The following is a 56,500-nucleotide window of genomic DNA, read 5'->3' as shown; positions in this document are numbered from 1 at the left end:
CGTCGACCACCGCGTCCGCATGTCTCGAACCGGTTCCCGCCGTGGGCTCCGCGATCTTGTCGATGTGCAGCCCCGCGCCGAGCACGATGTCGAACCACTCGCTCAGCGTGCGATGGAAGATGGGCGTCCTGAAAGGCGCGATCCGGTCGCGCTCCTCGGGCTTCAGCGTCGAGAACCACCAGGTGTCCACCCGGCCTTCCGTCGATTCGAAGTAGCCGCCGATCTCGATCGCCCGCGCCCTGCCGTTCGCGTCGCGCACCACTTCGCGGTGCGGGGGCGCGAAGCACGGGTGAAGAATCGAGAACTGCAGGAAGCCGCCGGGCCGCAAGACACGGCTCGCTTCGTGCAAGGCCCGCACCGGGTCCGGCATGTCCATCAGCGACATGAAGGCCGTCACGAAATCGAACGAGCGCGCGGCAAAGGGCAGCGCCATGCCGTCGCCGACGCGGTACTCGATGCCCAGCGGATCGGCCGCCTCGGCATCGCGCGCATTGCGCACGAAGGTCGGCGCAATGTCGACCGCCGACATCCGCGCGCCGAGCCGCGCGAGCTGGCGCGTGTTGGTCCCTTCGCCGCAGCCCACGTCGAGCCCCGCCAGGCCGGTCACGGGCGGCAGCATGCCGAAGAAGGCCGGGCTGTTCAGCATGTCGCGGAACACATCCACGCCCAGCCGGGCGAGACGCGTCCAGGCGTCCGCATTGGCCTCCCAGAAATGTGCGACGTCGTTTGAATTCATAGGTCGAGCCGCGATTTGGAGACAGGCGCCGCGGTGCGTCATCCACCATCTGAGGGAGACCGCGGGATCGACCGTCAGCCGGCTTCGCGCGTCCCCGTCACCGTGCGCTCGCCGTCGGGGCGATGCATGTCCAGCAGTGCGCCGCTGAAGTCCCAGGTGGTCGTCGACTTGAGCGCGGCGAGGAACTGTTGCTCCTGCTGCATCACTGCATCGGCGCAGGTCCTGCGCGTGGTTGCGATCGCCCCGACCGCGATGCGGTTGCCGTCCACGGTGTAGCTGGCGCGGAAGGTGTTGCACCCGCTGAAGCCCTTCACGATGCCGTCGCCGAAGGACATCGAGATCGCGGTGTCGATCATCGGGCTGACCACCGCCTGCCTGCCGTTGTTGAAGCCGGTCACGTTGGAGCGCAGGCCGACCAGGCTGGGCTTCGGCTCGGCCTTGAAGGTCATCACCGGTTCGTCCCCGCGCGTCGACAGCAGCGTGAGGCCGTCGCCGCTCAGCACGGGACGGAAGGTGCCGGCCATCGCCTTGTGCACCGCGCCCTCCACCTTCATCGCGTTGCCGCCGCAGGCCATCATCGAACCGGCGAGGCGGCCGATCACGAGGCGATCCGGCTGCTTCAGGGTGTAGGAGCCGAAGAAGCGGTTGCAGCCCGAGAAGCCGGAAACCCGCCCACCTTCGAACCTGGCCGTGACCGACTGCGGGCCGGTGGGAAGGAGGCTTGCATCCAGCCCCTGGACGCTGGTGAGGCGCCAGGTCGGCCCTTCGATCCCCGCCGCCGCGGCGGACAGGGACAGCAGCATCGACCCCAGCACCAGAAAGACGGATCGCTTTGCGTTCACTTCGGCTCCTTCGCCCGGGGGCGTGTCGTTCGAAGCGCGATCTTAGTCAGCGGTCGAGACGCGTCCAGCCGATTGAGGATCGCCGGCGATGGCCACCTGCTTCGCCTTCATTCGCGCGGTGTAGTCCTGATAGGCCGGCAGCGCGACGGCGGACACCGTGCCCGCCAGCATCGCGATCGCGACCAGACCGACGATGAACGGCACGATGCCGCTCGTGCCGCCCTCGCGCGCAACCAGGACGAGTTGCCCTTCCTGGCTGCGGTTGACCGCCCGCGCGTGCTCGATCACCCGCTCGCAATGCCGGTAATAGGTCGCGTCGGCGAGAAGCGGCGGCAGGATGAAGATGCCCAGCAGATACGCGAAGCAGCCGATCGCAACCGCCAAGGGCATGGTCGGGCCCAACAGGACCACAGGCACGAACACCACGTAGGGAAGCAGGAAGTAGAGCGCTGCCTTGCCCCACATCTTCCTGTGGACGAGCCAGGCGAAGGTGACGAAGAAAGCCGGCCAGTGCCAGCCCGCCGATGTCCTGCGCTCGTGATCGAAGAGCGCGAACTTCGCGAGATAGTGGTCACTGTTCTTCGTTCCGACCGCCGCGGCGTAGAGCTCCCGCAGGCCTTCGCGCGTCTCGCGCGGGTGGTCGAGCGTGCCCAGCAGGCTGGGTCGCGGCCCGCTGCCGCGCCAAACGGTGGGTTCTCTTCTGATGCCGATGCCGCAGCTCGAACAGAGTGCAAGCGTGGGTCCATTCAACGTACCGCACTGGGCGCAATGCATGACAGCGTGGGCAGAACCGGAGTTGCGAATGGCCGTGTTTATATATCAACGCCAGCGTTCAGGACCTCAGGGGTAAACCCATCAGGCGTTCTCCCGACGCGCACGAACAAGGCCAGCGCAGCAAGGTCGATCGCGAGTGCGGCGACGCCCAGCGCGCCGTAGCCGAATCCCTTCACCAGCGTGCCGCCGAGGAGGGGGCCGATGGCGGAACCGACCATCAACATCGCAGGCGTCGCGGCCACGGCGCGCCCTGATGGGTCCAGGCGTGCGAGCAGACCGAAGCAGAAGGTGTGCGTGAAGATCATGACGGCCACGAACACCGCGCCCGCGCCCGCATAGGGCACGAAGGTGCTGCTCCAGGCCAGCACAAGCGCCAGCAGGCACTGCAGGGTCGCGCCGGCGAGCAGTACCTTGCGCGCATCGAGCCTGCGCTGGAGCATCGCGGCAAGCAATCCCGGCGCCAGATTGATGAGACCCAGCGCGATCAGGAGGAGATTCACGGACGCCGGATCGAAGCCCCGCTGCGCACCCATCCGTTCCAGAAAGGCGAAGACCATGGCCTGCGTCAGCGCCATGCAGCAGATGCCGAGGATCGGGAACCAGACCTGGCGGGACAGCGGCCCCCGGCGGGCATGCATCGTGGCGCTCTCCGGCTGCCCGTCGGGAAAGAAGCAGGCTGTCACGATGCACGCGATGCCCATGACGACGCCGATGACGACAAAGAGCGCCGAGCCGCCCACGCTCGCGATGACCTGCGGCGTCGCGGCGAGGAACAGCACCGCGAAGACGCCCAGCCCGGTGCCCATGATGCCGAAGAGCCGGTGCGGATTGGCGCTCAGCCCGACGGTCCCGTGCGTGATGCTCAGGGCTGTCCCCGCCGCGAAGCCACCGATGCCGTGCAGGACCGCGAGCCCACCGAAGCCACGCATCTGCGAACACGCAGCAAAGGCGAGCGCTGCGAGCCCGAAGGCGGAAGCAGCAACGAAGCGCGCCCGGATGCGATCGAAGCGGCGAGCCGTGAACGCACTCGCCACCACCGCGCTGACCAGAAAGCACGTGGCCAGCGAGCCCGCCTGTTGCGGGTCGAACCGGTAGTGCGCCATCAACGTGCCGATCCAGATCGGGAGCGCCACGAGATCGACCATCCCCGCGCAATGCGCCACCATCAGGGCGGCGCGCGCGCTCCAGCGTTCGGACAAGACCATCGGTATCTCGCTCGAACGGCTCAGATCGGCTGTGCCAACGCGATCAGGCTGTCACGCATGATGTTGGCGTGCTCCTGCTTGTCGCCACCCGTGATCTCGATGTCGCAGAGGCGCGCCGAGTTCTCCACGACCATCCGGCATCGCTCCCAGCGACGCGCCTCGAAGGCATCGAACGCCTCCTTCACGTCGCCCGAGCGCCTCAGCTCGTCGGCAATCACCAGTGCGTCTTCGATGCCGATGCATGCACCGGACGCCAGGTGCGGCGTCGTCGCGTGCACTGCGTCGCCGACAAGCAGGACCCGGCCCGCATGCCATGGGCGTGGCATCAGAAGCCCTTCGAGCGGCCGGTAGACGATGCGGGCATCCGGGCGTCCGACCTGTTCCCGCAGTTGCTGGACGAGCGGCGCTGGAAACGTCGCGAGCAAGCCCGACAGGAGCGCCGGAAAGTCGCCAGGGTCCACGTGGTCATTGGCCGCGCGGTCCTCAGTGACGAACAGGTACATCTCTTCCTTCGAGACCGGATTGACGCCCGCCTTCAGCTTCGGGCCGACCCACATCATCGCGTGCGTCACTTCCGCGGCGCGAGGCAGCACGGCGCGCCAGACGGCCTGCCCCATGTAGCGCGGCTTCGGCGCGTCCGGGAACAGCGACTGCCTCACCTGGGAATACAGCCCATCGGCGCCGATCACCAGGTCGTAGCGACGGCTGCTCCCGTCATCGAACGAGACGTCCACGCCGTCGCGGTCCTGCGAGACGGCGCTGAATGTGCATCCGAGGCGCACGCCGGCCCCCGCCGCGCGCGTTGCGTCCGCGAAGATCCTTGCCAGCACCGGGCGCATGATCGCGCCGCCTCCCGGAACATCCGGGCCTGCGAGGCGTGGCGTCGGAAGCGTGGCGAGCAATTGACCGGTCGGCAGATGGATGTCCACGCCGTCGCCGGCATAGCCTTGCTCGAGAAACGCATCGAGAACGCCAAGCTCGCGCAGCGCACGCAAGGTGGCGCCCCCCAGGCTGATGCCTGCGCCGTAAGAGCGCCAGCCCGGATCGATCTCGACCAGATCGACCTCGTGGTTGTCGCGGCGAAGCGCGATCGCTGCGGCCATTCCCGAGAATCCGCCGCCGATGATGAGAGTCTTCATGTGTTTGTCTCCAGTTCTTCACGAGCGACGGCCACAGCGCCGTCGTCGAGATCAATGAGCGAGACGCGCTTGAGCGTCTGGCCGATACAGGGCCCGAGCGTGCATACGCCGGTGGCGATGTCGAATTGAGCACCGTGGGCCGCGCACACGATGCGGGTTCCGTCGGCATTCAGGAAGGCATCCTTTCGCCAGGCCATCGAGGTGTTCGCCCAGTGCGGACACTCGTTCTTCCATGCGTGGAGGCCATCGCGCTTGACCAGGAACATCGTGTCGCGGCCCGTGCCCATCGGATCGAAGCCGCGAGACGTCCCTTCCGGGAGTTCGTCGGCCATGCACAGGCGCAGAACGGTCTCCATGGCCAATGACGATCAGTGCGCTGCCGGATGCCGGGCACCGGGGGGAGGACCACCGGGCGCCCACTTCTCGCGGTGCTGGAACAGGAAGAGCTGCGAGGCATCCGCGCCCATGGCGGCTTCCCGCGCGATCCAGTGGTCGTCATGCAGATCCATGTCCGCGTCGTACTCGACATGGCAACCCAGGGGGCTGTTGAAGTACCAGAACCAGTTGGAGCCGAACTTGTGCCGGCCCGGCCCCCAGAACGATTCATAGCCCTTGGCAACGAACCGGCTGCCGGCCAGCATCAGCTCCGTCGGCCCGCCGAGATGGAACGTGAAGTGTTCGCAACCCTTCATCTGCGGCGGCGTCTGGATCATGAACAGCGTATGGTGGTCCGTCGTGCCCGCCGGGCGCAGAAAGGGCCCCACGCCGGTGAAGCGATCGGTGCAGACAAAGCCGAGGCGCTCGACATAGAAAGCTTCGGCTTTTGCTGCATCGGGGACGAAGTACACGACATGCGAAAGGGTCCGCGGCAAGGCCGGCGCGTTCTGGTCCACGGCCACTGCGTTCACGCCGCGTTGCTGCGCAGCGCCCGGTGCGTTCACCAATTCAGCCGAAAGGCGGAGGGGGCGTCGAACCGTCACCTGGAAGCCGAGCACGAACCCCAGGTCGTCCTCGCTCTCGATCGCGCCGTTACTCAGGCGCTTCACTTCGCGGTCCTTCTGGAGCTCGCTCGCGATGGCGTCCACGGTGGCCTGGTCCGCACAACCATAGATCGTCTTGCGAAGCATGCTGGCCGTGCCCAGGCCCGGAGGCAAGGCAGCATCGTCGCGATGCGCGATGGAAATGCCGGTGCCGTCCAGCGCCTCGAAACGGCGCTCGGATACCTGCCGGAGTCCGTAGTCCTTCAGATACTGCGTGCAGGCAGCGACGTCGTCGACGCCAAAAACGAGTTCGTCGGGTCCGATGATCTTCATGTTGATTCCTTTCTCGAAATTCAGGCCGTGCGACCGCCGAGCGTCTCGGCGACCCAGTCCGCGAGGTAGTGCCCCGCGTTGATGCTGTTGTCGAAGCTCGCGTGCTGCGCGCCGCCTTCGCGGTCGGTGAAGACCTTGAGCTCGCGCTTCGGGCTGTTGGTCAGTTGCTCGTAGGTGCGCTGCGCCCAGTGCAGCGGAATCTGCGAGTCCTTCTCGCCATGGGTCACCAGGAAAGGCACCTTGATGCGATCGAGGATGCCGTCGAGATGCACCTTCTCCGCGATCTGCATGAACGCGTCGTTGTCCTCGCCACCCCAGACCCAGCGCACGTGGTCCCAGTAGTGCGGCACCGGCAAGTTGCCCTCGCGCGCGAGGCGCTTCTTCTGCACGTCGCGCCAGTCGTGGTTGGCGCCGAGCACCGCACCGCAGGCGAATCGCGGCTCGAAGGACACGGCGCGCGGGCAGTAGTAGCCGCCCAGCGACACGCCTTGCAGGCCGATGCGCTTCGGATCCACGTCCTCGCGGGTTTCGAGCCAGTCGACGATCCGGCTGGCCCAGTGTTCGCTGTCGTAGCGCGCCTTCATGTCGTGCAGGCGCAGCGCCTCGCCCGTGCCGGGCTGGTCGACGCACAACGACGACACGCCCCGCTTCGCCAGCCAGCCTGGGATGCCCACCCGGTACAGCATCTCCTTGGTGGAATCGAGGCCGTTGATCTGCACCAGCAGCGGCGCCGGTCCTTCGACGCCTTCGGCGCGGGTATAGAGCCCTGCCAGATGTTTTCCCTCGTACGGGATCTCCACGCGTTCGCAGTTCTCGCGCGAGAGACGGATGCCTTCGGCGAAGACCTCCAGTTCGCGCTTGTAGAGATCAAGACGTCCGGGCGCCCCGTGGCCCTGAAGCCGCTCGCAGGTCAGCAGGTACACGGCCGCGCGGTTGTACTTCTCGCCGGCGGACAACAGCCGGCCGCGGGCTTCGTCCTCTTCGGCAAGGCCGCACAGCTTGTCCGCCATGCGTTGCCAGGTCTCGCGAAATGCCCGTGTGCCGGCAGCATCGGGCGCCTTCGCCGCTTCCTGCAGCGGGGCGCACATTTCCTCGATCTCTCCGATGCGCGCGCCCATCTCGATGGCGAGGTCGACCGAGAGGTTCCAGACGTAGTTGGTGGGGAAATAGCGAAACATGGAACTGCTTTCTCAAAGGATTGGGGTGAGTGCGGCGCGCATCAGAACGTCATCAGGTCCCGGGCGACCACCGCCGGGCCGTCGTAGTGCTTCTTCACGGCGTCCGTGTAGACGCTGTCGGGTTCGTCACGTCCCGGGATGACGTGTGTGAGAACGACCTTCCTGACCTTCGCCGCCTGGGCGAGGCGCCCGACGTCTTCTGCAGTGGTGTGCTCCGCCGTCATGTGCCGCATGAGTCCGTCCGCCATCTCGGGAGGGAGCTCGCGCCGCATGGCTTTCTCGATCAAGGGCAGGTCGATCACCTCGTGCACCAGCACATCCGCGTCCTTCGCGAAGGCATCCAGTCCCGCACAGCGCCCCGTATCGCCGCTGAACACGACGACCCGGTCCGGCGTCTGGAACCGCAGGGCATAGGACTTGTCCTGCGCATCCCGCTGGGCGTCCGTGCCGTGGGCGAAGTGGCAGTTCTCGACGGCAGTCACGGTGACCAGGTCGTCCTTGTAGATCTGCCCGGGCCCGGCAATGTCGTGCGCATGGAACAAGCCGCGCGGGTCTGGATAGGCCTTGCTGTCGCCCATCCGGATGCGCGCGTTGGGCGCGAAGTACTGCAGGAATCCCTGCAGCATCGATTCGGTGCCGGCAGGCCCATACACATGGACCTCGGCGCGACGCCCCGTGCTCCACTGCAGCCCCATCAACGTGCCCCAGTCGGCGTTGTGATCGTCATGGTTGTGCGTGATGAAGATCCGCTCGACCTTGCGATGGTCGAGTCCCGCCGCGAGCAGTTGATGCGCGACCCCGTTTCCGGCGTCGACCAGATAGATGCGGTCGCGCACGACCAGCGCATTGGCGGGCTGGCTGCGCGTCAGCGAAGGCAGGGGTCCGCCCTGCGTGCCCAGGGTGACGACGCGCGTCTGCGCAGCCGCAGAGGCCGCGAGCGCGACGCCCAGCAGGAATCCAAAGATCGATTTCATTTCGCAAGAACCTCCGAACCGGCAACAGCCACAGGCGCCACGGATGCGTTGCGCACCCGGGGCCGCAGCAGGAAATGACCAAGCGCCGGAATCAGGACCAGCGCCCCCAACATGTTCCAGAGGAACATGAAGGCCAGCAGCACGCCCATGTCCGCCTGGAACTTGATCGGGCTGGCTACCCACGTCACCACGGCGATGGCCAGCGTGGAGCCGGTGAGCATCACGACCTTGCCGGTGAACCGAAGCGCGTGGTAGTAGGCGTCGGAGAGGCTGCGCCCCTCCCGCATCTGCGCGAGGGTGACGGACAGGATGTAGAGCGCGTAGTCCACGCCGATCCCCACGCCCAGTGCGATCACCGGCAGGGTCGCCACCTTCACGCCGATGCCGAGGGCGACCATGAGCGCCTCGGCCAGGATCGAGGTCAGCACCAGCGGCAGCACGGCCACGACGACGGCCCGCCAAGAGCGGAAGGTGATGAAGCACAGGGCGATCACCGCAGCGTAGACCAGCAGCAGCATCTCGCGCCACGCTTCGCGCACCACGATGTTGGTCGCTGCCTCGATGCCGGCCGAGCCCGCGGCGAGCATGAACTTCACGTCGGCAGAGTCGTTGTCCCGCGCGAAGTCTTCGACATGCGCGACGATGCGTGCCAATGTGTCGGCCTTGTGGTCCTTGAGGTAGACGTAGAGCGTCAGCAGCCCGCAGCTCTCGTTGTAGAGACCGCGCGGCGCGCCGGCCGTGATCACGTTCAGCATCTCCTGGTTCGGCAGGAACTCGTACCACTTCGGATTCGCTTCGTTCAGGCCCGACAGGACCCTGCGCGTGAGAAGCGGCAGCGCTGCAGTCGTCTCCACGCCATCGAGCTGGCGCAGTTCCCATTCGAGCGCGTCCACGCGCTTCAGGATGTCGTAGCGCGCGCACTGCCCTTCCGGGGTCTTCGCCATGACGGCGAGCACGTCGCTGGATGCGCCGTAGTTCGCGTTCATGTAGGCGACGTCGCGGTTGTAGCGGCTGTAGGGACGCAGCTCCGGCGCGCCGGGGTCGAGGTCGCCGATCTTCAGCTGGCTGCTGACGGCCAGCCCGAGCCCTCCCAGGACAAGGGAGACGACGACTGCGACGCTCGCCCATGGCTTGCGCGTGAAACGGTCCAGCAGTGCCCACATCGGATGGCGATCGGCGCCAGCCGCGTCCGCCGCCTCGCTGCGCAGGCTTCGCTCTGCCGCCTTCGCGCTGACGCCGGTGTACGACAGCAGGACGGGCAGCAGGATCAGGTTCGTGAAGATCAGCGCCGCCACGCCCAGCGAAGCCGCTATCGCGAGCTCCCGGATCACCTGGATGTCGATGACCAGCAAGACGGCGAAGCCCACCGCATCGGCGAGGAGCGCCGTCAGACCGGCAAGAAACAGGCGACGGAAAGTGAACCGCGCCGCCACCAGCTTGTGCGCACCGCGGCCGATGTCCTGCATGATCCCGTTCATCTTCTGGGCGCCGTGGCTCATGCCGATCGCGAATACCAGGAAGGGCACCAGGATCGAATAAGGATCGAGCGCGAAGCCCAGCGTCGGAAGCATGCCGAGCTGCCATACGACCGCGACGAGTGATGCGGCGACGACCAGCAAGGTCGAGCGGGCGCAGCGCGTGTACCAGAACACCATCGCGGCGGAAATGATCACTGCGATCGCGAAGAAGGCAAGCACCGCGCGGACACCGGCGATCAGGTCGCCCATGATCTTGGCGAAGCCGGTGATGTGGACATCGACCCCGCGGGCCTCGTACCGGGCACGGATCGCATCGAGGCGATCGGACAGATCGCGATAGTCCAGCGCCCTCCCCTGCGGATCGCGCGGCAGCAGCGGCACGAAGATCACGGTGGATTTCGCATCGCGTGCGACGAGCTGGCCGATCTCGCCCGAACGCGCGACGTTCGCTGCCAGCTTCTGCAGGCTCGCGGGCGATCCGTCATAGCGATCGGGAATCACCGGCCCGCCGTCCAGCCCCTCTTCCGTAACGCCCACCCATCGCGTAGAAGGCGTCCAGAGCGACTTCATGCGCATCCGGTCGACACCCGGGATCAGGAACACTTCGTCGCTGATCTGCCGAAGCGTCTCCAGATAGCCGGCGTCGTAGATCGAGCCCTGGCGAGCGGCCACCGCGATGCGCACTGCATTGCCGAGTCCGCTCAGTTCCTTCTGCTGGTCGAGGAAGTTCCGGATGTAGGGGTGCTGCGCGGGGATCGTCTTCTCGAAGCTGGCGTTGAGCTGAAGGCGCGTGGCCTGCCAGCCCAGCAGGATCGTGGTGATGCCACAGAGCAGCAGCACCAGCCACCGATGATTGAACAGCGCCCGCTCGATGGCGGAGCCGGATCGCGGATCGAAGTCTTGGGTCATGGTTTTCACGGCCGCGACTCCGGCATGGGCACGGCGACGGGGCCTTGATCGGTCAGCGCCAACAGGGCGCCGGAGCGCAAAGGCTGCAGTGCATTCAGTGGGGGCAGTGCCGGAGCTTCCAGCGGCACGACATCGGCCCCGGACACCCTCAGCAGCGCGCCCGCCTGGTTGCCCAGCAGCAGTCTTCCTTTCGGACTCATCGCCGATGTCGTGACGGACACCGGGGCCGGCGTGCGCAGTTGCGTCCACGACCGGCCTTCATCGGTGCTGCGCCACACATTGCCGCGCAGTCCGGCGAGCACGATCTCCTGGTCCGCCGGCAATTCGGCGGTAAAGAAGCTTCCTTGATAGGGAACCTCGAGCCGGTGGAACTCGCGCCCTCCATCGGTGGACTGCAGGACCAGCCCCTGCTCGCCCGCCACGAGCAAGGTACTGCCACGCACCCGCAGTGCGTACAGGTGGGCGCCGTTGGGATTGGGCAGGCGCTTCATCCAGGGCTGCCATGTCTGGCCGCCGTCCTCGGTCGAGAACGCCAGGCCGTAGGCACCCACGACAAGGCCGTGTCGGGCATCGAAGAAATGCAGATCGAGGAATGGCTTGTCGGCGCCATCATCCACAAGGCGCTGCGCCTCCTGCACCGCCTTGGCGTTGCCGCTGGCCTGCGCATCGTGGAGCGCAAGCTGTGCGGCCCTGCGGCCTTCGAGGCGACGCGACCAGGTCGCACCCCCATCACTGCTGGCCAGGACCACGCCCCCGTGCCCCGTGGCATAGACCACCATGGGTTCGGGGCATTGCACTGCGGTGAGCGTGACCGACACCGGCACCCGCGACTGCCGCCACTGAACGCCGCCGTCATCGGAGGTCACGACGATCCCGCGCTCCCCGACTGCCACAAGCCGGCTCCCGCATTCGGTCGCGGCCAGGAGAACAGCGCGCGCAGGCGCGCGCACCATCAAGGCCGGCCGATCGAGCGCATCGGCCACGGGCGCCGCGTGCGCCGCACCCACCAGCCCGCACGCGAGCACCCACCAGGAAGCGAATCCCTTCACGCCCTGCTCCTTCAGCGCACGCCCTGGGCTGCCAGGCCCTCGCCGGTGAAGATCGACTCCGGCCAGCGCGCGGTCGGCTTGTGGTGATAAGCCTTGTCGTTCAGGACGTTGGAGACGTAGCCCTGGCCCGAAAGGAGGTCGTAGTAGCCGAAGGTCTGCTGTACCGCTCCGGGGAAATCGGGCATCACGTAGTTGAAGCCCCAGAACGTCTTCCAGAGCTGGCCCTTGGCATCCCAGCGATCCCCGAGCATGGCCTGCCAGCTGTCTTCGTCGAGGTAGTACACGCCCTTGGGCGCCTGGTGCCGGCGGCCCTGGCGCAGACTGGCTTCCACGACCCAGACCCGGTGCAGTTCCCATCGCACATGGTCCGGATTCAGATGCTGGCCCTTGATCAGATCCGCATCGGCTGCCTGCAGGAAGCGGTTCTCGTTGTAGGGGATCAGCATCTCCTTCTTGCCCACGAGCTTCCAGTCGAACAGGTCGGTCCGGCCGGAGAACACGCTCAGCTCGTCGAAGGACATCAGGCCCGCACTGGCCGGCGTCGGGGTGTCGCAGCAGGCGTTCGGCAATTTGCGAACGCGGCGCTGGCCGGTCAGGTACACGTAGGCAGAAGACTTGTCGGCGTCGAAGTTCTCGCGTCCGACGATCATCTCCCCCGCACGGATGGGCGGCCCGTCGTTCACGAGGTTGACGGTCCAGAAGTAGCCGGCGAATTCGTCCGGTCCCCCGCCTTCGTAGTAGTAGGGCATGGACTGCTTGATCGTGCCGCTCGTGGTGAGCACGACCTTGCCGTCTGCCGTGATCTGGTACTGGTTGAAGTCCGCCTGCCAGGAAGCGCCTCGCCAGGCGAGCTTGTGGTTCCACATCGCCTCGAGGCCGTTCTTGGGAACGGGGAACGGAATGCCGCCGTAGGTGCCGGAAGGGATGTCCCCGTCCATGCGGGCCCGGGTCGCATTCTTGAAGGTGTTGTCGTAGACCCACTGCGGCGCAGCCACTGTGCGATGCGTCGGGTAGACATCGAGGCGGAACGAGTCCGGGTACTTGAGCAGCAGCGCCTTGACGCCATCGGTCAGCTTGTCGGCGTGCTGCGCCATGTTGGCCGCGGTCACCGTGTACAGGGGCTTCTCGGCCTTGAATGGATCGCCGCGGCGACCGCCCGGCTTGTCTCCGGCGATGGGCGTGGTCTGGCCGCCGGACCAGGCGGGAATGCTGCCGTCCTTGTTGCCGGCCTTTTCGCCGCCGAGGGGCGTCAGGCTGGTTTTCAGCGTCGCAGCTTCGTTAGCCGTCACGGCCGCGTGGGCCGAGAAGGCTGCGACCGCCGCAGCGACGATCGTCAGGGGCGCAATCAGGCGCAGTTTCATGGCTTGTCTCCAGTCGAAAATTCAGAAAGTGATGCGTACCGACAGCGAGACGTAATCGCGGTCCTTCAGCGCCTGCATGAATTGGGCGTTGCTGTTGTTGTCCAGGGTGGAACCTTCAGGCCCGTAGTAGTGGACGTAGTTGAGCGACACGGTCCACCGGTTCAGGTAGACACCCGTCAGGCCGATGGTCACGTCGCCGCCCTTGTCGGGACCGAAGGCAGGGCCGAGCGCGGAGGACTTTCCGGCCGTGTACCCGACACCCAGGCTGGGCGTCAGATCGAGTCCGGGAAGCGCCTGGCGATACGTGGGCGCGAAGACGGCCCGGATGGCACTCGCCGATTTGTCGGCATTGGGATTCAGGAACCGCTCGCCTTCAGTCACGCTCAGCCGCGTGTTCCAGGCGATTTCGCCCATGAAGCTGGACTCACGGGACAGGAAGCTCGGGCCCAGGCTGGCGATCCAGGAAAACTGTGCATGGCCGGTACGCCCGACCGCGTAGCCAGGATTGCTGTTGCTGAACGTGGTGCCCACGCCCACGCTCGGCAGCACCGTGGCAGCCGAACTCGCCAATGGCATGTTGTCCCGCACGGAGACCTCGCCCGCGAGCCCCCATTGATCGATCGACTTGGCGAAGCTCGCACCGAAGGCACGAATACCCTCGTGGTAGACCCATCGGTAGCAGCAGGGAGTCACTGCCGGCGGAACGCCGGTCAAGGTCGTGTAGAGGTTGCTTGGCGTGTACGAGTTGAACTGGATCGCGTACAGACCGAAGTCCGTGTCGATGGGGTCCGCGCGATAGCGCAGTTGCAGGCCACCCTGCCCGCCGTTCTTGGGTGTCTGGTCGGGCGTGCGGATGAACGTGCTGGTCGTCCCCGCGATGATTCGCTCTGCGCCAGGCCCCAACGCGTCGCTCGTGGAGAGGTAGGACCCGACAGGCATCAATCGCGTCGGGTCCCATTCGTAGCCGACGTACGCGCCGACAGACACCGCGTCGGTCAGCTGCGTCTGGCCGGAGAGCTTCCCGGTCGGGCGGGCAATTTCCTTGAACGTCGAGTTCGGCACCGACAGCAACTTGATGAGATCCACCGGCGCCTGCCCGCCGGCAATGCCGTTGGCCCCGAAGAACAGGCTTTCGCCCCACAGCAGCGTGTGACGCCCCAGGCGGAATGAAGCCGGGCGCTCGCCGAGATCGAAGTTGCCGTAGACGAAGGCGTCCAGGATCTCGGCATCGCGACCCATCAGCCTGCGCGTGTCGTCCGGGAACTCGTAGCGGGGGACGTGGTTGGACGTCAGCGTGGTGTTGCCGGTATTGCGGTTGTAGACCTGGTCGTACCAGGCGGCGCCGCTGACGCGCGCGCCCCAGTTGCGATAGCTCATGTCGAGCTCGCTCAGAAGATCCACGCGGCTGGAGATGAGTCCCTTGTCGAAGTTGTTGTCGCCGTCGTCCTGGTTGATGTTGTTCGGGCCCACGATGCCGTTGCGGCCGATGATCGTCCGGGACAGCGCGGGCGATCGGTCTTCGAGGCGCTGCGCCGCGCTGTACTTGACGGTGTTGTCCCAGCGGATCTTCAGGTCCGGGTTGCCAGTGTCGAACTCGAACGCATGGCTGCCGTTGCAGGCGAGCAGCGCGGCGGCAGCCAGCGCACTCGGGCGCGGCAGGCTTCGGCGGTGATTCAATGTGTCGGGCATGGTCTCCTCTTTCTCTCTCTCACTCATGGTTGGATCTGGGGGGAACGGGGCGTCGCTACGCAGGCGTTCGCACGACTTCGTCGAGTTCGCGGGACAGCCGCAGGAAGTCGGTGTCGATGTCCGGCGCCTCGTCCCAGTGCGCGGCGCGCATCGCGATGGACATCACCTGCTTCACACGCGGATGGCGGCGCTCGAACCAGGCCTGGGCGACGTCCGCCGGCGCGCGACCCGGTCTCAGAAGCTCACCCAGGACGATCGCGTCTTCGAGGGCCTGGGCAGCGGCCTGGCCGAAGTGCGGCGGCAAGGCGTGCGCGCAATCACCAACAGCCATCACGCGACCGCGCGTCCAGGGCGCGTCGAGCAATGCCGGACGGATCAGTCGACGAACCACCGGCTGGCTCGCATCCATGTGCTCTGCGAGCGCGCCGAGCGCCCCCGGAAACCGGGCCATCGCCGCGCGTACGCTCTCGGGCGTCACCGCGGGCAGCGGTCGCCGCGCAGAGAGCCGGACGCCGACGATGGAGCTGTTCACCGGCACGACATGGACTCTCTCGCCGGTGCCGGTGGCCGCGTGGATGGCCTCGTCGAGGCCGTAGGGGCGCCTTGCCAGAAAGTAGAGCCATTCGTTGGAAGCGGGCGCCACCGGTTCGCTGCCGAACACCTGCGCCCTCAACGCGCCGGCCCCGCCGCTCGCGAGCACCACGAGATCGGCAACCATGCCGTCGCCGCCGGTATCGAGGACCTTCATCGCACCCGATCGGTCCTGTGCAAGTCCCGCGACGTGGACGCCGTAGCGAAGGCACGCACCCGCCTGCATCGCGGCGGTCGCCAGCACGGCATGCAGGTCTGCCCGCACCATCCCGAGGGCGGCAGGATGGCTGGGGCCGGCCAGACGCGGCGCATCGAGCGACAGCAGCGGTGTGCCGCGCTGGCTCAACGCGGTGACGCGCCGATAGGGGAAGCCCGCACGCACGCATGCGTCCCCGACGCCGAGGCGAACAAGATCGCGCAGCATGTTGGGAACGACATCGACGTGATGCGACGGCACATCGCCCGGCACGGCCTGCGCTTCGTGAATGCGGACGTCCGCGCCAGCCCGCGCAGCGGCCAGACCACAAGCCAGTCCGGCCATTCCGCCGCCGACGATGGCGATCGCCAAACGCCTCACGACCGATCCCCTGCGCAGGATCTATCGATCCGCGCCGCACTCGCTGTTGCCACCTTTGTCTCCTGCACCTCTCGTTGAAGGTGGCGGGAGAATAGGAAGGCGCCTGGCTCCTGAAAAATTGTTTGTATCCATCCGAGCTATCGATCTCGGAAATACTTTTTGGGTTAACCCTAGGTCACGCGCCGCCGCGTACCATCCGACGCCGACGCGGGAGGCCCTCACATGCGCTTCAACAAACTGGATCTGAATCTGCTGGTCGCCCTCGATGCGATGCTCAACGACCTGAGCATCAGCCGGGCGGCGGAGCGGCTGCACATCAGCCAATCGGCGATGAGCAATGCGCTCTCCCGCCTGCGCGACTACTTCGACGACGAGCTTCTTGTGCAGGTGGGCAGGAAGATGGAGCTGACGCCGCGCGCGGAAGTCCTGCGCGACCCAGTCCGTGATGTCCTGGTGCGGGTGGACACCTCGATCGCGACGCAGCCCGAGTTCGTGCCTTCGGAATCCGATCGGGAGTTCCGCATCTTCATCTCGGATTTCACGCTGTCGACCTTGATGCCGCATGTGCTCGCGCGGGTGCATGCAAAGGCTCCCCGCGTTCGCCTCGCGCTTCGGCCGCAAGTCGAGGAACCGGCGCGGCCGCTCGAACGCGGCGAAGTCGATCTTCTCGTGATGCCGCTGGACTACTGCTCGCCCAACCACCCCACGGAGCTGCTCTTCGTCGAGTCGTTCAGTTGCGTGGTGTGGAACCGCGGGAGGTACGCGCATGCACCACTCACCTTCGATCACTACGCGGCCGCCGGTCATGTCTCCGTGCAGCCTGCCAGCACGCACCCGACGTCCTTCGAAGGCTGGGTGGTGGAGCGATACGGTCTCGACCGACGCGATGAAGTCGTGACCTACAGCTTCGCGTCCGCGCCCGGACTCGTGGTCGGCACGGACCGGATCGCGACCGTGCATTCGCGTCTCGCGCGCATGGCGGCTCGCAGCCTGCCCGTGACGCTGCACGAGCCGCCGCTCGCGTTTCCCGAGATGAGGCAGTCGATGCAATGGCACAAGTACCGCTCCAATGACCCGGGCCTCACCTGGCTGCGCGGCATCTTCCTGGCCTCCGTGGCCGACATGGATGCGGCCGTGAACGCGACGAACATCGCCTGATGCAACCCATCCTCGACGACGTGCCCCGAGGAGCCGACACCCATGACCCTTCCCATGATCCATCGCGTCGTCACGGGCCATGACGCACAGGGCAACGCCGTCGTCGCGAGCGACGGCGCCCCCGAGCTGCACGCGCGCAGCGCCGACGCGCTTCGCGAGGGCTTTTCCGAGATCGGCGATGCCGGCGCCTCGACGGGCGGCGGCGGCGCTCCCCATCCCCTGATGCACCGGACCGAATCGGTCGACTACAGCGTGGTGATCGAAGGCGAGATCACGCTCGTGCTCGACAAGACCGAGGTGCCGCTGAAGACGGGCAGCGTCGTGATCCAGCGCGGGACGAACCATGCGTGGGCCAACCGCTCCGGCCGGCCGTGCCGCATGCTCTTCCTGCTGGTCGATGGCGCATTCGATCCGCAGATCGCGCAGGCCATTTCAGCCAGGGGGCGAGGCAGCGACATCACGCTGCATGGCCGTCTCACTCAGCTGTAGTGCACCACGCTGCGGATCGACTTGCCTTCGTGCATCAGGTCGAACGCCTCGTTGATCTCGGTGAGCGGCATGGTGTGCGTGACGAAGGGCGCGAGCTGGATGCGGCCGGCCATGGCGTCTTCCACCATGCCGGGCAGCTGGCTGCGGCCCTTGACGCCGCCAAATGCGGTGCCCAGCCACCGCCGTCCGGTGACTAGCTGGAACGGCCGGGTCGAGATCTCCTGCCCCGCGCCAGCCACGCCGATGACCACGGACTGGCCCCAGCCGCGGTGCGCGCACTCGAGCGCCGCGCGCATCACGTTCACGTTGCCGATGCACTCGAAGCTGTGGTCCACGCCCCAGCCCGTCATCTCGACGATGACCTGCTGGATCGGCTTGTCATGGTCCTTCGGGTTGACGAAATCGGTGGCGCCGAAGGTGCGCGCCAGGTCGAACTTGGACGGGTTGGTGTCGATGGCGATGATGCGCCCGGCCTTGGCAAGCTTCGCGCCCTGGATCACCGCCAGGCCGATGCCGCCGAGCCCGAAGACGGCGACCGAATCGCCCTCCTGGACCTTGGCCGTGTTCTTGACCGCGCCGAGGCCCGTGGTCACGCCGCAGCCGAGCAGGCAGACCTGCTCGGGGTTCGCATCGGGATTGATCTTCGCCAGCGACACCTCGGCCACCACGGTGTATTCGCTGAAGGTGGAGCAGCCCATGTAGTGGTAGACCGGTTGCCCGTTGTAGCTGAAGCGGCTCGTGCCGTCGGGCATCACGCCCTTGCCTTGCGTGGCCCGCACCGACACGCACAGATTGGTCTTGCCGCTCTTGCAGAACAGGCATTCGCCGCACTCGGCGGTGTAGAGCGGGATGACGTGGTCGCCGGGCTTGACGCTGGTGACGCCCTCGCCCACCTCCACGACCACACCCGCGCCTTCATGGCCCAGCACGGCCGGGAAGAGCCCTTCGGGATCGTCACCGGAGAGCGTGAAGGCATCGGTGTGGCACACGCCGGTGTGCGTGATCTTGACGAGCACTTCGCCCTTCCTCGGCGGGGCGACGTCGATCTCGACGATCTGCAGGGGCTTTCCGGCTTCGAAGGCAACGGCGGCTCTGGATTTCATGGTGTCTGGTTCCTGGTTTCAATGGTCGATGGTCGATGTCGTGTGGCCCCGGTCGCCGTCCGCCGCCGCGCTTCTTCGCCGGCGGCCGGGTTCGCAGCAGGTAGCGGCCGGTGGCGGCCTCCACGTCCGGCAGATTTTCGTGCAAGCGCCGCAGCAACCCGATGAGTTGTTCTCGGTTGCCGGGATCAGAGGAGCGTTTCGTCGGACACAACGCGTTCCGCACAATGCAATGGCATTGTGATGTGTGCAACGGATACCTACAGTCGCCTCCAACCCAACGCGCAGACGCTGGGGAAATTCGGAGACAAGCAGATGCCCGCTTCGCAAGCGTTCACGGTCATGCGCCGGCCGAGTCGCCCTACTCCGCTGGTTCGCAATCACCAGCGGCATTCGTGCCACGAAGCGGCCGCGCCAAGTCTTCCCCCTTCCTCCTACACCTCGAGAGTTCCATCACCATGAGTCAGCTTCCTGAAATCGTTCGCGAGTTCGAACGCGTATCCGCCGACGTCGTCGCCAGGGCGGCGACATTCCAGGCCGCCATCCTTGCGGATGTCGCAGGCCGTCGCGGCACGATGAATGCCCGAGTCGCCCCGGTCCACCACAGCATGGCCGTCGCCGGGCCTGCCTTCACGGTGGAGGTACGCCCGGGCGACAACCTGATGGTCCACGCAGCGATCGCGCTGGCCAGGCCCGGCGACGTCCTGGTGATCGACGGCAAGGGTGACCAGACCGCCGCCCTGATGGGGACGCTGATGCTCAGCGCCTGCAAGAAGCAGGGCCTGGCCGGCGTGATCGTCGACGGCGCGATACGCGACAAGCTCGATCTGCTGGAGCTTGGCTTTCCGGTCTTCAGCGCGGGCTTCAACCCCGCCGGGCCGACGAAGTTCGTGCCGGGTCGCATCAACCACACCATCTCCGCCGGCGGCACCATGGTGAATCCGGGCGATTTGATCGTCGGCGACGCCGATGGCGTGGTCGTGATCGAACGGGCAAAAGCGCCCGCCATGCTGGCCCTCGCCGACAAGAAGCTGGCGGACGAAGCCGCGCGCCAGGAGGCCATCAACCGTGGCGACACCGCTTCCAGGTGGCTGCCTGCAGCACTGCGTGCCGCCGGCGTGCTCGAGGAAGGGGAATCGCTGTGAGCGTCATCGTCGTGACGGGCGCGGATCTCGCGCCACAGGCTCTCGAATTGCTGGAAGGCTACGACATGGTCTACGCAGGCAAGTCGCCGACTGAAGAGGACGTGATCGCCCTGTGCAGGAGACACAACCCCGTCGCAATCGTCGTGCGATATGGGAAGGTCACCGCCGCGATGATGGACGCAGCGCCTGCTTTGAAGGTCATCGCCAAGCACGGCACCGGGACGGACACGATCGACAGAGTGGCAGCCAAGGCGCGCGGCATCGAGGTCGTGGCAGCGGTCGGCGCGAATGCTGCCGCCGTGGCGGAGCAATCGCTCGCGCTCATGCTGGCCTGCGCCAAGTCCGTGGTCGAGCTCAACGATCGCATGCACCACGGTCACTGGGACAAGGCGACCCACAAGAGCCTCGAGCTCGGCAGCAAGACGGTGGGCCTGATCGGCCTCGGCGCCATCGGCCAACGCTTCGCAAAGATGGCTGACGCCATGGGCATGCGCGTGATCGGCTTCGACCCCTACGCGAAGGATGTGCCGTCCTACATCAAGGTCGTGGACCTTGAAGTCATCTGGCGCGAATCGGATGTCGTGTCGCTGCACTGCCCGCTCACCGACGACAACCGCGGCATGCTCAGTGCCGCCGCGCTCGCGAAGTGCAAGCGGGGCGTGATCATCGTCAATACCGCGCGTGGCGGACTGGTCGACGAGAACGCGCTGCTCGCCGCGCTGGAGTCGGGCCAGGTCGCAAGTGCCGGCCTGGACTCCTTCGCGGTCGAACCCCTTGCCGCCGGCCACCCTTTCCAGAAGCAGGGACGCATCGTGATGAGCCCGCACATCGGCGGCGTCACCGCGGATGCCTACGTGAACATGGGCGTCGGTGCCGCCCGGAATCTGCTCGCCGTTCTTGCCCACGCTTGAACAAGGGAACACCGATGCTCGATTCGCACATGCGCAGCGCGACAGGTTCGTGCTGCACCAGTAGGAGACAAGACATGCATCACCCAAGACATTCCGCGACCTCGCGCCGGAACGCGTGCCTGGCTGCGGCACTGTTTGCCGCAGCCATTCCGCTTGCTCACGCGGATGCGGCCAACTACCCCTCCAAGCCCGTGCGAGTCATCGTCGGCTTCTCGGCCGGTGGGCCGACCGATGTGGTCGCGCGGGCCTTCGCCGACTTCGCGGCGCGGTCGCTCGGCAAGCCCTTCGTGATCGACAACAAGCCGGGCGCCAACACGATTCTCGCGGCCGAGGCCGTGGCGAGTGCACCTGCCGATGGCTACACGCTGCTCGTCGGCGCAACGAACCACACCATGATCCCGGCGCTCTACAGCGCGCGGGTCAAGTTCGATTCCGTCCGCTCCTTCGTACCGATTTGCACGGTGGCGGTGAGTCCGACGGTGCTCGTCGTGGGCCCGTCGATGAAGACGCCGAACGTTGCCGCCTTCCTTCAGCAAGTGAAGGCCGAGCCCGGCAAGCGCACCTACGCAACGCCCGGTACCGGTAGCTCGGGCCACTTCGCGAGCGAGCAGTTCACCCGCCTGACCGGCACCCGCATGAACCACATCCCTTACAAGGGTGCAGCGCAAGTCGTCACGGACCTGATGAGCGGGCAGGTGGACAGCTCCTTCGCCACGCTGGGTTCGGTTCTTCCGCAGATCCAGGCCGGCAAGCTGACCGCCCTCGCCGTGGCGTCGCCACAGCGCTCGTCGCTGCTGCCCCAGGTGCCCACGTTCGAGGAGGCCGGCGTGAAGGGCTACCGGGCGGACATCTGGTATGGATTGCTTGCGCCGGCGGGCACGCCGCCCGAGGTTGTCGCCACGCTGCAAAAGACGGCGCAGGCATTCGCGCAAGCCCCAGCCACGCAGGAGAAGCTCAAGGGTCTGGGTATGGAGTCGCAGAGCGTATGCGGCTCCGCATTCGGCGACCAGCTCCAGCGCGAAGTGCAGAGCTACAGGCAGCTCGCACATGAGCTCGACATCAAGGCCGAGTGACCACAGAACCGCCCTCTTCTAAAACCGGAATCCACACCATGTCTTCGTTCAAGTTCTCGTTCGCAAGCCGCGCCGTCGTCGCAGCCCTTGCGCTCGCTGCCTTCGCTGCGCACGCTGCGTATCCCGATCGGACCATCACCGTCGTCGTGCCCTATGCGCCGGGCGGCGCTGCGGATGCGGTCGCACGGGTCGTTTCCGCGCGGCTGGGCGCCAAGCTCGGGGCCACCGTGATCGTCGACAACCGCGCTGGCGCCAGCGGCACCATTGGCGCTGCCTACGTCGCCAAGGCCGCGCCCGACGGCTACACCGTGCTGTACGACGCAACGCCCTACTCCATCAATCCGCACCTCTTTCCAAAGATGCCGTTCGCCGCGGACGCCCTGCAGCCGTTGTCGCTGGTGCTGCTCGCGCCCAATGCACTGATCGTCAAGGCCGACTCTCCGTTCAAGACGGTCAACGATCTGGTCGCCAGGTCCAAGGCGCAGCCCGGCAAGGTGAACTTCGCCTCGGGTGGCAGCGGCACGGTGCAGCGCCTTGCGTCGGAGCTGTTCCGCCAGAAGCTGGGCCTCGACATGGTCCATGTGCCCTACAAGAGCGGCGGGCCGGCCATCACCGATGTGATGGGCGGACAGGTCGACTTCATGTTCGCGACAGTGGCCGCAAGCTACCCGCTCGTCAGTTCAGGCAAGCTTCGTGCGCTGGCCGTGTCGTCGCCGAAACGATCGCCTCGCCTGCCCGATGTGCCGACTGTCGCGGAGACCGTCATTCCAGGCTACGAGGCCTTCGAATGGAACGGCATGTTGTTGCCCGCCAGGACGCCGAAGGAGATCACCGACAAGCTGCAGCGTGCCGTGGTCGAAGTCCTGAAGGAGGACGAGGTGCAGAAGCGATTGAGCGACCTGGGCGCGCAGCCCGTCGGCTCCACGCCCGAGGAGTTCGCGGCCTTCCTCAAGAAGGAGGACGCGAAGTGGGGCGAGGTCATTCGCAAGGGCGACATCAAGCTGGACTGACGGCCGTGACCTCGAGGCCCACGCTTTCGCAGCCGGCGCCATATACGGGCGGTTCGGCAAGGCCTGCGCGCCGGCTCCCGCCGATGGCATGCGACAGCCACATGCACATCTTCGATCCGCGGTTCGAGCCCTCGCCGCACTGGACGCGTCAGGCGCCCTATGCGCCGGTCTCCGCCTATCGAAACCTGCAGGAACGCCTGGGAACGAGCCGGGCCGTCGTGGTGACGCCTTCGACCTACGGCACCGACAACGCGTGCACGCTCGATGCGCTCGCGCAGTTGGGCTCCGAAGGCCGAGGCGTTGCGGTGGTGGACCAGGAAGTGTCCGACGCCGAGCTCGACCGCCTGGCGTCGCATCGCGTCTGCGGCTTGCGCGTGAACTTCGTGACGCCGCAGTCCTGGGGCATCACCACGCCTGACATGCTGACCACGCTAGCCTCAAAGGTGGATCGACTCGGGTGGCACATCCAGGTCCTGATTCGTCCGGAGCACCTGATCGAGCTTGCCCCTGTTCTCAAGGCGCTTCCGGTGCCCGTGGTCATCGATCATCTTGGACTCATCGATCCACGCCGGGAGACTGCGGCCATCGCCGTCCTGATGCAGCTCATCGAGTCCGGCAACACCTGGGTCAAGCTCTCCGGCGCGTACATGCGTTCGTCGACCGGAGGACCTTTCTACGCGGACACGGTGCCTTTGGGACAGGCGCTGGTGCGATCCGCGGCGCATCGCCTGGTGTGGGGAAGCGACTGGCCGCACACGACCGAAGCGCCCGGCACCGTGGATGACACGGCGCTCGTCGCCCTGCTCGGCATGTGGTGCTCCGGCGATGACGCGGTGATGGACCGCATCCTCGTCGACAACCCTGCAAGGCTCTATGGCTTTGTTTCCTGATCAGATCACCACCCATGTTTCTCATCCAACCACCCCATGTCCGCGAACTGAACCTGTTCAGCGCGATGCCCGGTCATTTCCGCCGCCCCGAGCGCAGCGCGTGGGCAGATGCCAATCGCGGCGGCGCGCCGACCGATTCCTTCCTCGAAGGGCCTGTCTTCGACGATGCCGGCAACCTCTACGTCACGGACATCCCCTGGGGCCGGATCTTTCGCATCGACCCGCAGGGCGGGTGGTCGCTGGTGGCCGAGTACGACGGCGAGCCCAACGGCATGAAGTTCCTCGACGCGGCCACGCTGCTCATCACCGACTACAAGAACGGCCTGATGCAGCTCGATGTGGAAAGCGGTCGCGTCACCCCGTTCCTTGCGCGCCGCAACAGCGAACGGTTCAAGGGCGTCAATGATCTGGTGTTCGACGCCTCAGGCAACCTCTACTTCACCGACCAGGGCCAGACCGGCCTGCACGATCCGACCGGACGGCTGTACCGGCTTGGGCGCGACGGCCGGCTCGATCTCCTGCTGGACAACATCCCGAGCCCCAACGGCGTTGCGCTCTCGCCTGACGAAAAGGTGCTGTACCTCGCGGTGACGCGGGGCAACTGCGTGTGGCGCATCCCTTTGCTGCCCGATGGAAGCGTTGCGAAGGTCGGCCAGTTCTTCACCTCGTACGGCCCGAGCGGCCCCGATGGACTGGCAGTGGATGCGCAAGGCCGATTGCTGATCGCCAATCCCGGCCTGGGTTATGTCTGGGTGCTCAACGGGCGTGCGGAGCCCGTGGAGGTGTTGCGCGGACCGCCCGGCGCGTCGATCACCAACCTTGCTTTCGGCGGACCCGAACGACGAACGCTGTTCGTCACCGATTCGACGCACGGCCACGTGCTGTGCGCCGGAATGGAGGCCTCGGGTTTGCCCTTGGCAAGGCGCTGATATCTCAGCGCGCGCCCTGCGTCATGGGTGCCACGTCGAGACGACCGGCGGGGTCGCCGCCGAGCGCTCGCCAGCCAGCGCGTACGACAGCTTGTTGGCCGCCTGCACCACGCTCTTGGCGTACTTTTCAAGCTTCGCCTTCGTGAGGCGCGAACTCGGCCCCGAGATGCACATCGATCCGAGCAGATTCCAGTTCGTCCGGAACACCGGCGCCGCAACGCTCGACACCTCGGACTCACGCTCCCCCATGGAGATATGGAAGCCGCGCAAACGGATGGATTCGTAGGGCTCACCCTTCGCGCCGCTGAAGGCGAGGATCACCCGGCCCGGAGCGCCCAGGTTCAGCGGAAGGCGCTCTCCGATCCGGACGTTGTGCCGCACCGACTGCGGCCCCTCCACCCGCGCGACGCAGGACCGGATGTCGCCCTCGCGCACATAGAAGGACGAGCTTTCGCCCGTCAGCTTGACCAGTTCGTGCAGGGCCGGCTCGACAACGTTGTTGACATCGAAGCCCGCCTGGTAGCGCGCGCCGAGCCACCCCGCGGCAGGGCCGAGCCGCCACTGGCCGTCGTCCGTCTGGACCATGTAGTTGGATTGGGCCAGCGTGCGCGCAAGTCGCAGCACCGTCGTCTTGTGCATTCCGCCTCGCCGGCTCAGTTCTGCGAGCGAGAGAGCGGACTCGCCCACATGAAATGCCTCCATCAGCGAGAGTGCCCGGGTGACTGCGATCACCCCACCGTCGCGCGCCGCGGCCGGCCCGTCCTTGCTGTCGTTGCGCATATTGCACCTCGGTTCACTGTATGCAACGCGATTGTACGTGGCGCAACCGGGTTCTACAGTTGCATGCATGGCGCCAACTTCAGGCGCCGCATATCGGAGACAAGTTCATGCATCCTTCCCGTCGCGCCATGCTGGCGTTCGCTGCCGCATCCATCCTGACCTCGGCAGCGCAGGCCCAGGGCTGGCCCTCCAAGCCGATTCGACTGATCGTGCCCTTCCCTGCAGGCGGCGGCACGGACATCATCGCGCGCGAGATTGCGAACAAGCTCACCAGCTACGGATACAACTTCGTGATCGACAACAAGCCGGGCTCCGGCGGCAATCTCGGCGTCGACGCCGCGGCCAAGGCGGCTCCGGACGGCTACACGCTGGTCCTGGGCCAGACCAGCAATCTCGCGATCAACCCGACGCTGTACAGCAAGCTTCCCTACGATCCGGTCAAGGACCTCACGCCGGTGAGCCTGGTGGCGAGCTCCCCGCTGGTGATCGTGGCCGGGTCGAGCACGCCCTACAAGACGATCGCCGATGTGGTCAAGGCAGCGAAAGACAAGCCGGGCTTCATCAACTACGCCTCATCCGGCAACGGCACCGTGTCCCATCTCGCGGGAGAGTCCTTCCAGAAGACCGCGGGGATCAAGCTCACGCACATTCCATACAAGGGTGCCAGCCAAGGGGCGACAGACGTGATCGGCGGAGAGGTTCAGTTGTACATCTCGACCGTGCCGACGCTGATCGGCCACATCAAGAGCGGAAAGATGCGCCCCGTCGCGGTGACATCCCTGCAGCGCGTCCAGGACCTGCCGCAGGTGCCCACCGTCGCCGAATCCGGCTACAAGGGCTTCGAGTCGACGACGTGGTTCGGCATCCTCGGCCCGGCCAATCTGCCCAAGGATGTCGTCTCCAAGCTGAACGCGGACATCAACAAGGTGCTCAAGGAGTCGGACTTGCGCCAGAAGCTCATTTCGCAGGGTGCTGACGTCACAGGAAGCAGTCCCGAGCAATTCTCAAGCCTGATTCGCGATGACATCGCTCGCTGGGGCAAGCTGGTGAAGGAATCCGGGGCCAGGATCGATTAAGGGACGGCGACCTTCACCCGGCCCTCGCCAAAGAAGCTGCGCAGGTTCTCGATCACCAGGTCGGCCATCGCCTGACGGGTTTCGCGGGTGGCGCTGGCGACGTGCGGCAGCAGCACCACGTTGTCGAGCGCGAAGAAGGCTTCGGGCACCTGCGGCTCCTTCTCGAACACGTCGAGCCCCGCGCCGGCGATGCGGCCCTCGCGCAGCGCTTCGAGCAAGGCCGCCTCGTCGACCACCGAGCCGCGCGAGATGTTGATGAGGAAGCCCTCCGGTCCGAGCGCGTCGAGCACGCCGGCGTCGACCAGCTTGCGCGTCTCGGGCCCGCCCGCGCTCGCGACCACGAGGAAGTCCGCCCAGCGCGCAAGGCCCTTCAGCGTGGCCTCGTAGGCATGAGGGCTGCCCTGCAGTTCGCGGCGATTGTGGTAGCGCACCTCCATGTCGAAGCCGCTGGCACGCCGCGCGATCACGCGGCCGATGCGGCCCATGCCGAGGATGCCGAGCTTCTTGCCGGAGATGCGAGTGGTCAGCGGGTACTGGCCCTTCAGCCAGTCGCCGCGGCGCACGAAGCGGTCGGCCGCCGAGAAGCGGCGCGCCACGTCCATCAGGAGGCCGAAGGCGGTGTCGGCCACGCAGTCGTTGAGCACGTCCGGCGTGTAGCCGACAGGGATGCCGCGCTCGCGCGCACGAGCCACGTCGATGGTCTCGTAGCCGACGCCGAAGCTGGAGATCACGCGCAGGTTGGGCAACGCGTCGATCAATGCGCGCTCGGCGCCGTAGCGGGCCGAGCTGGTCAGGCCGACGAACGCGTGGCCGTGCTCTGCCAGCCAGGCGCTGTTGTCCTTGTCGGGATCGAGCACGTGCACGTCATAGGCTTGCGCGAGCGCACTTTCGAGTTGCGGCAGCAGGCGGCCCTTCTGGAGGATGCGGGGTTTTGTCATGCGCTGGATGTCTTTCTGTTCCGGATTCATTCGGGCTGGATGCCGGCTTCCTTCGCGACCTTGGCCCATTTGCCCATTTCCTGCGTGATGAAGGCGGAGAACTGCTCGGGCGTGCCGCCCACCGGCTCCACGCCGGCATCCATCAGCCGTTGCTTCACGTCGGGCAGCGCGAGGATGCGCGTCGTCTCGGCGGCAAGCTTGGCGACCACCGGCTTCGGTGTGCCGGCAGGCGCGAGCAGACCGCCCCAGGTACTGGTCTCGTAGCCGGGCAGACCCGCTTCGGCCATGGTCGGCACATCAGGCAGCATCGCGACACGCTTCGACGTCGTGACGGCCAGGGCACGCAACTTCCCGGCCTTCACCTGCGTGCTCACCGCGGCGAGCGTGTCGAACATCAGCGAGACGCGGCCGCTCATCAGGTCGGGATGCGCGAGGGTGCTGCCCTTGTACGGCACATGCACCATGTCGATGCCGGCCATGCTCTTGAACAGCTCGCCGGAAAAATGCGGCGCGCCGCCCGAGCCGCTGGATGCGAAGGAGAGCTTGCCCGGGTTGGCCTTGCCGTAGGCGATCAGCTCCTTGAGGTCCTTCGCCGGGAACGACGGCGCGACCACCAGCACCAGCGGCACGACATGCGTCTGCACGACCGGCTCGAAGCTCTTCTGCGTATCGAAGGGCAGCTTCTTCACCATCAGCGGATTGATGGCGTGGCTGCTCGCGACCAAGGCGAGCGTGTGTCCGTCCGGCGGGCTCTTGGCGACGAAGTCGGTGCCGATGATGCCGGTCGCCCCGGTCCGGTTGTCGATCACCACCGGCTGGCCCCAGCTCTCCGACATCTTCTGGCCGATAAGCCGCGCGGCGAGATCGATCGCGCCGCCGGGCGAGGCAGGCACGACGATGGTCATCGGCTTGGCCGGGAAGGTCTGCGCCTGCGCGAGGCCGAGCGCGGCGAGCGTTGCGATAAGCGCGGGCCCGACCGCGAGCGTTCTGCGACGGATCATCAGGTTTCTCCGGTCACTCGATGTGCACGTTGCGCGCCTTGATCACGCGCGCATAGCGGTCCCTGTCGGCATCGATGGTGGCCTGCAGCTCGGCCGGCGTGGTGCCGCGCGGCGTTGCGCCCTGCGCGATGAGCTTGTCTCGCACGTCGGGCAGGGACACCACTTCCTTCACCGCGGCCGAGAGCTTGTCGATGATCGGCTGCGGCGTGCCCGCGGGAGCCAGAAGCGCGACCCATGAGCCCGATTCGGCATTGGCGATGCCCTGCTCCGCGAGCGTCGGCACTTCGGGCATGCCGGGCGACCGCGCCGGGCTCGTCACCGCGAGCGCGCGCAGCTTGCCCGACTTCACGTAGCTGGAGGTTTCGAGGATCGAGGCGAAGAGCATGTCGACGTGGCCGGCCATGAGGTCCGCCATCGCCGGTCCGCCGCCCTTGTACGGCACGTGCCTGAGCTTCGCGCCGGTGGCCTGCTGGAAGATCTCGGCGGTGAGATGCGGCGAGCCGCCGTTGCCGGAACTCGCGAAGGTGTACTTGTCCGGCTCGGCCTTCGCGAGCGCAACCAGCTCCTTTGGCGTCTTCGCGGGCACCTTGGGATTGATCACCAGCGCGAAAGGCAGGTCCGCGAACAGCGAGATCGGCGCGAACGCCTTGTCGGCGTCGTAAGGCATCTTGGGGTAGAGCGACTGATTGATCGCCTGCGTGCCCACGTTGCCCACCAGCAGCGTGTAGCCGTCGGGCTTGGCCTTGGCAACGGCTTCGGCGCCGACGATGCCGCCGGCGCCGGTGCGGTTGTCGACCACGAAGGTCTGCTTGAACTTCTCGCCCAGCTTGGTGGCGAGGATGCGTGCCGCGATGTCGGTGCCACCGCCCGGTGAGAAGGGCACGACGATGGTCACGATGCGTTCGGGGTAGCTGCCCTCTGCGTGAGCCATCGGCGCGACAGCGGCGCCCAGGGTGCCGAGCGCCAGGGCCACGATCGACCGACGCGCGAATCTGCTTGTCTGCATGCTTGCCTTTCTGGAGTGTCAGTCGGCGGTCGCGCCCGATTTCTTGACGAGTTCGGCCCAGCGCGGGATCTCGCGCGCCATGAAGTCGCGCAGCTCTTCCGGCGAGCTGCCGACGAGTTCCATCGCAAGCTGGTCATGCAGCTTGGCCTGCACGTCCGGCTGCTTGAGCGCGCTGACGATCTCGGCGTTCAGGCGATTGACGATCGGGCGCGGCGTGCCCTTGGGCACGTAGACCGCCTGCCACGACGACATCTCGAAGTTGGGCAGGCCCGACTCGATCATGGTGGGCAGGTTCGGCACCAATGCGATGCGCTTGCTGGTGGTCACCGCGAGCAGCTTGAGCTTGCCGCTCTGGACCAGCGGCATCGCGGCGGTCACCTGGTCGAACATGAAAGGCACGAGGCCGGCGGCCACATCGGTCATCGCGGGCGGCGTGCCTTTGTATGGAACGTGGGTCAGCTTGACGCCGATCTGGTCCGCGAAGAGCTCGCCCGCAAGATGCGTCGAGGTGCCCGCACCCGAAGACGCGAACGTGCGCTTGGTCTCGTCCTTCTTGAGCAGCGCGATCAGGTCCGCCACCGAATTCACGTTGAGCTGCGCATTGACGATGAGCACATTGGGCAGCCGTGCGACGAGCGAGACCGGCTCGAAGTCCTTCATCGGGTCGTACGGCAGCTTCTTGTAGAGGCTCGGGTTGATCGCGTGCGTGCTGATGGTGCCGCCGAAGAGCGTGTAGCCGTCCGGCGCCGCCTTCGCGACGTAGGCCGCGCCGACGCCGCCGGCCTGTCCGGGCCGGTTGTCGATGACGATCGACTGCTTGAGGTTCTCGGCCATCTTGTTGGCGAGCGTGCGGCCGACGATGTCGGTCGAGCCGCCGGCCGTGAAAGGCACCACGTAGGTGATCGGCTTGGCGGCGGGCCAGTCGGCGGCATGGGCTTGCAGCGAGGCAAGGGTCGGCAGTGCGCAGGCTGCGGCGAGCAGCGCGCGGCGAAGGAAGGTCATGGCTTGTCTCTCTTTGTGGTCTTGTCTTGTCGGGCTCTTTAGCGGCCCTTCGCCTCTCGCCACGCGGCGAAGTCGATGCGCGACTGCTCTTCGGTGGGCGGATAGAGGCCGAGGATGGAGCGGCCCTCCAGCACCTTCTCCTGCACGAAGTCCTCGAACGCGGTCATCTCGGTGGCCTCGGCCGCGATCTCGTCGGCGATGGCTGACGGGATCACGATCACGCCTTCGGCATCGCCGACGATCACGTCGCCGGGCCACACCGGCGCGTCGCCGCAGCCGATCGGCACGTTGATGTCGACGGCCTGGTGCAGCGTGAGATTGGTCGGCGCACTGGGCCGGCTGTGGTACGCGGGGAATGGCAACTTCGCGATGTCGGGGCTGTCGCGAAAGCCGCCGTCGGTCACCACGCCGGCCGCGCCGCGCTTCATCAGGCGGGCGACGAGGATGCCGCCGGCCGATGCGGCGCGCGCATCCTTGCGGCTGTCGATCACCATCACCGCGCCCGGCGGGCACTGCTCGACGGCCTGCCGCTGCGGATGCTGGCGGTCGTTGAACACGCTGATCGGGTTCAGGTCTTCGCGCGCCGGGATGTAGCGCAGCGTGAAGGCTTCGCCCACCATGTTGGGCAATCCGGCGTTGAGCGGGCGCACGTCCTGGATGAACTGGTTGCGCAATCCGCGCTTGAACAGCGCGGTGCAAAGGGTGGCGGTGCTGACCTTCATCAGCAGCTCGCGGGTCTTGGGATTCACTGGCTCGTCTCCGTGGCTTGTGGATTCAGAAGATGTCGGGCTCGGGCACCGGCTTGCCGAAGCTGGTCTCGAGGAAGTCGAAGTCGCAGCCGGCATCGGCCTGCAGGATGTGGCGGCCGAACATCCAGCCGTAGCCGCGTTCGTAGCGCGGCGGCGGTGGCGTCCAGGCGGCCCGGCGGTCGGCGAGTTCGGCGTCACTGATTTCGAGGTGGACGCGCCGCGCGGGCACGTCGACGGTGATGCGGTCGCCGGTCTTCACCAGGGCAAGCGGTCCGCCGACCGCGGCTTCGGGCGAGCAGTGCAACAGGCAGCCGCCGTAGCTGGTGCCGCTCATGCGCGCGTCGCTCAGGCGCAGCATGTCCTTCACGCCCTGCTTGAGCAGCTTGGTCGGGATGGGGAGCATTCCCCACTCGGGCATGCCCGCGCCGCGCGGGCCGGCATTGCGCAGCACGAGGATGTCATCGCCGGTCACGTCGAGGTCGGGATCGTCGACCGCCTTCTTCAGGCTCGGGTAGTCGTCGAAGACGATCGCGCGGCCGGTGTGCTGCAGCAGATGCGGCGCGCAGGCGCTGGGCTTGATCACCACGCCGTCGGGCGCGAGGTTGCCGCGCAGCACGGCGAGTGCGCCTTCGGCGTAGATCGGGTTGTCGAGCGGACGAATGACGTCGTCGTTGTAGACCTCGGCGCCTGCGATGTTCTCGCCGAGCGTGCGGCCGTTGACGGTCATCGCATCGGTCTTCAGGTGGCCGCGGATGCGCTCCAGCAGCGCGGGCAGGCCACCGGCGTAGAAGAAGTCCTCCATCAGGTAGGTGTCGCCGCTGGGCCGGATGTTGGCGATGACCGGCACGCGGCGGCTCGCATCGTCGAAGTCGTCCAGGCTCACCGGATGACCGGCGCGGCGCGACATCGCGATGAGATGAATGATCGCGTTGGTCGAACAGCCCATCGCCATCGCGCAGGCGATGCCGTTCTCGAAGCTGGCGCGCGTCAGCATCTTCGCGGGCGTGAGGTCGTCCCACACCATCTCGACGATGCGGCGGCCGCACTCGGCGCTCATGCGGATGTGGTTCGCATCCGCCGCCGGAATGCTGGAGGAACCCGGCAGCGCGAAGCCGACCGCTTCGGCAATGCCCATCATCGTCGCGGCGGTGCCCATCGTCATGCAGGTGCCGTGGCTGCGCGCGATGCCGGCTTCCATCTCGTGCCATGCCTGGTCGGAGAGACGCCCTGCCCTGCGCTCGTCCCAGTACTTGAAGGCGTCCGAGCCGGAGCCGAGCACATGCCCGCGCCAGTTGCCGCGCAGCATCGGGCCGGCCGGCAGGTAGATGAAGGGGATGCCCATGCTGAGCGCGCCCATGGTGAGCCCCGGCGTGGTTTTGTCGCAGCCGCCCATGAGCACCGCGCCATCGACCGGGTGGCTGCGCAGCAGCTCTTCGGTCTCCATTGCGAGGAAGTTGCGGTAGAGCATGGTGGTGGGCTTGACCATGCTCTCCGACAGCGAGATCGCCGGCAGCTCCAGCGGAAAGCCGCCAGCCTGCAGGATGCCGCGCTTGACGTCGTCGACGCGCTGCTTGAAGTGCGCATGGCACTGGTTGGCGTCGCTCCAGGTATTGACGATCGCGATCACCGGCTTGCCGGCCCAGTCGGCGGGCGCATAGCCCATCTGCATCACGCGGGAGCGGTGGCCGAAGGAGCGGAAGTCGTCCGGTGCGAACCACCGTGCGCTGCGCAGGGAATCGTAGGTGCGCTTCATGAGTGGGAAAGCCGTGCGGGCAGGCCTTGTCTCGTTGTGATGAAGGAATTAAAACACTAATATATTAGTACGTCAATGCGAGAATCCTGGCGATGAGCACCCTTCCGAAAGTCCGACTCGACCGCTCCCGACACGCCGCGCCGCAGGTGCTTGAAAAGCTGCGCGACGCCATCCTTTCACTCGAACTCGAGCCGGGCACCGTGCTGGCCCGGCAGGAACTGGCGGAGCATTTCGGCGTCAGCCAGACGCCGGTGCGCGAGGCCCTGCTCCGGCTGAGCGAGGAAGGCCTGGTCGACGTCTTTCCACAGCATGCGACGCTGGTGAGCCGCATCGATCTCGCGGCGGCGCGGCAGGCGCACTTTCTGCGGCGTTCGATCGAGCTGGAGATCGTTCATCAGCTCGCCGAAGCGGCGCCGCCCGGGTTGGTGGAGGACCTCGAGGCCCAGATCGCCCGCCAGGCCGCATTGGCGGCAGCGCAGCAGTACGGCGACTTCGTCGAAGCCGACCGCCGGTTTCATCAACTGATGTACGAGGCCGCCGGCGTCGCCGGCCTGTGGGACACGGTGGCCCGCATGTCAGGCCATGTGGACCGCCTGCGCCGCCTGCATCTCCCGACCGCGGGAAAGACCGAAGCCATCCTGCGCGACCATCGCGCGATTGCACAGGCCATCAAGCGCGGCGATCCGCCGGGCGCGCAGAAGGCATTGCGCAAGCATCTCTCCGGCACGCTCAGCGCCGTCGCGGAAATCTGCGCGCGCTACCCCGACTACATCGAAGCCGAAGACGCTCAGCCCGCGTAGGCGCCGATCACGCGGGCCTCGTCAATCCGCGACGCCGTAGGGCGTGAATCGGCTCTGGTTCTCGTCGACATCCAGCGGCCGGCCGACGAAGGGAAACGCCCGCTGCGGGCAATCCATCCGCTCGCAGACCTTGCAACCCATCCCGATCGGCGTCGCTGATTCCGGATCGCGCAGGTCGAGACCCTTGGCATAGACCAGACGCGGCGCGTGCCGGATGTCGCACCCGAGCCCGATCGAGAACACCCTTTGCGGTGCGCCATAGCCGCCTTGCCGGCTGGTCACCGTGCGCGCGATCCAGAGATACGAACGCCCATCCGGCATGCGCGCCAACTGGGGAAGGATGCGCCCGGGCTGCACGAACGCCTCGTACACATTCCACAGCGGGCAGGTGCCGCCGGTGCGGCTGAAGTGGAAGTGCGTCGCCGATTGCCGCTTGGAGATGTTGCCCGCCCGATCCACCCGCACGAAGAAGAAGGGCACGCCGGGTGCGCCGGGTCGCTGCAGGGTGCTGAGCCGATGGCAGACCGTCTCGAAGCCCACGCCGAACTGCTGCCCGAGCAGGTCGATGTCATAGCGCAGCCGTTCCGCTGCTTCCAGAAACTTCGAGTACGGCAGGAGCAAGGCGCCCGCGAAGTAGTTGGCCAGCCCCACCCGCGCCAGGTGACGGGATGGCGCATCCTCCGCGAACGGCGGAGCGGCGACAAGCGAATCGATCAGCGCCGAATGCTCGATCAGGGCGAGCTGCGTGGCGAGCTGGAACACCTGCTGGGCCGGGTCCAGCGCGGCCGACAGGCGGAGCGTTCGCGTTGCGGGATCGAAATGACGCTTGCCGCCATGCCCTTCCGCGACGGGGACCACGCGCACCTTGTGTCGCCGCAGCAAGCGCTGCATGAGCCAATCCACCAGCAGCGGACCGGTCGCGCCGGACTCACCGGCCAGTCCCTCGGCGCGCCGGTCGACGTCGTCGAAGTAGTTCTGGTTGGCGAAGAAGAAGTCCCGCACCGCTTCGAAAGGCATGGCGCGCGGCGGCGCGAGCTCGGATCGATCGTCGCCCATCCGCATCGCCATCGTTTCCAGTTGCTCCTGCGCCTCGACATGGCGGCGATGCAGGGCGACGAGGGCGCGGCCGAGCGCCGGCATCTGCGAGGCGACTTCTTTCAGTTCCGGTAGCGTGACCGGCTCGGGCACATCCGCGAGCGCTTCGCGCATGCCGGCCACGAGGCGGGCCTCCTCGTCTTCCGAGAACTGCTGGATGTCGATGCCGAGCGCGCGATGGATCCTCAGCAGCACCGCCACGGTGAGCGGACGCTGGTTCTGCTCCAGCTGATTCAGGTAGCTGGGCGACAGGCCCAGCGCATGCGCCAGCGCGACCTGCGACATGCCGCGCTCCGCGCGCAGCCTGCGCAGGCGCACACCCATGAAAGTTTTCTTCATGCGGGCCCCTCCGACAACTCGCGCTCCGACACCAGTGCATTCGCAACATTCGCATATTCGACGGATTTCATTCGCAACGATTCGCCAATTCAGTCATGGATCGAGAGCCACATTCTGCGTAAATTGCGAAGCATGACAACACTCTCGACCTTCAAGCCGAAGAAATCCGTGGCCCTTTCCGGCGTCGCCGCGGGCAACACCGCGCTGTGCACCGTCGGGCGCAGCGGCAACGACCTGCACTACCGCGGCTACGACATCCTCGACATCGCCGAGGTGTGCGAGTTCGAAGAGATCGCCCACCTGCTGGTGCATGGCAAGCTGCCCACGCGGGCCGAGCTGCGCGCCTACAAGAACCGCCTGAAGGCGATGCGCGGCCTGCCGGCGAGCGTCAAGGAAGCGCTCGAGCGCCTGCCGGCGAGCGCGCATCCGATGGACGTGATGCGCACCGGCGTCTCGGCGCTCGGCTGCATCCTGCCCGAGAAGGACGACCACAACATCGCCGGAGCGCGCGACATCGCCGACCGGCTGATGGCCTCGCTCGGCTCGATGCTGCTCTACTGGTACCACTGGAGCACACAGGGCAAGCGCATCGACGTCGAGACCGACGACGACTCGATCGGCGGCCACTTCCTGCATCTGCTGCACGGGCGCAAGCCTTCGCAGGCGTGGGTCGGCGCGATGCACACCTCGCTCAACCTGTATGCGGAGCATGAGTTCAACGCCAGCACCTTCACCGCGCGCGTGATCGCCGGCACCGGCAGCGACATGTACTCGGCCATCGCGGGTGCGATCGGTGCGCTGCGCGGGCCGAAGCACGGCGGCGCCAACGAGGTCGCGTTCGAGATCCAGAAGCGCTACGACAGCCCCGACGAGGCCGAGGCCGACATCCGCCGCCGCGTCGAGGCCAGGGAGGTGGTCATCGGATTCGGGCATCCGGTCTACACGGTCAGCGATCCGCGCAATGTCGTCATCAAGGGCGTGGCGAAGCGGCTGTCGGACGAGGCTGGCTCGACCCGGATGTTCGACATCGCCGAGCGGCTGGAATCGGTCATGTGGGAGGTCAAGAAGATGTTCCCCAACCTCGACTGGTTCAGCGCGGTGAGCTATCACCTGATGGGCGTACCGACCGCGATGTTCACGCCGCTCTTCGTCATCGCGCGCACCAGCGGCTGGGCCGCCCACGTGATCGAGCAGCGGATCGACAACAAGATCATCCGCCCGAGCGCCAACTACACCGGCCCCGAGGATCGGAAGTTCGTTTGCATCGACGAGCGCAAGTGACCGCAAGGCGGGTATTTGCGGATCAACGGCTTGGACCACGACAGCGGCTGGCGGCTAGCATGCAAGAGGGCCGCACCTCGAGCGGCTCGCCTCACTACGACAACACTGGAGACAGAGTCATGACGCTGAGCCGCCGCACGTTTTCCGCTGCCATTGCAAGCCTGGGTGTGCCCCTGCCGCTGATCGCACGCGCGCAGGACGCATTTCCCAGCAAGCCGATTCGCATCGTCTGCCCCTTCGCACCCGGGGGCGGTTCGGACTTCATCGCGCGGGTCGCGTCCAACCTGCTCAGCAAGGGATTGGGCCAGAGTGCGATCGTCGACAACCGGCCCGGCGCCGGCGGCACGCTCGGAACCGAATACGCGCTGCACACGCCGGCCGATGGCTACACGCTGCTGCTCATCGCCGGCAGCTACACGGTCAACCCGGCGCTCTACAAGCTGCGCTTCGATCCGGTGGCCGACATGACGCCGGTGATCCAGCTGTCCAAGGGCGCGTATGTGGTCTGCATCAATCCTTCCAAGGTGCAGGCCCGCAATCTGCAGGAGCTGCTGGCCTATGGCCGGCAGAACCCCGGAAAGCTGACGTTCGCGTCCGCCGGCAACGGCAGTCACCTCCACATCGTCACCGAATACATGTTCGGCATGGCCAACGTCAAGGCCACGCACGTGCCTTACAAAGGCACGGGCCCGGCGGTAACCGACCTGGTGGCGGGCAACGTCGACATGCTGGTGGCGGGCACGGAAGCATTGATGCCCCACGTGAAGTCGGGACGACTGCGCGCACTGGCCGTCACCACGGCACAGCGGCTGCCTGCGTACCCGGACATTCCGTCCGTGGCCGAATCCGGGCTGCGCGACTACGACGTCGTCGCGTGGCATGGGCTGATCGCGCCGAAGGGCGTGCCGCCGGCCGTGATTGCCAAGATCAACGGTGCACTCAATACGGGGCTGAAAGCGCCTGAGCTGGTCGCCCAGCTCGATCCCACGGGCGTATCGCCGGCAGGTGGCACACCCGAACAGTTCGGCGATCTCATCAAGGTCGAGATCCCCCGCTACGCGAAGGTCGCGAAAGACAACAACATCAAGGCCGAGTGAGTCCCCCACATTTCCATGAATCATCTCTATCGCCAGCCTCTCCCGAATACCCCTCTCGACTTCTACGACGCGCGCGCCGCCGTCGACGCGCTGCGGCCAGGTGCGTGGGCCACGCTGCCCTATACGGCGCGCGTCCATGCCGAGAACCTCGTGCGTCGTGCCGATCCGGCGCATCTCGCGGACTGCCTCACCCAATTGATCGAACGGCGCCGCGACATGGACTTTCCGTGGTATCCGGTGCGCGTGGTCTGCCACGACATCCTCGGCCAGACCGCGCTCGTGGATCTGGCCGGCCTGCGTGACGCGATCGCGGCGCAGGGCGGCGACCCGTCCGCGGTGAACCCCGTGGTGCCGGTGCAATTGATCGTCGACCACTCGCTGGCCGTGGAGTGCGGTGGCTTCGACCCCGACGCCTTCCGCAAGAACCGCGAGATCGAGGACCGCCGCAACGAAGACCGCTTCCACTTCATCGAATGGACGAAGAAGGCCTTCGACAACGTCGACGTGATCCCGGCGGGGAACGGGATCATGCATCAGATCAACCTGGAGAAGATGTCGCCGGTGGTCTACGTGCAGGACGGCGTGGCCTTCCCCGACACCTGCGTCGGCACCGACAGCCACACGCCGCACGTCGATGCGCTGGGCGTGATCGCCGTGGGCGTCGGCGGACTGGAAGCCGAGAACGTGATGCTGGGGCGCGCGTCATGGATGCGCCTGCCCGACATCGTCGGCGTCGAGCTCACCGGCCGCCGCCAGCCGGGCATCACCGCCACCGACATCGTGCTCGCACTGACCGAGTTCCTGCGCAAGGAAAAAGTGGTCGGCGCCTATGTCGAGTTCCATGGAGAAGGGGCGGAGAGCCTGTCGATCGGCGACCGCGCGACCATCTCCAACATGTGCCCGGAATACGGCGCGACCGCGGCACTGTTCTACATCGACCGGCAGACGATCGACTACCTCAGGCTCACCGGACGCGACGAAGCGCAGGTGGCGCTCGTCGAGACCTACGCGAAGACCGCGGGCTTCTGGGCCGGTGACCTGAAGACGGCGCAGTACGAGCGCGTGCTGCACTTCGATCTTTCCACGGTCGTGCGCAACATGGCGGGCCCTTCCAATCCACATCGCAGGCTGCCGGTGTCGGCGCTGGCCGAGCGCGGCGTCGCCGACGAGGCCAAGCTGCTCGCGGGCAAGGCGGACGAGTCCAGGGGGCTGATGCCCGATGGCGCGGTGATCATCGCGGCGATCACGAGTTGCACCAACACGAGCAATCCGCGCAACGTGATCGCCGCCGCCCTGCTCGCACGCAACGCGAATGCGCGCGGGCTCTCGCGCAAACCCTGGGTCAAGAGTTCGCTCGCGCCGGGTTCCAGGGCGGTCGAGCTCTACCTGAAGGAGGCGAAGCTGCTCGGCGAACTCGAGCAGTTGGGCTTCGGCATCGTCGCCTTCGCCTGCACGACCTGCAACGGCATGAGCGGTGCGCTCGATGCGAGGATCCAGCAGGAGATCATCGAGCGCGACCTCTACGCGACCGCCGTGCTGTCGGGCAACCGCAATTTCGACGGACGCATCCATCCCTACGCCAAGCAGGCATTCCTCGCCTCGCCGCCGCTGGTGGTGGCCTATGCGATCGCGGGCACCATCCGCTTCGACATCGAGCACGATGTGCTGGGCATCGATCCGCAAGGCAACGAGGTGAGGCTCAAGGACATCTGGCCCGACGACCAGGAGATCGACGCGATCGTCGCTGCCAGCGTGAAGCCCTCGCAATTCCGGCAGGTGTACGAACCGATGTTCGCCATCCGCGCCGACAGCGGCGAGCGCGTGGCGCCGCAGTACGACTGGCGCGCCATGTCCACCTACATCCGGCGACCGCCCTACTGGGACACTGAGGGTGTGGGCGCGCTGGCCGCCAACCCGCGCACGCTCACCGGCATGCGGCCGCTTGCGCTGCTGCCGGACAACATCACGACCGACCACCTGTCTCCTTCCAACGCGATCCTCCTGAACAGTGCGGCCGGCGAGTACCTGGCGAAGATGGGCCTCCCCGAGGAGGACTTCAACTCCTACGCCACGCACCGGGGCGACCACCTGACGGCCATGCGTGCCACCTTCGCCAATCCGCAGCTGGTCAACGAGATGGCCGTGGTCGACGGTGCGGTGAAGAAGGGTTCGCTGGCGCGCGTCGAGCCCGAAGGCAAGGTCGTGCGCATGTGGGAGGCCATCGAGACCTACCTGAACCGCCGGCAGCCGCTGATCGTCATCGCCGGCGCCGACTACGGCCAGGGCTCCAGCCGCGACTGGGCCGCCAAGGGCGTGCGCCTGGCGGGCGTCGAGACGGTGGTGGCAGAGGGCTTCGAGCGCATCCACCGCACCAACCTGATCGGCATGGGCGTGCTGCCGCTCGAGTTCCCGCCGGGCACCAACCGGCTCACGCTCGACCTGGACGGCACCGAAACCTACGACGTGGTTGGCGAGCGCACGCCGCGCGCCGAGTTGACCCTGGTCGTCCACCGCCGCAATGGCGACAGCGTGCGAGTGCCGGTCCTCTGCCGGCTCGACACGGCCGAGGAAGTCTCGGTCTATGAGGCCGGTGGCGTGCTGCAGCGCTTCGCGCAGGACTTCCTGGCTGCAGCCGCCCAGCCCGCATGATCGGAAACACGATGGCTTTCAAACCCCAGTTCAAGGTTGCCGCCACCTACATGCGTGGTGGCACCAGCAAAGGCGTGTTCTTCCGCCTCCGGGACCTGCCAGAGGATGCCCAGCGGCCCGGCCTGGCCCGCGACCAGTTCCTGATGCGTGTCATCGGCAGCCCCGATCCCTACGGCAAGCAGATCGACGGCATGGGCGGCGCGACGTCCAGCACCAGCAAGACCGTGATCCTGTCCGAGAGCACGCGGCCCGGGCACGACGTGGACTATCTCTTTGGCCAGGTTGCCATCGACAAGGCCTTCATCGACTGGTCCGGCAATTGCGGCAACCTGTCCGCCGCGGTCGGCCCTTTCGCCATCTCCAACGGCCTGGTCGACCCGGCGAAGGTGCCTCGCGATGGCCTGTGCACGGTGCGGATCTGGCAGGCCAACATCGGCAAGACCATCGTCGCCCACGTGCCGATCACCCGCGGCGAAGTGCAGGAGACCGGCGACTTCGAGCTGGATGGCGTGACCTTCCCTGCTGCCGAAATCGCGCTGGAGTTCATGGACCCGGCGGACGAAGGAGAGGATGGCGGCACCATGTTCCCGACCGGGAACCTGGTCGATGACCTGGAGGTGCCCGGCGTCGGCACCTTCAAGGCGACGCTGATCAATGCCGGCATTCCGACCATCTTCCTGAACGCGCGGGACCTCGGCTACTCGGGCACTGAACTGCAGGGTGCGATCAACGGCGACAAGGCGGCGCTGGCGCGCTTCGAGACGATTCGCGCGTGGGGCGCAGTGAAGATGGGGCTGATCAAGGATGTCGCCGAAGCGGCTACACGGCAGCACACGCCGAAGGTCGCGTTCGTCGCACCGCCGCAGGACTACGTCGCTTCCAGTGGCAAGGCGGTCCGTGCGGCCGATGTAGACCTGCTCGTGCGGGCGTTGTCCATGGGCCAGCTGCACCACGCGATGATGGGCACGGCGGCTGTGGCGATCGGCACTGCAGCGGCTGTCCCCGGCACGCTCGTCAATCTCGCGGCGGGCGGCGGGGAGCGCCATGCCGTCCGCTTCGGACATCCCTCCGGAACCCTGAGAGTGGGAGCCGAAGCGCGGCAGGAGGGCCGGCAATGGACAGTGACCAAGGCGCTGATGAGTCGCAGCGCCCGCGTCCTGATGGAAGGCTGGGTGCGCGTACCGGGATGAACGCCGACACGGAGGCGCGACGAAACCATGCATCATGGCGCCCCTGAGCCGTTCTATTCACATCCCAGGAGACCCCACATGAACAAGACCCGCATCGGACACCGCGCAGCGGTGGTCGCCCTTTCCGCCATGGCACTTGCCGGCGCCGCATCGGCCCAGCAGTGGCCCACCAAGCCGATCCATTTCGTCGTGCCCTTCTCGGCCGGCGGCGCCAACGACCTGATGGGCCGCGCCGCGGCCGATGGCGTGTCCAAGGCGCTCGGCCAGCCGGTGGTGGTCGACAACAAGCCCGGCGCGGGCGCGATGCTCGGCACGGACGTCGTCGCGAAGAGCGCGCCCGACGGCTACACCTTCCTGATCAGCGCGGCGGGCGTGGTGTCGAACAGCATGATCCGGAAGAACGTGCCCTACAAGGACAGCGACCTCGTGCCGGTGGCCATGATCGCCCTCGCGCCGTCGGTCGTCGTGGCGCCCGCAGACGCGCCCTACAAGGACCTGAAGGACTTCGTCGCCGCATCGAAGAAGGGCAAGGGATTGCACTTCGCTACCGCAGGCACCGGCAGCACACCGCATTTCGTCGAAGGCCTGCTCGAGAAGAACCATGGCGCCAAGCTCGACGTCGTGCCCTACAAGAGCGGCTCGGAGTCGATCACTGCCGTGCTGGGCAACCAGGTCGACGCGACCTCGGAGGCCAGCATCGTGGTGCTGCCCTACATCAAGAGCGGCAAGCTCAAGCCTCTGGCCACCACGTGGACGCAGCGCATCTCCGCCTATCCGGAACTGTCGACGGCGGTCGAACAGGGCTTCGACGATATCCGCATCGCGCATTGGGCCGGCGTGCATGCACCGGCCGGTACACCGCCCGCCATCCTCGACAAGATGGCCGAGGCGGTGGACAAGGCGATGAAGGACCCTGCCACCGTGCAGCGTCTGAAGGGCATGGGCATCGAGCCCATCGGCGGCACGCGCGCATCGTTCGTCAAGTTCGTGGATGAGGAACGTGCTCGCCTGGGCGCTGTCGTGAAGTCCACCGGTATGAAGGAAGACTGAGGATGAAGCTCACCCGCGGGCATGCGTCGGGGTGGGATCGCGCCGACGGCGTACTCTGCTCCGCGAATGTCCCCCGCCCTTCGGGCTCCTCCTTTATTTCGCTGCGCAGAGCACACCATCGTCGCGATCCGTCACGGCCGTGGTCGATCGGCCGGCACCACGCAGCGCTTCTCGTGGCGAGGATGCCGGGTGGTCCCCGCAGCGAAATAAAGGAGGAGGCGAAGCCGGGGGACATTCGCGGAGGGGACCACCCGGCGTCCTCGCCTCGCACCCCTGCCGCATCACTGAATTTCTCAACGTTCCATCAAGGACCTCCTCAATGAGCTCCATCCAAACCCGCAAGACCCTGCGCGCACTTGCGGAGGCACGCCGCGGCGTGCTGGTGCCCGGCGCCTTCAATGCGCTGTCTGCACGCGTCATCGAAGACCTGGGCTTCGAAGCCATCTACGTCACCGGCGCGGGCGTCACCAACATGTGGTTCGGCATGCCCGACCAGGGCTTCATGGGCCTGGCCGAAATTGCCGATCACACGGCGCGCATCCGCGATGCGGTCAGCCTTCCGCTCATCGTCGATGCCGACACCGGCTTCGGCAACGCGCTGAACGTGCGCCACACGGTGCGCACGCTGGAGCGCGCTGGCGCCGACTGCATCCAGTTCGAGGACCAGGTCGCGCCCAAGCGTTGCGGCCATTTCTCCGGCAAGGAGGTGATCTCCACCGAGGAAGCCGTCAGCAAGATCAAGGCGGCCGTCGATGCGCGCCAGGACGACGACCTGCTGATCCTGGCCCGCACCGACGCCTGCGCCACGCAGGGCTTCGAGGCGGCGATCGAACGGGCGCAGAAGTTCGCGGAGGCCGGCGCCGACATCCTGTTCGTCGAGGCCGTGACCGAGGCGGAGGAAGTGCGCGCCCTGCCCCGGCGCCTCGCGAAGCCGCAACTGATGAACATGGTGATCGGCGGCCGCACGCCGATCTTCAATGCCGACCAGCTTGCGGAACTGGGCTACGGCATCGTCCTCTACGCGAATGCGGCGCTGCAGGGTGCCGTCGCCGGCATGCAGAAGGCCTTGACCGTGCTGCGCGACGAAAAGGAAGTCCAGGAATCGAGCGGCCTGGTCACGCCCTTCGCGGAGCGCCAGCGGCTCGTCGGCAAGCCGGAATGGGACGCGCTCGAGAAGCGCTACGTCTGAACGCCCGTCATGAACGGGCGCCCCGGCGCGCCATCTCGACGAATGCCTTGAGATAGTCGATCTGCGTCTCCGTCTCGCGCGCGCCGAGATAGATGTGCTTGGCGATGCCGCGCGGGCCGAGACGCACCGGCACTACGTCCATCCTCTCCGCGTACTCCTCCACCAGCCAGCGAGGCAGCGCGGCAACGCCCCGGCCGCTGGCGACCATCTGCATCATGATGTCCGTGGTCTCGATGGTCTTGTGCCGCTTCGGGCTGATGCCGGCAGGCATCAGGAACTGGTTGTAGATGTCCAGGCGGTCCGTCTCGACGGGATAGGTGACCAGCACTTCCTGAGCGAGTTGCTTCGGCTTGAGGTAGGCGGCGCCGGCCAGCGGGTGGTTGCGGCCGACCACGAGCACCTGCTCGTAGTCGAACACCGGCTCGAACTTCAGCCCCGGCTTGAACAAGGGGTCCGGCGTGACCAGCAGGTCGATCTCGTAGCCGAAGAGCGCACCGATGCCCCCGAACTGGAATTTCTGCTTCACGTCGACGTCGACATCGGGCCATGCGGCCAGATAGGGAGACACGATCCTGAGCAGCCACTGGTAGCAGGGATGGCATTCCATGCCGATGCGCAGCGTGCCGCGCTCGCCCTGCGCGAACTGGCGCAGCCGCTCTTCGGCGAGATCCAGTTGCGGCAGCACGCGGTTGGCCACCGCCAGCAGGTACTGCCCGGCCTGCGTGAGCCTCAGGCTGCGCCCTTCGCGCAGCCAGATGTCGGTGCCGAGCTGCTGCTCCAGCTTCTTCATGCTGTGACTGAGCGCCGATTGCGTGACGCACAGAACGTTGGCGGCGGCAGTCAGAGAGCCCTGCTTCTCGACCTCCTGCACGATCGAGAGGTGCATCCGTTCAAGCATGATGTATGAGCTGCATTCATGGATACGTGAGATAAGACCATTTTACTTCATCGACTGTCGCGCCTAGCATCCGTGCCCTTGACTTGCACAGGACGCAGATGACCATCACTCACAACCTCGGATTCCCCCGCATCGGCGCCAGGCGCGAATTGAAGTTCGCCCTGGAGTCGTACTGGAGGGGGGACTCCTCGCGCGACGAACTCGAAGACCTCGGCGCGCGGCTCCGGCAGCGCCACTGGAACGACCAGCAGGGCATCGATCTCGTGCCGGTGGGCGACTTCTCTTTCTATGACCAGGTGCTCGACATGAGCTTCACGCTCGGCCATCTGCCCGAGCGGGTGCGAGGGTTCCACGGCGACGCGCTCGACAACTACTTCCGGGTGGCCCGCGGGCGTTCGGCGCAGGCGGCCGAAGCACACGTCGCCTGCTGCGGCGGCGTGGCCGCGGGCGAGATGACCAAGTGGTTCGACACCAACTACCACTACATCGTCCCCGAGTTCACCGCCGACACCGAGTTCAGGCTCGACGCATCGCGCCTGCTCGACCAACTCGCCGAAGCCCGGGCCCAGGGCGTGAAAGCCAAGCCGGTGATCGTCGGTCCGGTGACCTACCTGGGCATCGGCAAGGCCAAGGACGATTCCGACAGGCTCGCATTGCTGCCGCGCCTGCTGCCCGTCTACGCGGAACTGCTGGACACCCTGGCGAGCCGCGGCGTGGAATGGGTCCAGATCGACGAGCCGCTGCTCGTCACCGAACTGGATGCGGCCTGGCAGCATGCGTTCAACACCGCGTATCACCATCTCAAGAGCAGCCGCGTCAAGCTCCTGCTGGCGACCTATTTCGGCCAGCTTCAGGACAACAAGTACCTGGCCGCGAACCTGCCGGTCGCCGGCCTGCACATGGATGCGATCAACGGCCGCGACGACGTGCTGCCGCTCTTGGGCATGCTGCCGGCGCACAAGGTGCTGTCGCTCGGCGTCATCAACGGCCGCAACATCTGGAAGACCGACCTGGCGGCGGTGCTGGATTGGCTCGAGCCCATCGCAGAGCGGCTGGGCGATCGTCTCTGGATCGCGCCGTCATGCTCGCTGCTGCACGTGCCGGTGGACCTGGCCGGCGAGCACAAGCTCGATGCCGAGCTCAAGTCCTGGCTGGCGTTCGCGCTGCAGAAGCTCGGCGAACTGAAGGTGCTCGCGACCGCGCTTCGCGACGGCCGCGGGGCCGTCGCGGCGGAGCTCAGTGCCAACCGCGCCGCCCTGGCAGCGCGACGCGCTTCTCCCCGCGTGAACAATCCGGCGGTTCAGGCGGCCGTTGCGGCGATCGGCAAGCACCTCGGCCAGCGCGAGAGCCCGTACCCCAGCCGCGCCACGAAGCAGGCGGCCTTGCTGAAGCTCCCGCTGTATCCGACGACCACGATCGGCTCGTTTCCGCAGACCACCGAGATCCGCCATGCGCGCAGCGAATTCAAGGCGGGCCGACTGGACGGTGCAGGCTACAAGTCCGCGATGCAGGTCGAGATCCAGCGAAGCGTTCGCGAGCAGGAAGCCCTGGGGCTGGACGTGCTCGTACACGGCGAGGCCGAGCGCAACGACATGGTCGAGTACTTCGGCGAACAGCTCGAAGGCTATGCGTTCAGCCAGTTCGGCTGGGTGCAGTCCTATGGCTCGCGCTGCGTGAAGCCACCGATCCTGTTCGGCGACATCAGCCGCCCGCGCCCGATGACAGTCGAGTGGATCCGCTACGCGCAATCGCTCACCAGCAAGCCGATGAAGGGCATGCTGACCGGCCCGGTGACCATCCTGAACTGGTCCTTCGTGCGCGACGACCAGCCGCGCTCGGCATCGTGCAAGCAACTGGCGCTCGCCATTCGCGAAGAGGTGCTCGATCTCGAATCCGCAGGCGTGCGCGTGATCCAGATCGACGAAGCGGCGCTGCGCGAAGGCCTGCCGCTGCGCAAGGCGCAGTGGAAGGAGTACCTGGACTGGGCGGTCGAGTCGTTCCGCATCACCGCCAACGGCGTGAGCGACGAGACGCAGATCCACACCCACATGTGCTATTCGGAGTTCAACGACATCCTCGCGTCGATCGCCGACATGGACGCCGACGTGATCACGATCGAGACCTCGCGCTCGGACATGGAACTGCTCGACGCCTTCGACGACTTCAACTACCCGAACGAGATCGGCCCGGGCGTGTACGACATCCACTCGCCGAACATCCCGACGCAGGCGCACATCGAGCAACTGATGCGCAAGGCCGCGCAACGCATTCCCGCCCACCGGCTGTGGGTCAATCCGGACTGCGGGCTGAAGACGCGGCAGTGGGCCGAGGTGCTTCCTGCGCTGGCCAACATGGTGTCGGCAGCCAGGGCACTGCGCCCGGAGGCGAAGGCTGACCCGAGGGCCCAGCGCGCCTAAGGCACTGCCTCGGCGGCCGGGGCGTCGTTCATCGCGCCCATGACCGATTCGATCAGCAGGCGGCCCGCCACGGTCGGTGTTCCGTTGGCACTCAGGGCCGAATCCTCGGCGCAGGCCTGCTTCATCTGCGACGAAGCCATCCTGCGGCGACTGGGCATCGACCTGGCACATCCGGGCGTGATGCCGTTCAGCGTGCCGCCGGAGCAGCCGCCCGGCCCCTTTCTCGACATCCATGCCGGGGACTGGGAGACTTCCGCGATGCTCGCCTTCGACCCGGACGGCGCCGGCTGGCCTGATCCGCCCCAAACACCAACACAACCGAGAGAAATGAAGATGAAGACACAAGTCGCCATCATTGGCGCAGGACCGGCAGGCCTTTTCCTGGCCCACCTCTTGAAGCGGCACGGCATCGAGTCCGTCGTGCTGGAATCCCGCAGCCGCGCCTATGTCGAGGCGCGCGTGCGCGCAGGCGTGCTGGAGTCGGGAACCATCGACACGCTGAACAACCTCGGGCTGGGCGAGCGGATGATGCGCGAAGGTCTGGTCGACAACGGCCTGGACATGCGCTTTCGCGGACGGACCATCCATCTCGACCTGCCAGGCCTGACCGGCCGCAGCGTCAAGATCTACGGGCAGCAGGAGGTCGTGAAGGACCTCATCGGCGCGCGCGTGGCCGAGGGCGATCCGTTGATCTTCGATGCGGAAGTCGTCCGCATCGAGGGCCCCGAAACTGCGTCGCCACGGGTCCACTACGAGCACGAAGGCGTGGCCCGTACCCTGGACTGCACCTTCGTCGTCGGATGCGACGGCTTCCACGGCATCTCCCGCGCAGCCGTGCCGGAAGGCGTGATCACCACCTACACCCGGAACTACGACTTCGCGTGGCTCGGCGTGCTGGTCAAGGCCCCGCCCATCCCCGACATGACCTACACCAACCACGACCGGGGCTTCGCGCTGTGCAGCCGGCGGTCGATGAGCATCTCGCGGCTGTACCTGCAGGTGCCCGCGTCGGACCGGCCCGAGAACTGGTCCGATGCACAGATCTGGGACGAGCTGCACACCCGCATGTTCGACACCGATCGCACCGAGGTGAAGGAAGGCGAAATCTTCCAGCGCGACATGGCCCAGCTGCGCGCCTTCATCGCCAGCCCGATGCAATACGGCAACCTGTTCCTGGCCGGCGATGCGGTGCACATCGTTCCGCCGACCGGCGCCAAGGGCATGAACATGGCCGTCGCGGACGCACGCGTGCTCGCTCGCGGCATGGCGGCGTATTTCTCCGGCGGATCGCGCGCGGGGCTCGATCGCTACAGCGAAGAATGCGGACTGCGTGTCTGGAAGACGATCCGCTACTCCTCGTACATGACCGGGCTGCTGCATCGCTTCAACGAGCATTCGCCCTTCGACCGGGGCATGCAGCTGACCGAGCTGGAGTTCATCTCGCAGTCCGAGGCGGCGCAGCGAACGATCGCCGAGCAGTATGTGAAGCTCTCAGACGTAGCGGACTGAGTTGCCGCCCATGCGGCCTCGCGAATAATGCAGGCCATGACTTCGCAAACGCTCACTGAAAAAGAAGTGCGGGACTTTGCCGCCCGTGCGGCGGGTCGTGCACGTTGCAATGCGTGCACCCCGCTCTGGCGACCCGCGTGGGAGTCGCTCTCGGGCGCCACGCAGGTCGGCCATTTGTCCGGTGTCGGCTCGCTGCGCACCGAGGACGCGGCCGAACGGCTCGACGAATACCATCCCGGCGGAACCCACCTGTGGTCTCCCGACGCGCCGATCGCGCTGGGCTGGCACCCCTACAACCAGTGCTCGCTGTGGACCTGCAAGGCGTGCGACGCAGCCTTCCTGCGGTACACAGAATACGGCGGCTACTACCAGGACGAGCGCATTCGCCCGCTGATCGCCGACCTCATCGTCGTGCCGGACGCGCGCAAATAGCCTCAACTTCTCGGCCTGGACGGCACCCCCTCCTCAACCAGGGCGCGCATCCAGCGATGCGCGGCGTCCTCGTGAAAGCGCCGGTGCCACACCATGTACATCGGTAGCGGCGGACACGGAACCGGCGGCGCGACGCTCGCGAATTCACGCAGCAGCCCCTGGCCCAGCCGCGCCGGTGCGGTGGCCAGCAGCGGGCTGCCGCGCAGGAAGGCCGGCAGGCCGGCGAACCCGGGCACCGTCACGGCGAAACGCCTCTGCACGCCGGCATCGGCCAGCGCCTCGTCGACCGCGAGCATGCGGCGCGGCTCGTAGACCACGGTGACGTGGTCGGCCGCGAGGTAGTCGCGCCGGCCCTGCGGTGCCTCGCGCGCGGCGGGGTCGTAGTAGACGCGCCAGCGATCCTCGAACAACCGCTTCTGCATCACGTCCCCGCCTTCCGGGGGCCGGGGGCTGATCACGAGATGACAGCCGCCGCTGCGCAGCATCTCCAGCGTCGGCACGTCCGATGGAATGATCCGCAGCGACACGCCGGGCGCCAAGGCGCGCAGCCGCGCGGCCAACGCGGGGAGCAGCACATCGCGCTGGAAGTCGTTGGCGGCGATGGTGAAGGTGATGCGCCATCGGGTGGGCTCGAAGCGGTCGCCGCGCGCAAACGCTTCCATGTCGGCCAGCAGCTCGCGCGCCTGTGCTGCCAGCTCGCCCGCACGCACGGTCGCCACGATGCCGCGGCCCGACTTCACGAACAGCGGATCGCCCGCGATGGCCCGCAGGCGCCCCAGCAGATGGCTCACCGCCGACTGCGTGACGCCGAGCTGCGTCGCGGCGCCGGTGATCGAACCGGCCTCCACTACGGCAACCAGCAGCCGGAGCAGTCGGGTGTCGAGGTTGTATTCATCGATTTCGCTCATGTGTTTCATGATGACCCATCTGTTTATTTGTCGCAATCGAAGTCCGACACTGGAGTCCACCACATACCTGGAGACAGACATGGACGCACCGATTCCCGGCACCACGCTCTTCGACGGCGATCAGGCGAGGAAGGGCTACGCACTCAACAAGATGTGCTTTTCCTTCAACGAGGAAGCCAATCGCCGGGCCTTCCTGGCCGACGAAGAGGCGTACATGCGCCGCTTCGGCCTCAACGAGCAGCAGGCCGCAGCCATCCGTGCGCGCAACGTGCTGCAACTCATCGAGGCCGGCGGCAACGCCTACTACCTCGCGAAGTTCGCCGGCATCTTCAAGCTGGACATGCAGGACATCGGCGCGCAGCAGACCGGCATGACCAAGGAAGCCTTCCAGGCCATGCTGAACGCAGCAGCCCTGCAGTAGTCACAACCCATCACAGGAGACAGATCATGGCCAAGATCATCGGCGGGGTCGGCACCTCGCACATTCCCGCCATCGGCGGCGCCATTCACAAGGGCCTGCAGAACGAGCCCTACTGGAAGCCCTTCTTCGGCGCCTTCCCTCCCATCCACGACTGGCTGGCCACCGCGCGGCCCGACGTGGTGGTGATGTTCTACAACGACCACGGGCTGAACTTCTTCCTCGACAAGATGCCGACCTTCGCGGTCGGCGCCGCGGCCCAGTACGTCTCGGCCGACGAAGGCTGGGGCATTCCCACCCAGCCACCGGTCCAGGGTTGCCCGGACCTCTCGTGGCAACTGGTCAATACGCTGGTCGAGCGCGAGTTCGACATCGTGAGCTGCCAGGAGATGCTGATCGACCATGCCTGCACCCTGCCCCTGAAGCTGCTGTGGCCGGAATCCGGTGACGACTGGCCGGTGCGCATCGTGCCGGTGTGCATCAACACCGTGCAGTTCCCGCTGCCCAAGGCGAGCCGCGTCTATGCGCTGGGCAAGGCCGTCGGCGAGGCGGTGGCGGCCTGGGGTTCGGACCAACGGGTGCTGATGGTGGCCTCGGGCGGGCTGTCGCACCAGCTCGACGGCACCCGCGCGGGCCACATCAACAAGGGCTTCGACCTGCAATTCATGGACAGCCTGCTGACCAACCCGGAATGGGCGACGCAGTTCTCGATCCACGAGCTGGTCGAGAAGACCGGAACGCAGGGCATCGAGCTGCTGATGTGGCTTGCGATGCGGGGCTCGCTGACGGCTGCGGGACCTTCCGTGCGCAAGGTGCACAGCAATTACCACATTCCGATCTCGAACACGGCCACTGCCGTGATGGCGCTGGAGGTCTGAACCCGCTTCAGCGGCTCATCCACGCCACGAGCGCACGGGAAACCGCTTCAGGCTGCTCCATGGTGCTCATGTGTCCGCTGTGCTCGATCGCGACGAGCTCCGAGCCCGGACACATCTCGTGCATGCGCTCGTGACGCGCCAGCGGGCTCCAGGCATCCTGGCGGCCGCACAGGAACATGGTGGGGCAGCGCAGCGTGCCGAGCACAGGCGTCGCATCGGGGCGGTTGAGCAAGGCATGGATCTGCGCCGCGAAGACATCCGGCGTGCGACGCTCGATCATGTCGAGGATCTCGGCAAACACAGGCGTGTCGAGATGGTCTTCGTGGACCATGCCGCGCGCCCATTGCGCGCCCATGCTGCGCATGCCGTGCTCGCGCGCGATCTGCAGCAGCGCCATCCGCTTGTCGCGCTCGAGTGCACCGGCCTCTCCCGGGGCGATCGGATCGACGCCGGTATCCAGCAAGGCCAGTCGCTCGACGCGCTCGGGCGCGAGCTTCACGATCTCGAGCGCCACGCGCCCGCCCATGGAGTGGCCGGCCAGGCTGAATCGCCCGGAAGGCACGCTCGCCAGAACGCCGCGCGCCATGTCGCCGAGGTCGTTCGCCTCGCCGTAGGAGGGAATGAAGCAGTCCGCCGATGCCAGCGCCGAACGCTGGTGCCGCCAGACCGCTTCGTCGCAAAGCAGGCCGGGCAGCAGGACGAGGCAGGCGCGGCTCACGCGTCAGAACTCCTCGGTGTCCACTTCCTGCGTGGCCTGCGCCGCGTAGCGGTTGCCGATCACGGTGCTCTGGTTGATCAGCTCGCCAGCGCGGGCGATCACGGAGGCATCCAGCTTCAGGTCGGCCGCGGCGAGGTTCTCCCGGAGGTGATCGACGCGGGTCGTGCCCGGGATGGGGATGATGTCCGGCCCCTGTTGCAGCAACCAGACCAGCGCCAGTTGGGCCGGCGTGCAGCCGGCTTCGCGCGCCAGGGCTTCGAACGGAGGCAGCAGCTTCAGGTTGAGCGCGTAGTTCTCGGGCGAGAAGCGCGGCATCGGGCGCCGGATGTCCTTGGCGTCCAGCGAACCCACGTCGGTGAGCACACCGGTCAGGAAGGCGCGCGCGAGCGGACTGAACGCCACGAAGGCAGCGCCGATCTCACGGCAGGCGGCCAGCACGGCGATTTCGGGGTTGCGCGTCCAGAGCGAATACTCCGTCTGCACCGCCGCAATGGGATGCACCGCATGCGCGCGACGCACGGTGGCGGCCGAGACTTCCGACAGGCCCAGCGCGCGCACCTTGCCCTCCTCCACCAGCCGGGACATCGCACCGATCGAATCCTCGATCGGCACCTTCTTGTCCCAGCGATGCAGGTAGTAGAGGTCGATCACGTCCGTCCCGAGACGACGCAGGCTGTCCTCGCAGTTGCTACGCAGCGTTTCGGGTCGGCCATCGATCACGCGCCGCACGACGCCGTCGTCGCCCTTCACGCCACCCATGCCGCCCTTGCTGCACAGCGTGATGCGCTGGCGGTGGGGCTTGAGCACGCGCCCGACCAGCTGTTCGTTGGCGCCGAAGCCGTAGAGCGCGGCGGTGTCGAACAAGGTTTCCCCCGCATCGAGCGCCGCGAGCAGCACGCGCTCGCCCTCTTCGGCCGAGGGCGGAACGCCGTAGGCGTGGCTGAGGTTCATGCACCCCAGCCCGATCGCGCTGACCTCGAAGGGCCCGATCTTTCGCGTCTGCATGCCGTTTACTTCAGTTGCTGTTCCAGTTGGTGCAGCACCTGGTAGCACGGCAGCACCTGGGCCACGCTGGAGTTGGGCTCGCGTCCCTCGCGGATGGCCGCGAAGAACTCGCGGTCCTGCAGTTCGATGCCGTTCATCGACACGTCCACCTTGCTCACGTCCACCGGCGTCTCGGCGCCCTTGCTGTGCGATTGCACCAGGTCGTCGTAGCGCGCGATATAGGTGGCGGTGTCGCCGATGTAGCGGAAGAAGGTGCCGAGCGGGCCGTCGTTGTTGAACGAGAGGCTGAGCGTGCAGATCGCGCCGTTGGCGGCCTGCAGCTGGATGCTCATGTCCATCGCGATCTTCAGGTCCGGATGGATCGGACCCTGCACCGCGTTGGCCTTCACGATCGGGCTGCCGCACTGGTAGGCGAACAGGTCCACCGTGTGCGCGGCGTGGTGCCACAGCAGGTGATCGGTCCAGCTGCGCGGCTGGCCGAGCGCGTTCATGTTGGTGCGGCGGAAGAAATAGGTCTGCACGTCCATCTGCTGGATGTTGAACTCGCCGGCCTTGATCTTCTTGTGCACGTACTGGTGGCTCGGGTTGAAGCGGCGGGTGTGGCCCACCATCGCCACCTTGCCGGTCTTCTTCTGCAGCGCGAGGATTTCTTCGCCTTCCTTGAGGACGTCGCACAGCGGGATCTCCACCTGCACGTGCTTGCCAGCCTCCAGGCAGGCCTTGGTCTGCGCGGCGTGCATCTGCGTCGGCGTGCAGAGGATGACGGCGTCGACTTCCTTCAGCGCGAGGCTGTCGGACAGCTCGGTGGTGACGTGCTTGATGCCGTACTGGTTGGCAACCTCACGGGTCTTTTCGAGCTCGCGGCTGACGAGCGAGACGACTTCGACGCCGTCGATGTTCTTGATGCCGTCGAGGTGCTTGATGCCGAACGCGCCGGCACCGGCCAGGGCTACTTTGATGGTCATGTCAGTTGTTCTCCAGAATGAGGTGGCCGACGGCCGTGTTGGACGCCGGGACGTGGAAGAAGCGGTGCGCGACCTTCGGCGGCTTGCCGCCGGCCACGTCGGCCATCGCGCCGCGTGCGATGAGCCACATCACGAGCTCGATGCCTTCGCTGCCGGCTTCGCGCACGTAGTCGATGTGCGGCACCTTGGCGAGTTCGGCCGGCTCCGCGATGAGGCGGTCGAGGAACTTGTTGTCCCAGTCCGCGTTGATGAGGCCGGCGCGCGCGCCCTGCAGCTGGTGGCTCATGCCGCCCGTGCCCCAGATGTGGACGTTGAGGTCGTCGTCATAGCTTTCGACGGCCTTGCGGATCGCCTGACCGAGATTGAAGCAGCGCTGGCCCGAAGGGATCGGGTACTGCACCACGTTGACCGCGAAGGGGATCACCGGGCAGGGCCAGGCGCCTTCCTTCGGGTCCTGCTCGCCGCACATCAGCGACAGCGGCACCGTGAGGCCGTGGTCCACGTCCATCTTGTTCACGATGGTGAGGTCGAAGTCCTGCTGGATCACGCTTTGCGCGATGTGGCTGGCGAGTTCGGGATGACCCACGACCTTGGGCACCGGGCGCGGTCCCCAGCCTTCGTCCGCCGGCTGGTATTCGGCAGCGGTGCCGATGGCGAAGGTCGGGATCAGGTCCAGGCTGAACGCGGTCGCGTGGTCGTTGTAGACCAGGAAGACCACGTCCGGCTTGTTGTCCTTCATCCACTGCTTGGAGAAGTCATAGCCCGCGAACAGCGGCTTCCAGTAGTCTTCCTGGGTCTTGCCCAGGTCCATGGCCGCGCCGATGGCGGGGACGTGCGATGTATAGACGGATGCGGTGATGCGGGCCATTCAAGCCTCCTTCTTGCGGTGGGCGGCGCCTTGCGGCTGGTTCTGCGGCTGCGCATCGCCGTTCTCGCCCAGGTGACGGTTGCCTTCGACCGATCGACCGCCGTGGATCATCATGTCGCGGTATTCCTGCTCGGTCATGCCGGTCATGCTGCCGGCCATCTGCTGGAAGCTCTTGCCGTCGGTGGCGCCGATCTTCGCGAGGAAGTAGATATTGCCGCCGGTGCGCATGCACCAGTTGAGGTCGCGCGCGAGCACGGCCTGCTTCTGCTCCTCCGTCATCGCCCACTCGTCGAGGTAGGCGCGTTCGTCGGTCTTGAAGCGCTCGCGGTTCTCGGCCTTCATCAGGCTCATGCAGAACTGGTTGAGCCAGTAGCCCTTGCGGCTCTGCTCGGCGTCGAAAATGATCGTGCCGGGCACGTCGAGATAGGGTTTGTCGAGTGACATGGCGTTCTCCTACTTCGCTTCGTCAGGCCAGTACAGGCGCATCGGGTTGTCCACGAGCAGCTTCTTCTGCAACTCGGGCGTCGGCGCGATGTGCGGGATGAAGTCCACCAGCAGGCCGTCGTCGGGCATGTGGCCCTTGAGGTTGGGGTGCGGCCAGTCGGTGCCCCAGAGCACACGGTCGGGGAAGGTCTCGACCACCTTGCGGGCGAAGGGGACCACATCGCGGTAAGCGTTCTGCTCTCCGTCGAGTGCATTGGGGCCGGACACGGACAGCCGCTCGGGGCAGCTCACCTTGCTCCACACGTTCGGGTGCTCGCGCATGAACTTCAGGAACAGCTCGAACTCCGGGCCGTCGATCGGCTTGCTCACATCGGGGCGGCCCATGTGGTCGACCACCACGGTGGTGGGCAGGGCGGTGAAGAAGTCCCACAGCTCGGGCAGATCCACCGCCTCGAAGTAGATCACCACGTGCCAGCCCAGCTTGGCAATGCGGCCGGCGATCTCCATCAGTTCGTCCTTGGGCGTGAAGTCCACCAGACGCTTGACGAAGTTGAAGCGCACGCCGCGCACGCCGGCCGCATGCAGTGCATTCAGCTCGTCGTCGGTGACGCTGCGCTTGACGGTCGCAACGCCGCGCGCCTTGCCGTCGGACGACTGCAGCGCATCGACGAGTGCGCGGTTGTCGGCACCGTGGCAGGTGGCCTGCACGATCACGTTGCGGGCAAAGCCCAGGTGGTCGCGCAGCGCGAACAACTGCGCCTTGCTGGCATCACAGGGCGTGTACTTGCGCTCGGGCGCAAAGGGGAACTCCGCGCCCGGACCGAACACGTGGCAGTGTGCATCGACGCTGCCGGGCGGGACCTGGAACTTCGGCTTGCTCGGACCGGTGTACCAGTCCAGCCAGCCGGCTGTCTTCTCGAAGGGGCCTGTCGTGGGCTTGCTCATGTCGATGTCCTTCAGTCGATGTACTTCAGACCTGCAGCGGCCAGGGGTTCGCGCATCTTGTACATGTCCAGCCCCAGCACGCCGCTGGCCAGCTTGTCGCGCTTCTCGCCTTCGTTGGCCTCGCGCTTGCGGGCGGCTTCGAGCGTCTTGGCCGCGATGGCACGCGGCACGCAGACCACGCCGTCGTCGTCGGCCACGATCACGTCGCCGGGCGTCACCAGCATGCCGGCGCACACGACGGGGATGTTGACCGAGCCGATGGTGGCCTTGATGGTGCCCTTGCTGCTGATCGCCTTGCTCCACACCGGGAACTCCATCTCGGTGAGCGTCTTGACGTCGCGCACGCCGGCGTCGATCACGAGCGCCCGAGCGCCGCGCGCCTTGAAGCTGGTGGCCAGCAGGTCGCCGAAATAGCCGTCGGTGCACTCGGCCGTGATGGCGGCGACGACGATGTCGCCCGGCTGGATCTGCTCAGCCGCGACATGCATCATCCAGTTGTCGCCGGGATGCAGCAGCACGGTCACGGCCGTGCCCGAGACCTGCGCGCCGGCATAGATCGGGCGCATGTAGGGCTTGAGCA

At 66.6% G+C, this 56,500-nt stretch carries 53 protein-coding genes (2 of these 53 cut by a window edge); 21 read left to right on the top strand and 32 right to left on the bottom strand.

The window, feature by feature from the left end:
- The 14 genes from BLW05_RS22800 to BLW05_RS22735 form a co-directional block, all read right to left on the bottom strand.
- On the bottom strand, positions 1-736 hold the 5' portion of the coding sequence (locus tag BLW05_RS22800; protein WP_093165846.1) for a class I SAM-dependent methyltransferase. The gene continues 80 nt to the left of window position 1, outside the view; only the first 736 of its 816 coding nucleotides appear in the window; its start codon is at positions 734-736; its stop codon lies off the left edge, out of view.
- A 74-nt stretch (positions 737-810) separates the two neighbouring features.
- The gene (locus tag BLW05_RS22795; protein ID WP_093165845.1) at positions 811-1,578 is read right to left on the bottom strand and encodes an META domain-containing protein; all 768 of its coding nucleotides are present in this window, start codon (positions 1,576-1,578) and stop codon (positions 811-813) included.
- Positions 1,579-1,620: 42 nt separating this feature from the next.
- Positions 1,621-2,328 carry a DUF2628 domain-containing protein gene (locus BLW05_RS22790; RefSeq protein WP_177142777.1) on the bottom strand — a complete coding sequence of 236 codons (708 nt, stop codon included), beginning with the start codon at positions 2,326-2,328 and terminating at the stop codon, positions 1,621-1,623.
- Positions 2,329-2,390: 62 nt separating this feature from the next.
- Positions 2,391-3,557 (bottom strand): MFS transporter, encoded by a 1,167-nt coding sequence (locus tag BLW05_RS22785; RefSeq protein WP_093165843.1) that lies wholly within the window; start codon positions 3,555-3,557, stop codon positions 2,391-2,393.
- Between the two features lie 20 nt (positions 3,558-3,577).
- Positions 3,578-4,696 carry an FAD-dependent oxidoreductase gene (locus BLW05_RS22780; protein ID WP_093165842.1) on the bottom strand — a complete coding sequence of 373 codons (1,119 nt, stop codon included), beginning with the start codon at positions 4,694-4,696 and terminating at the stop codon, positions 3,578-3,580.
- Positions 4,693-5,028, bottom strand: a complete 336-nt coding sequence (locus tag BLW05_RS22775) for a Rieske (2Fe-2S) protein (protein WP_256330448.1) — start codon at positions 5,026-5,028, stop codon at positions 4,693-4,695. Before BLW05_RS22775 ends, BLW05_RS22780 begins: the two co-directional genes overlap by 4 nt.
- 36 nt (positions 5,029-5,064) lie before the next feature.
- Positions 5,065-6,009, bottom strand: coding sequence for a VOC family protein (locus BLW05_RS22770; protein WP_093165840.1), 945 nt, complete (start codon positions 6,007-6,009; stop codon positions 5,065-5,067).
- A gap of 20 nt (positions 6,010-6,029) precedes the next feature.
- Positions 6,030-7,187 (bottom strand): alpha/beta hydrolase family protein, encoded by a 1,158-nt coding sequence (locus BLW05_RS22765; RefSeq protein ID WP_093165839.1) that lies wholly within the window; start codon positions 7,185-7,187, stop codon positions 6,030-6,032.
- Between the two features lie 41 nt (positions 7,188-7,228).
- Positions 7,229-8,161: an MBL fold metallo-hydrolase gene (locus BLW05_RS22760; RefSeq protein ID WP_093165838.1), complete on the bottom strand. Its 933-nt coding sequence runs from the start codon at positions 8,159-8,161 to the stop codon at positions 7,229-7,231.
- Complete coding sequence (locus BLW05_RS22755) at positions 8,158-10,548, bottom strand: efflux RND transporter permease subunit (RefSeq protein WP_093165930.1); 2,391 nt, start codon at positions 10,546-10,548, stop codon at positions 8,158-8,160. Before BLW05_RS22755 ends, BLW05_RS22760 begins: the two co-directional genes overlap by 4 nt.
- Positions 10,549-10,553: 5 nt before the next feature.
- Positions 10,554-11,597: a WD40/YVTN/BNR-like repeat-containing protein gene (locus BLW05_RS22750; protein ID WP_093165837.1), complete on the bottom strand. Its 1,044-nt coding sequence runs from the start codon at positions 11,595-11,597 to the stop codon at positions 10,554-10,556.
- A gap of 11 nt (positions 11,598-11,608) precedes the next feature.
- The gene (locus BLW05_RS22745; RefSeq protein ID WP_093165836.1) at positions 11,609-12,958 is read right to left on the bottom strand and encodes a DUF1329 domain-containing protein; all 1,350 of its coding nucleotides are present in this window, start codon (positions 12,956-12,958) and stop codon (positions 11,609-11,611) included.
- A 21-nt stretch (positions 12,959-12,979) separates the two neighbouring features.
- Positions 12,980-14,647, bottom strand: a complete 1,668-nt coding sequence (locus BLW05_RS22740) for a DUF1302 domain-containing protein (RefSeq protein WP_093165835.1) — start codon at positions 14,645-14,647, stop codon at positions 12,980-12,982.
- Between the two features lie 55 nt (positions 14,648-14,702).
- Complete coding sequence (locus tag BLW05_RS22735) at positions 14,703-15,815, bottom strand: FAD-dependent monooxygenase (RefSeq protein ID WP_143044898.1); 1,113 nt, start codon at positions 15,813-15,815, stop codon at positions 14,703-14,705.
- 222 nt (positions 15,816-16,037) lie between these two features.
- Here BLW05_RS22735 and BLW05_RS22730 point away from each other — a divergent pair, with 222 nt between their 5' ends.
- Together BLW05_RS22730 and BLW05_RS22725 are read left to right on the top strand one after the other, a co-directional pair.
- Positions 16,038-16,973 carry a LysR family transcriptional regulator gene (locus tag BLW05_RS22730; protein WP_093165833.1) on the top strand — a complete coding sequence of 312 codons (936 nt, stop codon included), beginning with the start codon at positions 16,038-16,040 and terminating at the stop codon, positions 16,971-16,973.
- A 42-nt stretch (positions 16,974-17,015) separates the two neighbouring features.
- Positions 17,016-17,462, top strand: a complete 447-nt coding sequence (locus BLW05_RS22725; RefSeq protein WP_093165832.1) for a cupin domain-containing protein — start codon at positions 17,016-17,018, stop codon at positions 17,460-17,462.
- Here BLW05_RS22725 and BLW05_RS22720 read toward each other — a convergent pair.
- On the bottom strand, positions 17,453-18,565 hold the full coding sequence (locus BLW05_RS22720) for an S-(hydroxymethyl)glutathione dehydrogenase/class III alcohol dehydrogenase (protein ID WP_093165831.1): 1,113 nt from the start codon (positions 18,563-18,565) through the stop codon (positions 17,453-17,455). The two genes, BLW05_RS22725 and BLW05_RS22720, sit on opposite strands and share 10 nt — an antisense overlap.
- Positions 18,566-19,020: 455 nt before the next feature.
- Between BLW05_RS22720 and BLW05_RS22715 the strand changes: the two genes are divergently transcribed.
- The 6 genes from BLW05_RS22715 to BLW05_RS22690 all read left to right on the top strand — a co-directional run bounded on the left by BLW05_RS22715 (position 19,021) and on the right by BLW05_RS22690 (position 24,520).
- Positions 19,021-19,707 carry an RraA family protein gene (locus tag BLW05_RS22715; protein ID WP_093165830.1) on the top strand — a complete coding sequence of 229 codons (687 nt, stop codon included), beginning with the start codon at positions 19,021-19,023 and terminating at the stop codon, positions 19,705-19,707.
- Positions 19,704-20,618: a hydroxyacid dehydrogenase gene (locus BLW05_RS22710; RefSeq protein ID WP_093165829.1), complete on the top strand. Its 915-nt coding sequence runs from the start codon at positions 19,704-19,706 to the stop codon at positions 20,616-20,618. The genes BLW05_RS22715 and BLW05_RS22710 overlap by 4 nt, the downstream gene beginning before the upstream one ends.
- A 74-nt stretch (positions 20,619-20,692) precedes the next feature.
- Entirely contained in the window at positions 20,693-21,691 is a 999-nt protein-coding gene (locus tag BLW05_RS22705) for a Bug family tripartite tricarboxylate transporter substrate binding protein (RefSeq protein ID WP_093165828.1), read from the top strand.
- 38 nt (positions 21,692-21,729) lie between these two features.
- On the top strand, positions 21,730-22,701 hold the full coding sequence (locus BLW05_RS22700) for a Bug family tripartite tricarboxylate transporter substrate binding protein (RefSeq protein ID WP_093165827.1): 972 nt from the start codon (positions 21,730-21,732) through the stop codon (positions 22,699-22,701).
- A 101-nt stretch (positions 22,702-22,802) separates the two neighbouring features.
- On the top strand, positions 22,803-23,591 hold the full coding sequence (locus BLW05_RS22695) for an amidohydrolase family protein (protein WP_371126962.1): 789 nt from the start codon (positions 22,803-22,805) through the stop codon (positions 23,589-23,591).
- A 14-nt stretch (positions 23,592-23,605) separates the two neighbouring features.
- Complete coding sequence (locus BLW05_RS22690; RefSeq protein WP_093165825.1) at positions 23,606-24,520, top strand: SMP-30/gluconolactonase/LRE family protein; 915 nt, start codon at positions 23,606-23,608, stop codon at positions 24,518-24,520.
- 21 nt (positions 24,521-24,541) lie between these two features.
- On the opposite strand, the gene BLW05_RS22685 is transcribed toward BLW05_RS22690, so the two are convergent.
- Complete coding sequence (locus tag BLW05_RS22685) at positions 24,542-25,300, bottom strand: IclR family transcriptional regulator (RefSeq protein ID WP_093165824.1); 759 nt, start codon at positions 25,298-25,300, stop codon at positions 24,542-24,544.
- A gap of 107 nt (positions 25,301-25,407) precedes the next feature.
- On the opposite strand from BLW05_RS22685, the gene BLW05_RS22680 reads away from it, so the two are divergent.
- Positions 25,408-26,376: a Bug family tripartite tricarboxylate transporter substrate binding protein gene (locus BLW05_RS22680; protein ID WP_093165929.1), complete on the top strand. Its 969-nt coding sequence runs from the start codon at positions 25,408-25,410 to the stop codon at positions 26,374-26,376.
- Here BLW05_RS22680 and BLW05_RS22675 read toward each other — a convergent pair.
- Genes BLW05_RS22675 through araD form a run of 6 tightly spaced genes read right to left on the bottom strand, consistent with a single transcriptional unit; the run spans position 26,373 to position 32,825 of the window.
- Entirely contained in the window at positions 26,373-27,314 is a 942-nt protein-coding gene (locus BLW05_RS22675) for a 2-hydroxyacid dehydrogenase (RefSeq protein WP_093165928.1), read from the bottom strand. The genes BLW05_RS22680 and BLW05_RS22675 overlap by 4 nt on opposite strands.
- Positions 27,315-27,340: 26 nt before the next feature.
- The gene (locus BLW05_RS22670; protein WP_093165823.1) at positions 27,341-28,315 is read right to left on the bottom strand and encodes a tripartite tricarboxylate transporter substrate binding protein; all 975 of its coding nucleotides are present in this window, start codon (positions 28,313-28,315) and stop codon (positions 27,341-27,343) included.
- 13 nt (positions 28,316-28,328) lie between these two features.
- Positions 28,329-29,321, bottom strand: a complete 993-nt coding sequence (locus BLW05_RS22665) for a Bug family tripartite tricarboxylate transporter substrate binding protein (RefSeq protein ID WP_093165822.1) — start codon at positions 29,319-29,321, stop codon at positions 28,329-28,331.
- A gap of 18 nt (positions 29,322-29,339) precedes the next feature.
- Positions 29,340-30,323: a Bug family tripartite tricarboxylate transporter substrate binding protein gene (locus tag BLW05_RS22660; protein WP_093165821.1), complete on the bottom strand. Its 984-nt coding sequence runs from the start codon at positions 30,321-30,323 to the stop codon at positions 29,340-29,342.
- A gap of 38 nt (positions 30,324-30,361) precedes the next feature.
- Positions 30,362-31,072, bottom strand: a complete 711-nt coding sequence (locus BLW05_RS22655; protein ID WP_093165820.1) for a ribonuclease activity regulator RraA — start codon at positions 31,070-31,072, stop codon at positions 30,362-30,364.
- 25 nt (positions 31,073-31,097) lie between these two features.
- Complete coding sequence (gene araD, locus BLW05_RS22650; protein WP_093165819.1) at positions 31,098-32,825, bottom strand: L-arabinonate dehydratase; 1,728 nt, start codon at positions 32,823-32,825, stop codon at positions 31,098-31,100.
- 92 nt (positions 32,826-32,917) lie between these two features.
- Here araD and BLW05_RS22645 point away from each other — a divergent pair, with 92 nt between their 5' ends.
- Positions 32,918-33,625: a GntR family transcriptional regulator gene (locus BLW05_RS22645; RefSeq protein ID WP_093165818.1), complete on the top strand. Its 708-nt coding sequence runs from the start codon at positions 32,918-32,920 to the stop codon at positions 33,623-33,625.
- A 21-nt stretch (positions 33,626-33,646) separates the two neighbouring features.
- Here the strand turns inward: BLW05_RS22645 and BLW05_RS22640 are convergent, their stop codons facing one another.
- On the bottom strand, positions 33,647-35,059 hold the full coding sequence (locus BLW05_RS22640; protein ID WP_093165817.1) for a short-chain fatty acyl-CoA regulator family protein: 1,413 nt from the start codon (positions 35,057-35,059) through the stop codon (positions 33,647-33,649).
- A 132-nt stretch (positions 35,060-35,191) separates the two neighbouring features.
- On the opposite strand from BLW05_RS22640, the gene prpC reads away from it, so the two are divergent.
- The 6 genes from prpC to BLW05_RS22610 all read left to right on the top strand — a co-directional run bounded on the left by prpC (position 35,192) and on the right by BLW05_RS22610 (position 43,515).
- Entirely contained in the window at positions 35,192-36,340 is a 1,149-nt protein-coding gene (gene prpC, locus BLW05_RS22635; protein WP_093165816.1) for a bifunctional 2-methylcitrate synthase/citrate synthase, read from the top strand.
- A gap of 119 nt (positions 36,341-36,459) precedes the next feature.
- On the top strand, positions 36,460-37,437 hold the full coding sequence (locus BLW05_RS22630; RefSeq protein ID WP_093165815.1) for a Bug family tripartite tricarboxylate transporter substrate binding protein: 978 nt from the start codon (positions 36,460-36,462) through the stop codon (positions 37,435-37,437).
- A 15-nt stretch (positions 37,438-37,452) separates the two neighbouring features.
- Positions 37,453-40,086, top strand: a complete 2,634-nt coding sequence (acnD, locus tag BLW05_RS22625) for a Fe/S-dependent 2-methylisocitrate dehydratase AcnD (RefSeq protein ID WP_093165814.1) — start codon at positions 37,453-37,455, stop codon at positions 40,084-40,086.
- Positions 40,087-40,097: 11 nt separating this feature from the next.
- Positions 40,098-41,276 (top strand): 2-methylaconitate cis-trans isomerase PrpF, encoded by a 1,179-nt coding sequence (gene prpF, locus BLW05_RS22620; RefSeq protein ID WP_093165927.1) that lies wholly within the window; start codon positions 40,098-40,100, stop codon positions 41,274-41,276.
- A gap of 78 nt (positions 41,277-41,354) precedes the next feature.
- The gene (locus BLW05_RS22615; RefSeq protein ID WP_093165813.1) at positions 41,355-42,326 is read left to right on the top strand and encodes a tripartite tricarboxylate transporter substrate binding protein; all 972 of its coding nucleotides are present in this window, start codon (positions 41,355-41,357) and stop codon (positions 42,324-42,326) included.
- A gap of 319 nt (positions 42,327-42,645) precedes the next feature.
- Positions 42,646-43,515 carry an isocitrate lyase/PEP mutase family protein gene (locus tag BLW05_RS22610; RefSeq protein ID WP_371126960.1) on the top strand — a complete coding sequence of 290 codons (870 nt, stop codon included), beginning with the start codon at positions 42,646-42,648 and terminating at the stop codon, positions 43,513-43,515.
- A gap of 7 nt (positions 43,516-43,522) precedes the next feature.
- On the opposite strand, the gene BLW05_RS22605 is transcribed toward BLW05_RS22610, so the two are convergent.
- Positions 43,523-44,413 carry a LysR family transcriptional regulator gene (locus tag BLW05_RS22605; protein ID WP_093165812.1) on the bottom strand — a complete coding sequence of 297 codons (891 nt, stop codon included), beginning with the start codon at positions 44,411-44,413 and terminating at the stop codon, positions 43,523-43,525.
- A gap of 98 nt (positions 44,414-44,511) precedes the next feature.
- Here BLW05_RS22605 and metE point away from each other — a divergent pair, with 98 nt between their 5' ends.
- The 3 genes from metE to BLW05_RS22590 are packed head-to-tail and all read left to right on the top strand — an operon-like array spanning position 44,512 to position 48,771.
- A complete protein-coding gene (gene metE, locus BLW05_RS22600) occupies positions 44,512-46,830 on the top strand; it encodes a 5-methyltetrahydropteroyltriglutamate--homocysteine S-methyltransferase (protein WP_093165811.1) in 2,319 nt (772 codons plus the stop codon).
- Positions 46,831-46,869: 39 nt separating this feature from the next.
- On the top strand, positions 46,870-48,339 hold the full coding sequence (locus BLW05_RS22595) for a 4-hydroxybenzoate 3-monooxygenase (protein ID WP_256330447.1): 1,470 nt from the start codon (positions 46,870-46,872) through the stop codon (positions 48,337-48,339).
- 36 nt (positions 48,340-48,375) lie between these two features.
- The gene (locus BLW05_RS22590; protein ID WP_093165924.1) at positions 48,376-48,771 is read left to right on the top strand and encodes a hypothetical protein; all 396 of its coding nucleotides are present in this window, start codon (positions 48,376-48,378) and stop codon (positions 48,769-48,771) included.
- A 2-nt stretch (positions 48,772-48,773) separates the two neighbouring features.
- Here the strand turns inward: BLW05_RS22590 and BLW05_RS22585 are convergent, their stop codons facing one another.
- Complete coding sequence (locus BLW05_RS22585; protein WP_093165810.1) at positions 48,774-49,679, bottom strand: LysR family transcriptional regulator; 906 nt, start codon at positions 49,677-49,679, stop codon at positions 48,774-48,776.
- A gap of 79 nt (positions 49,680-49,758) precedes the next feature.
- Here BLW05_RS22585 and BLW05_RS22580 point away from each other — a divergent pair, with 79 nt between their 5' ends.
- Both BLW05_RS22580 and BLW05_RS22575 read left to right on the top strand, forming a co-directional pair.
- Entirely contained in the window at positions 49,759-50,100 is a 342-nt protein-coding gene (locus BLW05_RS22580) for a protocatechuate 4,5-dioxygenase subunit alpha (protein ID WP_093165809.1), read from the top strand.
- 26 nt (positions 50,101-50,126) lie between these two features.
- On the top strand, positions 50,127-50,975 hold the full coding sequence (locus BLW05_RS22575) for a class III extradiol dioxygenase family protein (protein WP_093165808.1): 849 nt from the start codon (positions 50,127-50,129) through the stop codon (positions 50,973-50,975).
- 7 nt (positions 50,976-50,982) lie between these two features.
- Here the strand turns inward: BLW05_RS22575 and BLW05_RS22570 are convergent, their stop codons facing one another.
- The 7 genes in view from BLW05_RS22570 to ligK are tightly spaced (at most 11 nt apart) and all read right to left on the bottom strand, a layout consistent with a single transcriptional unit that may run on beyond the window.
- Positions 50,983-51,693 carry an alpha/beta fold hydrolase gene (locus BLW05_RS22570; RefSeq protein WP_093165807.1) on the bottom strand — a complete coding sequence of 237 codons (711 nt, stop codon included), beginning with the start codon at positions 51,691-51,693 and terminating at the stop codon, positions 50,983-50,985.
- 3 nt (positions 51,694-51,696) lie between these two features.
- A complete protein-coding gene (locus BLW05_RS22565; protein WP_093165806.1) occupies positions 51,697-52,698 on the bottom strand; it encodes an aldo/keto reductase in 1,002 nt (333 codons plus the stop codon).
- 5 nt (positions 52,699-52,703) lie between these two features.
- On the bottom strand, positions 52,704-53,663 hold the full coding sequence (locus BLW05_RS22560) for a Gfo/Idh/MocA family oxidoreductase (protein WP_093165805.1): 960 nt from the start codon (positions 53,661-53,663) through the stop codon (positions 52,704-52,706).
- Position 53,664: 1 nt separating this feature from the next.
- Positions 53,665-54,531 carry a class III extradiol dioxygenase subunit beta gene (locus BLW05_RS22555; RefSeq protein WP_093165804.1) on the bottom strand — a complete coding sequence of 289 codons (867 nt, stop codon included), beginning with the start codon at positions 54,529-54,531 and terminating at the stop codon, positions 53,665-53,667.
- Entirely contained in the window at positions 54,532-54,975 is a 444-nt protein-coding gene (gene ligA, locus BLW05_RS22550) for a protocatechuate 4,5-dioxygenase subunit alpha (RefSeq protein ID WP_093165803.1), read from the bottom strand.
- Between the two features lie 9 nt (positions 54,976-54,984).
- Entirely contained in the window at positions 54,985-55,920 is a 936-nt protein-coding gene (locus BLW05_RS22545) for an amidohydrolase family protein (RefSeq protein WP_093165802.1), read from the bottom strand.
- Between the two features lie 11 nt (positions 55,921-55,931).
- Positions 55,932-56,500 carry the 3' portion of a 4-carboxy-4-hydroxy-2-oxoadipate aldolase/oxaloacetate decarboxylase gene (gene ligK / locus BLW05_RS22540; RefSeq protein ID WP_093165801.1) on the bottom strand. It continues 115 nt past the right edge of the window, so the window shows 569 of its 684 coding nt (coding positions 116-684); its start codon lies beyond the right edge, outside the window; it ends in the stop codon at positions 55,932-55,934.

The organism is Variovorax sp. YR216, from assembly GCF_900107745.1.
Classification (GTDB): Bacteria; Pseudomonadota; Gammaproteobacteria; order Burkholderiales; family Burkholderiaceae_C; genus Variovorax.
The sequence above is the reverse complement of the archived record's forward strand: the minus strand, read 5'-3'. Positions and strand labels throughout refer to the sequence as shown.

Coding starts and splice junctions, on each gene's coding strand:
- BLW05_RS22595 (WP_256330447.1), top strand. CDS start 46,870: ATGACCGATTCGATCAGCAGGCGGCCCGCCACGGTCGGTGTTCCGTTG.
- BLW05_RS22610 (WP_371126960.1), top strand. CDS start 42,646: ATGAGCTCCATCCAAACCCGCAAGACCCTGCGCGCACTTGCGGAGGCA.
- BLW05_RS22720 (WP_093165831.1), bottom strand. CDS start 18,565: ATGAAATCCAGAGCCGCCGTTGCCTTCGAAGCCGGAAAGCCCCTGCAG.
- BLW05_RS22755 (WP_093165930.1), bottom strand. CDS start 10,548: ATGACCCAAGACTTCGATCCGCGATCCGGCTCCGCCATCGAGCGGGCG.
- BLW05_RS22700 (WP_093165827.1), top strand. CDS start 21,730: ATGTCTTCGTTCAAGTTCTCGTTCGCAAGCCGCGCCGTCGTCGCAGCC.
- BLW05_RS22685 (WP_093165824.1), bottom strand. CDS start 25,300: ATGCGCAACGACAGCAAGGACGGGCCGGCCGCGGCGCGCGACGGTGGG.
- BLW05_RS22715 (WP_093165830.1), top strand. CDS start 19,021: ATGAGTCAGCTTCCTGAAATCGTTCGCGAGTTCGAACGCGTATCCGCC.
- prpC (WP_093165816.1), top strand. CDS start 35,192: ATGACAACACTCTCGACCTTCAAGCCGAAGAAATCCGTGGCCCTTTCC.
- BLW05_RS22680 (WP_093165929.1), top strand. CDS start 25,408: ATGCATCCTTCCCGTCGCGCCATGCTGGCGTTCGCTGCCGCATCCATC.
- BLW05_RS22780 (WP_093165842.1), bottom strand. CDS start 4,696: ATGAAGACTCTCATCATCGGCGGCGGATTCTCGGGAATGGCCGCAGCG.
- BLW05_RS22730 (WP_093165833.1), top strand. CDS start 16,038: ATGCGCTTCAACAAACTGGATCTGAATCTGCTGGTCGCCCTCGATGCG.
- BLW05_RS22615 (WP_093165813.1), top strand. CDS start 41,355: ATGAACAAGACCCGCATCGGACACCGCGCAGCGGTGGTCGCCCTTTCC.
- BLW05_RS22605 (WP_093165812.1), bottom strand. CDS start 44,413: ATGCTTGAACGGATGCACCTCTCGATCGTGCAGGAGGTCGAGAAGCAG.
- BLW05_RS22645 (WP_093165818.1), top strand. CDS start 32,918: ATGAGCACCCTTCCGAAAGTCCGACTCGACCGCTCCCGACACGCCGCG.
- BLW05_RS22760 (WP_093165838.1), bottom strand. CDS start 8,161: ATGAAATCGATCTTTGGATTCCTGCTGGGCGTCGCGCTCGCGGCCTCT.
- BLW05_RS22725 (WP_093165832.1), top strand. CDS start 17,016: ATGACCCTTCCCATGATCCATCGCGTCGTCACGGGCCATGACGCACAG.
- BLW05_RS22580 (WP_093165809.1), top strand. CDS start 49,759: ATGGACGCACCGATTCCCGGCACCACGCTCTTCGACGGCGATCAGGCG.
- BLW05_RS22775 (WP_256330448.1), bottom strand. CDS start 5,028: ATGGCCGACGAACTCCCGGAAGGGACGTCTCGCGGCTTCGATCCGATG.
- BLW05_RS22770 (WP_093165840.1), bottom strand. CDS start 6,009: ATGAAGATCATCGGACCCGACGAACTCGTTTTTGGCGTCGACGACGTC.
- BLW05_RS22695 (WP_371126962.1), top strand. CDS start 22,803: ATGCACATCTTCGATCCGCGGTTCGAGCCCTCGCCGCACTGGACGCGT.
- acnD (WP_093165814.1), top strand. CDS start 37,453: ATGAATCATCTCTATCGCCAGCCTCTCCCGAATACCCCTCTCGACTTC.
- BLW05_RS22555 (WP_093165804.1), bottom strand. CDS start 54,531: ATGGCCCGCATCACCGCATCCGTCTATACATCGCACGTCCCCGCCATC.
- araD (WP_093165819.1), bottom strand. CDS start 32,825: ATGAAGCGCACCTACGATTCCCTGCGCAGCGCACGGTGGTTCGCACCG.
- BLW05_RS22560 (WP_093165805.1), bottom strand. CDS start 53,663: ATGACCATCAAAGTAGCCCTGGCCGGTGCCGGCGCGTTCGGCATCAAG.
- BLW05_RS22745 (WP_093165836.1), bottom strand. CDS start 12,958: ATGAAACTGCGCCTGATTGCGCCCCTGACGATCGTCGCTGCGGCGGTC.
- BLW05_RS22670 (WP_093165823.1), bottom strand. CDS start 28,315: ATGATCCGTCGCAGAACGCTCGCGGTCGGGCCCGCGCTTATCGCAACG.
- metE (WP_093165811.1), top strand. CDS start 44,512: ATGACCATCACTCACAACCTCGGATTCCCCCGCATCGGCGCCAGGCGC.
- BLW05_RS22705 (WP_093165828.1), top strand. CDS start 20,693: ATGCATCACCCAAGACATTCCGCGACCTCGCGCCGGAACGCGTGCCTG.
- BLW05_RS22640 (WP_093165817.1), bottom strand. CDS start 35,059: ATGAAGAAAACTTTCATGGGTGTGCGCCTGCGCAGGCTGCGCGCGGAG.
- BLW05_RS22740 (WP_093165835.1), bottom strand. CDS start 14,647: ATGCCCGACACATTGAATCACCGCCGAAGCCTGCCGCGCCCGAGTGCG.
- BLW05_RS22675 (WP_093165928.1), bottom strand. CDS start 27,314: ATGACAAAACCCCGCATCCTCCAGAAGGGCCGCCTGCTGCCGCAACTC.
- BLW05_RS22565 (WP_093165806.1), bottom strand. CDS start 52,698: ATGCAGACGCGAAAGATCGGGCCCTTCGAGGTCAGCGCGATCGGGCTG.
- BLW05_RS22665 (WP_093165822.1), bottom strand. CDS start 29,321: ATGCAGACAAGCAGATTCGCGCGTCGGTCGATCGTGGCCCTGGCGCTC.
- prpF (WP_093165927.1), top strand. CDS start 40,098: ATGGCTTTCAAACCCCAGTTCAAGGTTGCCGCCACCTACATGCGTGGT.
- BLW05_RS22690 (WP_093165825.1), top strand. CDS start 23,606: ATGTTTCTCATCCAACCACCCCATGTCCGCGAACTGAACCTGTTCAGC.
- BLW05_RS22590 (WP_093165924.1), top strand. CDS start 48,376: ATGACTTCGCAAACGCTCACTGAAAAAGAAGTGCGGGACTTTGCCGCC.
- BLW05_RS22630 (WP_093165815.1), top strand. CDS start 36,460: ATGACGCTGAGCCGCCGCACGTTTTCCGCTGCCATTGCAAGCCTGGGT.
- ligA (WP_093165803.1), bottom strand. CDS start 54,975: ATGTCACTCGACAAACCCTATCTCGACGTGCCCGGCACGATCATTTTC.
- BLW05_RS22545 (WP_093165802.1), bottom strand. CDS start 55,920: ATGAGCAAGCCCACGACAGGCCCCTTCGAGAAGACAGCCGGCTGGCTG.
- BLW05_RS22785 (WP_093165843.1), bottom strand. CDS start 3,557: ATGGTCTTGTCCGAACGCTGGAGCGCGCGCGCCGCCCTGATGGTGGCG.
- BLW05_RS22575 (WP_093165808.1), top strand. CDS start 50,127: ATGGCCAAGATCATCGGCGGGGTCGGCACCTCGCACATTCCCGCCATC.
- BLW05_RS22660 (WP_093165821.1), bottom strand. CDS start 30,323: ATGACCTTCCTTCGCCGCGCGCTGCTCGCCGCAGCCTGCGCACTGCCG.
- BLW05_RS22765 (WP_093165839.1), bottom strand. CDS start 7,187: ATGTTTCGCTATTTCCCCACCAACTACGTCTGGAACCTCTCGGTCGAC.
- BLW05_RS22585 (WP_093165810.1), bottom strand. CDS start 49,679: ATGAGCGAAATCGATGAATACAACCTCGACACCCGACTGCTCCGGCTG.